Source organism: Streptomyces sp. Z423-1, assembly GCF_013009255.1.
In the GTDB taxonomy this organism is placed as follows: Bacteria; Actinomycetota; Actinomycetes; order Streptomycetales; family Streptomycetaceae; genus Streptomyces; species Streptomyces gossypiisoli.
The window spans coordinates 3,762,683-3,819,373 of sequence record NZ_CP053109.1 but is presented as its reverse complement, the minus strand read 5'-3'; the positions used below and the strand labels follow the sequence as shown (position 1 = coordinate 3,819,373).

The window sequence follows — 56,691 nt, the reverse complement described above, 5'->3', positions numbered from 1 at the left end:
CAGCGGGCGGCGAACTTTGTGAACGCCGTCCAGGTGGCGGGGGTGACGTGGAGGGTGGGGCTGTCGGCTGCCGGGTTCTTGGAGTCGCGGATGTGGATGGTGTGGGGGCAGGCGGCGACTTCCAGGCATGCGCCGCCTTCGTCGCCGCTGTAGCTGGACTTGCGCCAGGTGTAGGCGACTTCCAGGCATTGCCCGCCTTCGCTGCTGCTGTAGGACGACTTGAACCACTGGTGTGCGGCGCTCATTGCTCTCCTAGCAGACGGTCCAGCAGGCTCCTGGAGTCCTCGATGGTGAGGGCCTGCGTCCGCAGCATCGCATACTTGCGCGACAGGATGGACACCTCATTTGGGTCGGAGACCCACTGGCTGCCGCGCTGCGACTCGGTGTAGGCGAGGTGCTGATGGTCGGGTGTCTCCAGCAGAGTGAACGAACCCGCGTCTCCTGCGTGTGACGTGCGGTTCAGCGGCAGGATCTGGAAGGACAAGCCCGGGAGTTCTGACTGCTCGCGCAGGACCCGCAGTTGGGCGCGGTGCGTTTTGGGGCCGCCGGTCGGCGTGAGCAGTGCCGGCTCCCAGACCACGAAGCTGAGGGTCGGTGGAACCTTGCGGTGCAGGATCTCCTGGCGCCTCAGGCGGGCCTCGATCTTCGTCTCCAACTCGTCCGGGTCGTACGGCGGGATGCGGCCGCCGAGCAGCGCGCGGACGTGCGCCTCGGTCTGGAGCAGCCCGGGCACCACCAAGGCGTCGTACCACGACAACGCAATGGCCTCCTGCTCATGCTGGATGTACAGCTCCGCCCACATCGGGAACTGGTCGATCTCCGGGAGGTTGTCGACGCCCGCCTCCAACAGGCCCTTCAGATCCAGCACTTGGTCCAAGTGGACGGCGAGGTCCGGAGTGAGTCGGCGTCTGCCCTGTTCGATCGAGGCGATGGTCTCCTCGTCGACGTTGGCGATCTCGGCCAGTGAGCGCTGGGTGAAACCAGCCGCGCGGCGGCCGGCGCTGAGCTGTGCGCCGAGCATCTTCATGGCCGTCAGGTTCTTCTTCCGCGGCGGCTTCTTGGCGTTCATGATGTTCAACTCCCCACGCGTGCCCGTGCGCGACCCCGTGTGAAGCCGTACAGAGAATCTGTACGGTCTCACACACTGATCAACGCTAGTGACTCTGCGCGACATTCGTCCCGTGAATGTCGAAGTTGAACTCCCCTACCAGCGCGATCAGTTCTACGCCCGCCACCGCCGGTCCGTGCCCGCCGCCCGGCAGTTCACGTCGTGGTCCCTCACGTACTGGGGGCTTGCCCAGTGGGAGCGGGCCGAGGACGTGGCCGTGTGCGTCAGTGAGCTGGCCACCAACGCCCTGCTGCACGGCGTACCGCCGGGGCGGGGCTTCCTGTTGCGCGTGCGGTACGACGGGGACGTACTGCGGGTCGAAGTGCACGACAGCGGGGACGGTGTGCCGCGGGTTGCCGACGAGGCCGACGAGGGCGGGCGGGGGCTGCTGCTCGTGGCCGCGCTGAGTGACAAGTGGGGCGTGGGCGAGCGTGAACTCGGCAAGGTGGTGTGGTGCGAGTTCGGGATCAGTCGTAGCCCTGCGATTTGATGCGGATCCCCCCTGCGGCGGCCGGGCTGCCCTGCGCGGCGGGTGCCGGGTCCTCCGGTGCGGCCGGCTCCGGGTCGGGGGCGGCGTTGAGTATCGCGTGCGCCTCGTTGAGCAGGGCCGCCAGGTCGCGGACCAGGCCGAGTTGCAGGGCGTGCCAGGCGTCGGCGTCGTCCTCCAGTGGGGCGTAACTGCCCGTGTGCTTGTGGATGATGCCGCCCGCGATGCGGTTCCGCTCGGCGCGTTCCTCCATGTCGCGGTCGTGGTGGTAGAAGTTGCGCAGTTCGTGAAGCTGCGACATGCGGCCGTCCCAGAAGGGGGCCGCGAGCTGGGGCAGGTCCAGTACCTTCGCGGGATCCTTCTTGGGGATGCGCAGCGGTCCGTGCAGGCGCTCGTTGAAGACCTGGTACGCCACCGACAGCCAGGCCGTGAAGTCGGCGCGGTCGGCGCACTGGCGGCGCAGGCGGGCCAAGTCGTCGAGCGGTGAGGAGCGGAGCAGCTGGTAGCCGAGGCGGGCCCGGGACGCATCGCAGACCCTGCTGTAGGCGACCAGGGCCTCTTCCACCGATGCCTCCCAGGTGCGCCGCTGCCGGGGGTCGGTGGCGGCGCGGCGCTGGGGCTCGGCCGCCAGTTGTTCGGGGGTGAGCTGGAGCGCGGGCAGGCGGGGGCGGGCCGGACGGCCCACGGCTCGTACGACTCCGCTGCCCAGCTCGGCGAAGTACTTCTCCAGGACGTCCAGGCCGCCGATGCGCTGCCGGTCGCCGCCCGCGACCGTCACCAGCTCGCCCAGCATGCGGTGGTTGGGCACCATGCTCTCGTGGGCCTGCGGGGTCCAGCCGGGGTGGTGCCGCTGGGACTGCCACCAGCGGTCGAACAGGGCCTCGTCGCTGATGCCGACCGCGTGCAGGCGGATGCCCAGGCCCGCGTGCAGGTCCTCCATGAGCGACACCGGGTCCTGGGTGCCGGAGACGGACTCGCCGCTGCGTTCGTCGGGGAGCGGCGCGAAGTGCGCGCCGTCGCTGACCAGGACGACGAGGCGCTCGTTGCCGGGGACGCCGTAGCGGTGGAGGAGTTCACCGGCCTTGTGCAGCGCCTTGCCGATGTCCGTACCGGACTGGCGGTAGTTGAGCAGGGACACGGCCTCGCGCAGTCGCTGGACGGAATGGGGGTCCGAGACCTCCTCCATGCCCCAGCGGCTGGGGAACATCGGTTCGTGGTCGTGGTCGAAGCGGACCAGGGCGAAACGGGTGCCCACGCCGTCGTAGCGCATCCGGGCGTCGATCATGGCGCCGAGCGCGTCCTTGAGGGCGTGCATCCGGGAGATCGTGGTGCGGCTGGTGCTGGTGCGCAGACGGCTGAGCCAGTTGCCCTCGTCGCCGGCCGTGGCGGGAATGTCCTCGATGCTCATCGAGCCGCTGCAGTCCGCCAGCACCACGATGTCCACGCCGCTGCGCTCGCCCGGCGCGAAGAGGGTCAGCCGGGTCTCCGGGCCGACGCGCAGGAGGCCGCGGAGCGCCTGGCCGCCGTGGTCGAGGGCCTGGCGTACCCGGAAGAGGGTGCCGGAGGCGTCGACCCAGACGTCGGGGGACGCCTCGAAGCCGTGCGCGAAGACGTGGCCGCTGAGGAGCGGGGAGCCCTGCAGAATGGTCGTCGCTTCGTCGAGGGACGGGCCCGGGGGGAGTTCGAGTTCGAGTACGGCGGGGGTGAGGGCGTCCGCCGAGCCGAGCTCCCAGCCCTCCTCGGGCGTGACGCGGTGCTCCTGGACCAGGGCGGCGGGGGCCACGACCACGTCGGCGGGAACGCCGGACGCGGGCAGGAGTCGTACCGCCACCGAGCGGGTGCCACCGGTGTCGTGCACCTGCAGGACGCCCGCCGACTCCTCCGTCAGCCGGGACGGGGAGACGGCGAGCCGGTTGTCGGCGACCAGGCCCGGGCCGGTCGCCGTGACCAGGCGGGTGTCGGCCGCCGAGAGCTTGAAGGCAGTCATCCCTGCTCCACTTTGATCTTCACGCCCACGCGTTGCTCCAGTTGTTTGACGGCCGAACCGCCCTTCCCCTTGAAGAGGCCCTGGAGGTGCTCCGGCACCTTGACGAACAGGATCCCGCTGCGCGGCCGGAAGTCGGAGAACTGCACCGCGGCGGCGAGTTCGTGCCGGCCGCCGCGGCGCAGTTCCTGTACCAGGCGGTCGAAGTGGCCGCGTCCCTCGACGTGTTGCTGCCGGAAGCGTTCGACGTCCTCGCGTCGTGAGGCGCGGTGCCCGGCGAGCAGCTCCAGGGCGGTCGAGAGGTTCGTGTCGCGCGGGGTGCGGGCGCGCAGGCCCTGTTCGAGGGTGGTGAAGAGGCGGTCGACGGCCTCCATGTCGAGCACGGTCCTGCGGGTGTTGATCAGGATGTGCCGCACGATGCTGATGCGCGGCAACGGCACCCGGCGACGGGTCGCCGACCTGCCGCGGCCGCTGCGGGCCACGGTGCCGGCCAGGATGATGTCGATCAGGCCCTCGGGCGGCGTCGAGGAGAGCTGCTGGTGGTGCCGGGTGCACAGGGCGAGGCCTCGGTTGTAGGAGCCGTAGACCTGCCAGCGCCGGGCGTGGTCGGCGCAGATACGGCGGCCGCACGGCTTCATCGCCGACAGCGTGCGGTGTTCGCAGCGGATGTAGCCGGAGCCGGTGCAGCGCTCCTGCTCGCACGCCGGGAAGCGCTCGGCGTAGCAGTCCTCGCAGTAGGCGACGGTGGGGTCACCGGGGTGGCGGCGCAGATGCGCCTCGCACCAGGCCTTGCGGGTACGGCAGCGCGGGCCGCCGCAGTAGGCGACGGCCTTCGTGCCGCACCGGCACGCGGGCGTGTGGCTCACACAGGAGGCGCGCAGGCTGCCGTCCAGGAAGACGGCGTGCGCCTCACAGACCCGGCCGATGCGCTGGCCCTCGTCACAGCCGGGGCACTTGTAGGGCGCGTAGGTGGTGGTGTGTGCCGCCCGACAGGTGGTGCAGGTGTTCCGGATCTCGGGGGGCTCCAGGACCCCCCGGATCGCGAAGTGCGTGGCCGGGCCGAGCGGGCGCGGTGCGGCGGCGGGGTCCAGGAACCAGACGCCGACCTCGCCCTCGTCGCCCAGGTCGAAGCGCACTCGGGGCCCGGCCAGGGGGTCGAGGGTCAGGACGGCCGGTTCGAGGCGCTCCCACAGCGCCACGCACTCGTCCGTCGACCGGGGGACGCGCCGGAAGTCCCGCAGGTCGAGGGTGACGGGTACGACCGGGGCGGCCTGGGTGGGCAGGGTCATCGGTCGGCCTCCTCACGCGGAGCCACGAGCAGTACCTCGACCGTTCCGCGCTTCTCGTCCTCGCGGGCGGTGTAGGCCGTGTCGGTCAGCAGGATGTGCCGTACACCGCCGGGCGCCCGGCCCATCCTGCGCAGTGCGTCGCGTACCTTGGCGCGGTCCTGCGCGGGCAGGTCCCAGTGCAGCAGCGCCACACCCCGCTCGCCCGCGGTGCGTACGGCGCCGGCCGCCGCGGTGTCGTCCCACGACGACAGCGGCTCCTCGCACCGGACCCGCTGCCCGGCCTGCGGCCGCAGCACCCGCCGCAACGCCCGCGCCTCGTCACGGCCACGGGAGCGCAGCGGCCGGGTCAGGTCGAGGGCGCCGCCGGTGCGGCAGTAGGAGCGGAGGGCGTCCAGGACTTCGGGGGCGGGGATGTCGGGTTCGGCGATGCGGTCGAGGAGCTGGTCGGCGGTGAGGGGTGCCGGGCGGTGCGGCTTGTGGCGCGACTCCGGCTTCTCGTTCTTCCGTGGCCCTTGCTTCTGATGTGGCTTCTGGTGCGCCTTCTGGTGCGGCTTCTGGTGCGGCTTCTGGTCCCGCTGCGGCGCGGGCTCAGTGACGCGATCCGTGAGCCAGATGCGGGCGGCTGCCCAACTGCCGGGTTTCAGTGCCCGGTTCGCCGCGCTGAGATGGTCCGTGGTCAGCCAGTCGGGCGTGCCCAGGCCCTGGGTGAGGCGTTCGGGGGCGAGGGCGGTCCGATCGTCGGTGTGCCAGCGGGTCAGCAGGTCGTTCTCGTTGCGTACGAAGCCGGAGGCGGCCGCCGACTCGGCCAGCTCCACACCGATGAACAGCGGGGCCAGTTCATCGACGGTGGCGTCCAGCTGACGGAAATAGGGGAGCAGCTCGCCCAGCAGCGCCCGCACCGCGCGGCCGGCGGGCTGTGTCCTCGGCGGCCCCTCGACGCGCTTGCCCTGATCGACGCGGAGTTCGGCGGCGAGGCCGTGCGCGACGGCCCGGGCGCGGTTCTGCTCGACCAGGGACTGCGGCACCTGACGTACCCGCCGTCCCGTGCGTTCCAGGTCGCGTGACCACATGGACAGGGCCTGCACGAGCAGCGCGTGGGCCACCGTGGCGGCGACGGTGACCTGGGCGTCGAACAGCCGCAGCGTGACATCGCCGTCGGCGCCCGCCTCCGGCACCCCGAGCGGACTGACGTCCATGGCCTCCAGGCGGCCGACCCGCTCCTCCTGGCGCAGCCTGGTGCGTACCCGCTCCAGGTGCTCCGGCGAGCAGGAGTCGAGGTAGCGGGTGCTGACCTGGTCGAACGAACGGGAGAGCCGGGCCGAGCCGCCGGGTGCGACGCCGCCGGGGCCGTACAACTGGCGGCCGGTCAGGGCGATGAGGGGCGCGGTGTGTTCTCGTACGAGATTGGTGAGCAGCTCGCGCTGGACCGGGCTCAGCACCTCGGCGGAGTGCAGGTCGGCGCAGAGCCCGGCGGTGGGGTCGGGCTGCTGCTGCCAGCCGGTGGGCAGGAGCAGGCCGCCCCGGCGGTGGACCTCGGCCGCGACCTGGGCGACGGACGCGGCCAGAGCTCCCGCCGTGTGGGCCCGGGATGCCCGGTCGTGCAGCGAGACGCGACCGGTGTCGATCCACAGCGCGGCGGAGACGCGCGCGCTTCCTCGCAGGCAGTACGGCCCGCCGGACGGGCCCGCGGGGAGCAGCGGAGGATTGGCCAGCAGCGCGGCGACCAGCTCCGCGGCACCCCGTCCGGGGCCGTTCTCGGGGACGTACACGCTGTATCCCTTGGCGATCCGCTGCCTGAGCGGACCGGAACGGTAGAGCGCGACCAGGGCCATGACTCAGTCCTCCGCCCTGTCCCACACCGTGTCGGACACCAGGCCCCGCAGTGGCGGGAGCAGTACGAACGCCGAGACCGTGAGCAGCAGCGCCACGACGGTCGTGACGAGAAGCGTCCAGGGTCCCGGCGTACCCCACAGCGCCCCGGCCGCGTACGCGACGCCGAACGGCAGGCCCACCGCCGACAGCAGGCCCAGCGCTACCGACGTCCGGCGGGAGCGGGCCGCCTCCACATAGCGGGCCGTCTCGGCCAGGCCGGCTCCGCTGTGCGCCAGCAACTGCTCCAGGCGGTGCTGTTCCTGGAAGCGTTCGAGCAGTTCGTTGGCCTTGCCCCGGGAGGTGATGTGGGACGACCACAGGGCGCGGCGCAGCTCGATCAGGCGGCCTTCCAGGCGGAGCAGGCGCTTCGCGTCGGACTCGCGCGCGGTGAGCGCGGAGACGGTGTTGGCGAGGGAGTTGGCGCCCAGGTGCTGGAGCCGGCCCAGCAGGAACACATCGAGGTAGATGGTGTGGACGTGGTGGGCGGCCGTGGCGTGGAACGTCTCCTCGCCGCCGGGATCCGGGGAGAGGCCGACGAACGCGGCCCCGTCCCGCAGCACCAGCGCCTGCCAGTCGGCGGAGAAGCGGACCCGGCCGGCGAACAGGCCGGTGTCCTCGGGGTCGGGGGCGAAGCGCTCCAGAGGGCTTCGGGAGGCCAGCAGCCACAGCCACTGGTCGTGTGTGCTCCACGACGCGTACGCGGCGGGCATCACCGTGGGCGGCGGCCCCTGGGGGAACGTCACGTGGGCCAGGGTCCAGGCGCGGCTCGCCCCGTCGGCGACCCGTACGCCCCTCGGCAGGAGCTTCGCCAGACGGGCGTGGTCGGTGGGGAGGGCGGCGAGGGCGGCCAGCTCCGCCGACGGGTCGTCGCCCAGGCGGACGTGCAGCACGCAGAGGCCCGCGTCGCGGTCCGGCAGACCGGCGGCGGCGGGCACGCGGAGTAACTCCATGGCCTCCACGGTGGGTTCGTCCCCGTCCGGCGGGCGGCGCAGATGCCAGCGGGCCGGGCGGGCCGGGGTGCCGAACAGGGACTCGCCGACGCGCGGTTCGAAGTACGTCAGACGCCGGTCGCGGTCGGCGGCCGACCCGTCGGTGAGCAGCGCGGGCAGCGGGCCTTCGGCCCACTCCGCGGGCAGCTGCTCCGCCGCCAACCCGACATCGAACACGACGCACGACGAACTCCGCCGCGCCGTCCGTCCCCCGGACATCCGCAGTCCCCCTCGACGACCAATGGCCTCAAAAGGTAACAGTACGAGGGCCGTTGGATGGTCGAGTAGGTCAGAGACGCTCAGGCGTCCTGATGCCCAGCAGGGCCATGCCCTGGTGCAGGGTGCGGGCCGTGATGTCGCAGAGGAACAGGCGGTTCTCGATGTGCGCCGGAGTCTCGGCCTTCAGGACCGGGCACTTGTCGTAGAACGACGTGTACAGCGACGCCAGCTGGTAGAGGTACGCCGCCAGCTTGTGCGGGGCGTACTCCGTCGCCGCCTCCGCGACCGTCTCCGCGAACGCGTCCACGTGCAGGCCCAGTGCGCGCTCCGCCTCGTGCAGCTCCAGCTCCGGGTGGGCCTGCGGGCGGGACTCGCGGGCCTTGCGGAGGATCGACTGGATACGGGCGTACGCGTACTGGAGGTAGACCGACGTGTCGCCGTTCAGCGAGACCATCTGGTCCAGGTCGAACTTGTAGTCCCGGTTCGCCGAGGTGGACAGGTCGGCGTACTTCACCGCGCCGATGCCCACCTGGGCGCCGCGCTCGGCGATCTCCTCCTCGGAGAGGTCCTGGGCCTTCTCCCGTACGACGGCGGAGGCGCGGTCGATCGCCTCGTCGAGGAGGTCGACCAGCCGGACCGTCTCGCCCTCACGCGTCTTGAACGGCTTGCCGTCCTTGCCGAGGACCGTGCCGAAGGCCAGCTGGTACGCCTTCACGTCGTCGTTCAGCCAGCCCGCCCTGCGGGCCGTCTCGAAGACCATCTTGAAGTGCAGGGACTGGCGGGCGTCCACGACGTAGATCAGGCTGTTCGCCTTCAGGTTGAAGACGCGGTCGCGGATCGCGGACAGGTCCGTCGCCGCGTAGCCGTAGCCGCCGTCCGACTTCTGCACGATCAGCGGGACCGGCTTGCCGTCCGGGCCCTTGATGTCGTCGAAGAAGACGCACAGGGCGCCCTCCGAGCGGACGGCCACTCCCGATTCCTCCAGGAGGCGGCAGGTCTCCGCGAGCATGTCGTTGTAGCCGGACTCGCCGACGATGTCCGCGTCGCGGACCTCCATGTCCAGCTTCTCGAAGACGGAGAAGAAGTAGATCTTCGACTCGTCGACGAACTTCTGCCACATGGCGAGCGTGTGCGGGTCGCCGGCCTGGAGGTCGACGACACGGCGGCGCGCCCTGGTCTTGAACTCCTCGTCGGAGTCGAACAGCTTGCGGGCGGCCTTGTAGAGGCGGTCGAGGTTCGACATCGCCTCCTCGCCGGAGACCGCGGTGTCCTCGGTGCCGGCCTTGTGGTCCAGCTCGTGCGGGTGCTCGTCGAGGTACTGGATGAGCATGCCGAACTGGGTGCCCCAGTCGCCGATGTGGTGCCGGCGGACGACGTTCTCGCCGGTGAACTCCAGGAGCTGGACGACCGAGTCGCCGATCACCGCGGAGCGGAGGTGGCCGACGTGCATCTCCTTCGCCACGTTCGGCTGGGCGTAGTCGATGACCGTCGTGCCGGGACGCTCCGCCTGGGGTACACCGAGACGGTCCGTGTCGGCGTACCGGGCCGCGAGGTTCTCGATGATCGACTTGTCGGTGATCGTGACGTTCAGGAAGCCGGGGCCAGAGACCTCGATGTCCCTGATCACATCACCGGTGGCCACCCGGGCGACGACCTGAGTCGCCAGGTCACGAGGGTTCGCCTTCGCCTTCTTGGCGAGCGCCAGAATGCCGTTCGCCTGGAAGTCGGCCCGGTCGCTACGTCGCAGCAGCGGGTCCGCGGTGGTCTCCGGCAGGGCCGCGGAGATGGCGGAGGCGAGCTGCTGGTTGACGGAGTCGCTGAGGGACGTGACCGGGGCCATAGGAATGGGTGCCGTTCTCCTCGTGGGGATGGATAGACACGGTCAGTATCCCATGGGGGGTAAAGCGGTTTTCCCGGGCGCGATGCGGTCTGGGAGAATGGAGAACCTTCACCACAGCTCTCAGGAAAAAAGAGGACGTGCCGATCGTGGCTCTGAGCACCGAGACCACCGACTGGGTCTCCCGTTTCGCGGACGAGGTCATCGAGGAGTCGGAGCGTCGGGCCCCGGGCAAACCCGTCGTCGTCGCGTCCGGGCTCTCGCCGTCCGGTCCCATTCACCTGGGCAACCTCCGCGAGGTCATGACCCCGCACCTCGTCGCCGACGAGATCCGGCGGCGGGGCTACGAGGTGCGGCATCTGATCTCGTGGGACGACTACGACCGGTACCGGAAGGTGCCCGCCGGTGTCGCCGGGGTTGACGCGTCCTGGAGCGAGCACATCGGCAAGCCGCTGACCTCGGTGCCGGCGCCCGCGGGGTCGTCGTACCCGAACTGGGCCGAGCACTTCAAGGCGGCCATGATCGAGTCGCTGGCCGAGCTGGGCGTCGAGTTCGACGGGATCAGCCAGACCGCGCAGTACACCTCCGGGGTGTACCGCGAGCAGATCCTGCACGCGATGCGGCACCGGGGCGAGATCGACGCCGTGCTCGCGCAGTACCGGACCAAGCCGAAGGCGCAGGCCAAGAAGCCGCAGCAGAAGGCCGTCGACGAGGCGGAGATCGAGGCCGCGGAGGGGTCGGGGGCGGCGAGCGAGGACGACGGCAGCTCCGGTGCCGCCGGGTACTTCCCGTACAAGCCCTACTGCGGCAACTGCGAGAAGGACCTCACCACCGTCACCTCCTACATCGACGACACCACCGAGCTGTCGTACACCTGCAACGAGTGCGGCTTCGCCGAGACCGTCCGGCTGAACGAGTTCAACCGCGGCAAGCTGGTCTGGAAGGTCGACTGGCCGATGCGGTGGGCCTACGAGGGCGTGATCTTCGAGCCGAGCGGTGTCGACCACTCGTCCCCGGGGTCCAGCTTCCAGGTGGGCGGCCAGATCGTCGGGATCTTCGGCGGCAAGCAGCCGATCGGGCCCATGTACGCGTTCGTCGGGATCTCCGGGATGGCGAAGATGTCGTCCTCGCGGGGCGGGGTGCCCACCCCGGCCGACGCGCTGAAGATCATGGAGCCGCAGCTGCTGCGCTGGCTGTACGCCCGGCGCAGGCCCAACCAGTCGTTCAAGATCGCCTTCGACCAGGAGATCCAGCGGCTCTACGACGAGTGGGACAAGCTCGACGCCAAGGTGGCCGACGGTTCCGCGCTGCCTGCGGACGTGGCCGCGCACTCGCGTGCGGTGCGCACGGCCGCCGGTGAGCTGCCGAGGACGCCACGGCCGATGCCGTACCGGACGCTCGCGTCCGTCGCCGACATCACCGCCGGGCACGAGGACCAGGCGCTGCGGATCCTCAGCGAGCTGGACCCCGACAAGCCGCTCGGCTCGCTGGACGAGGTGCGTCCCCGGTACGGCAAGGCCGAGGCGTGGATCAACACGCACGTGCCCGCCGACCAGCGGACCATCGTGCGCGAGGAGCCCGACGTCGAGCTGCTGAAGTCGCTCGACGAGGCGTCCCAGCGGTCGATCCGGCTGCTGCTCGACGGGCTGGCGGACCACTGGTCGCTGGACGGCCTGACGCACCTCGTGTACGGGGTGCCCAAGGTCCAGGCGGGCTTCCCGGCCGACGCCACGCCGAAGGAACTGCCGCCGGAGATCAAGACGGCCCAGCGGGCGTTCTTCGCACTGCTGTACCACCTGCTGGTGGGCCGGGACACCGGGCCGCGGCTGCCGACGCTGCTGCTGGCGGTGGGGCAGGAGCGGGTACGGGCCCTGCTCGGGGAGTAGGACAGACAACCTCGGGGAGTAGGACAGACAACCTCGGGGAGTAGGACAGACAACCTCGGGGAGTAGGACAGAGAACAGAGAGGGGCCCTCGAGCGAGGGCCCCTTCGTCCTACGCGATGTGGTCTTCTTCCAGTTCCGTGTAGTGGCGGTTCGTGAAGTCGTTGACCAGGCGCTTGGCCTCCGTGCCGTCGAGGCGGATGCCGAACTCCGCCTCGATGTTGTCGATGAGCTGGTTCGGGGTCGGGTAGCTGCCGTTGATCGACTGCTTGAAGACCTGGTAGAACGACTCGTCGTCCGGCTGCGGGGGCGGGGTGCCGCCGCCTTCGCCGAGTTCGCGCGTGCGGCCCGGGCCCACCGGGATGGGGAACGTGCCGGTGTCCTCGGGGGAGGGCTCGGGGACCGGCGGGGGTTCCTCGTACTGCTGCTGGTACTGCTGGGACTGCTCCGCCTGGCGCTGCTCCTCGTACCACTCGGCGTACGCGGCCTCCGGGTCGTAGTTGGGGTCGTAGCCGCCGTGGTACTCGATGGTCTGGGGGTCGCGGGCGTGTAGCCAGGGGTTCTGGTGCTCCGGCTGGTCGCGTTGTACGGGGTCCTGGTTGTTGTGGCGTTGGGGGCGCTGTTCGCCGGGGGGTGCCGTTGCTGACTCCAGGGCGTGCTGCTGTGGCACCGGGGGTATCAGCGTCGGCTCGATGCCCGCCGCCGCCAGGCCCGACGGGGCCGTGTCCGCGAGGGGGACGCCGTACTTGGCCAGGCGGAGCGGCATCAGGGCCTCCACCGGGGCCTTGCGGCGCCAGGCGCGGCCGTAGCGGGAGCGGAGGCGGGCCTGGTAGACGAGACGTTCCTGCTCCAGCTTGATGACCTGGTCGTAGGAGCGGAGCTCCCACAGCTTCATGCGGCGCCAGAGGAGGAAGGTGGGGATGGGGGAGAGCAGCCAGCGGGTGAGGCGGACGCCCTCCATGTGCTTGTCGGCCGTGATGTCCGCGATGCGGCCGATCGCGTGCCGGGCCGCCTCCACCGAGACCACGAACAGGATCGGGATGACGCCGTGCATACCGACGCCCAGCGGGTCCGGCCAGGCCGCCGCGCCGTTGAAGGCGATCGTCGCCGCCGTCAGCAGCCAGGCCGTCTGACGGAGCAGCGGGAAGGGGATGCGGATCCAGGTGAGGAGCAGGTCCAGGGCGAGCAGGACGCAGATGCCCGCGTCGATGCCGATCGGGAAGACGTAACTGAAGTCCCCGAAGCCCTTCTTGACGGCGAGTTCGCGTACGGCTGCGTACGAGCCCGCGAAGCCGATGCCCGCGATGATCACGGCACCGAAGACGACCACGCCGATGAGAACGCGGTGCATCCGTGTCAGCTGAAGTGGCGCGGCCACCCGTATTTCCCCTCCCACTGCGTGTTGTTACGCGCCCAACAGAGTGGCACATGCGTACGGGGAACGGGTGGCCGGATCGTGTACGTCCGCCCTTCCGTGACACTTCCGGTGGCTGCCGGTGATCCGCCGGGTGGTCGGGGTCAGCTCTTCTTCGCGGGGCTTTCGGACGAAGTGGCCGACTTGGAAGGGGAGTCCGTGCCGCCCGGAGTCGCCGAGGCGTCCGTCCCGTTCGCCTTCGTGACCGCGGTCACCGCCTCCTTGGCCGCCTTCTTCGCCGCCTTCATCAGGTCGTCGGCGTCCGGCGTCTCGTCGCCGGCCAGGCCCGCGCCGTTGTAGTCGAGGGTGACGACGACGTTCTCGACGCGCGCCACGATCGTCTGCTGCTTGAAGGCGCCTTCCTTCTTCTTCAGGTCGTAACGCACGGCCGTCGCCTGGTCGCCGGTGCCGGTCAGCTGCTCGGCCTTGGTGTTCTTGGCGCCCTCGGTCGACTGGGCGTCGGTGACCTGCTTCTCGTAGTACTCCTGCGCCCGCTGCTCGCCCGCGCCGCGCGTGACGTCGGACTCGAAGCGCAGCAGGGAGACGCTCAGCCAGCGGAACTGCGAGCCGTCGACGCCGTTGTTGTCGAGGCTGTCCCAGGAACAGCCGGCCCGGGTCGACACATCGTCCGAGTCGGCTTCCTTGCCCGACTTGCCCGCCTCCGGGACCAGTTCCTCCAACGTCTTCGCCGACAGCACCTTGCACGGCTCGGGCAGCTCCGCGTACGCCGCCGCCTGCACGGTGGGCGAGGGGCTCGCGGACGCGCCCGCCGGGCTCTCCGACGCCTGCTTGGCGTCGGAGCCGGACCCGGAGCCGGAGTCCGAGGAGCAGCCTGCGGCGATCAGCATCACGGGGACGGCCGCCGCGCCGACAAGGACGCGGGTGAGGCGGCTGGCTCGCTGGCTGTGCTGGTCGGCTCGTGCTCGTCGCTGCATGGTTCCTTCACTCATGACGCTCGGGTAACGGGTCCGAGAGGTCACGGTACGCGGTGAGGGAAGTGCGCGGCCTCGGTTCCGCCTCTTCGCGCGGGGGCGCGAAGAGGCGCTACGCCGCGAGCGAATCGGCCAGCTGCGCGGCCAATTTCCGGGCCCTGTCCTGCATTTCCTTGCTGTCCGGTACGACTCCGACGGTCGCCGGCTGCTCCTCGTACTCGATGGTCACGATGACGTTGGACGTGCGGAACGCCACAGTCACCGTGCGCTGCTTGGCCGTCGAACCCGAGCTGCTCAGCTCGTCGTCGAGGAAGGCCTCGTCGGCGAGGCCGTCGAGGACGCGGGGTTGGAGGGCGGCGGGGGTTGCGCTGGAGGCGGGGCCGGTAGGGCTTGATGAGCCGCTGGTGGTGCCCGAGGGGGAGGTGGTGGCCGAGGGGGAGGTCGTCCCGCTCGGGGACTCGGTCTCGTCCGCCGTCGCGGTCTCGGTGTTCGTCTCCGTCGGTGTCGGCTCCGGGAGGTCCGCCGCCTCCTGCGCGGCTGCGAACAGCTCCTGCGCCCGGGCGTCGTCGCTGACCGTGTTGTCGTACGACACCACGCGCTCGAAGTCGATGAACAGGTGGTCCGTGGCGGAGCTGGACTCGACCTTCCAGCGGCAGCCGACCTTGCGGTCGTTGTCGTAGGTGAGCGTGGGCTTGCCCTGGTAGGCCTGCTCGCGCTGTTCCTCGTCGACGATCTGCTGGAGGCCGGGCAGGAGGGAGTCGAGGGTGTCCTCGCGGACCGCGCCGCACGGTTCGGGGAGGGTGCGGTAGCGGCCGGGTTCGGCCGCCGCCGTCGCCGTACCGGCGTTGTCGGAGTTGGCGCTGTCCGTGGTCTCGCCGCCGTCGGAGCCGCCGGTGCAGCCGGCCAGCAGGGCCGCGAGGAGCGCGGCGACGCCGGTTACGTACGCCTTCCGCTGCACGGTCAGGCTCCTCTCGCTGGTTAATCGCTTGCTGTGCCGGGGCTCGCCCCGGAGACAATGTGTATCGCACGCACTGCCGTGAACGCCGGTCCGTTGTCCTTTACGTCGACCTTGCGCCGGTTTTGCGTTTCGAGGCTTTTGATTTTCTTCCGGGGGAACGAGGACGTTATGTCGTATGTCGAGATACCGGGCGCGAAGGTGCCGATCCGTATGTGGACGGACCCCGCGACGGTCGAGGATGTGGCGCTGCAGCAGCTGCGGAACGTCGCGACGCTGCCGTGGATCAAGGGGCTGGCGGTCATGCCGGACGTGCACTACGGCAAGGGCGCGACGGTCGGGTCGGTGATCGCGATGCGGGGGGCTGTCTGTCCGGCGGCGGTCGGTGTCGACATCGGGTGCGGGATGTCGGCGGTGAAGACGTCGCTGACGGCGAACGACCTGCCGGGGGATCTGTCGCGGCTGCGGTCGAAGATCGAGCAGGTGATTCCGGTGGGGCGGGGGATGCATGACAGTCCCGTCGATCCGGGGCGGCTGTATGGGTTCGCGACCGGGGGGTGGGATGACTTCTGGGAGCGGTTCGACCGGGTTGCTGAGGCGGTCCGGTTCCGCAAGGAACGGGCGGCTGCGCAAATGGGGACACTTGGCCACGGGAATCATTTTGTCGAGATTTGCGTAGATTCATCTGGTTCGGTGTGGCTTATGCTCCACTCCGGTTCCCGGAACATCGGCAAGGAACTCGCCGAGCACCACATCGGCGTGGCCCAGAAGCTCCCGCACAACCAGGGCCTGATCGACCGCGATCTCGCCGTCTTCGTCACGGACACCCCGCAGATGGCGGCGTACCGACACGACCTGTTCTGGGCGCAGGAGTACGCCAAGTACAACCGCGCGATCATGATGGCGCTCCTGAAGGATGTGATCCGCAAGGAGTTCAAGAAGGCCAAGCCGGTCTTCGAGCAGGAGATCTCCTGCCACCACAACTATGTGGCGGAGGAGCGGTACGAGGGGATGGACCTGCTCGTCACCCGCAAGGGCGCGATCCATGCCGGTTCCGGGGAGTACGGGATCATCCCGGGCTCGATGGGCACCGGTTCGTACATCGTGAGGGGCCTCGGCAACGAGAAGTCCTTCAACTCCGCCTCCCACGGCGCCGGCCGGCGGATGAGCCGGAACGCAGCCAAGCGGCGCTTCTCGACGAAGGACCTGGAGGAGCAGACACGGGGTGTGGAGTGCCGTAAGGACTCCGGCGTGGTGGACGAGATCCCGGGCGCCTACAAGCCGATCGAGCAGGTCATCGACCAGCAGCGGGACCTGGTCGAGGTCGTGGCGAAGCTGCGGCAGGTCGTCTGCGTGAAGGGCTGACGTCAGTAGGTGAGCGCCACATCCACATGTGGCGCTCGCCGCGTTTCTCCTCGGCGCGTCGTCTCTCGTCCCGTCGTCTCTCGTCCCGGCGTCTCTCGTCGGGGTCCGTCACGGGGTCTCCCTGTGGACCTTGGTGTTCGACGCCTGGGCTCGGGGGCGGACGACGAGGAGGTCGATGTTGACGTGGCTCGGGCGGGTGATCGCCCAGGTGATGGTGTCGGCCACGTCGTCGGCGGTGAGGGGGTCGGGGACGCCCTCGTAGACCTTCGCCGCCTTGTCCTCGTCGCCGGCGAAGCGGGTCAGGGCGAACTCGTCCGTCTTGACCATGCCGGGAGCGACCTCGATGACGCGGACCGGCCGGCCGACGATCTCCAGGCGGAGCGTTTCGGCCAGGACGTGGGCGCCGTGCTTGGCGGCCACGTAGCCCGCGCCGCCCTCGTACGTCGCGTGGCCCGCCGTGGAGGAGACGACCACCACCGTGCCGTCACCGCTCGCCTCCAGCTTGGGGAGCAGCGCCTGGGTGAGGTTGAGGGTGCCGATGACGTTGGTCTCGTACATCTGGCGCCAGTCCGCCGGGTCGCCGGTGGCCACGGGGTCGGCGCCCAGTGCGCCGCCGGCGTTGTTCACGAGCACGCCGACCGTCTTGAAGGCGGTCGCGAACTCGTCCACCGCGGCGCGGTCGGTGACGTCCAGGGGGTACGCCGTCGCCTGGCCGCCGGTCGCGTTGATCTCCTCGGCCAGCGCCTCGATGCGGTCCTTGCGGCGGGCGGTGAGGACGACGCGGTAGCCCGCTGCCGCCAGCTGCCGTGCCGTGGCGGCGCCGATTCCGCTGCTGGCGCCGGTGACGACGGCGATACGGGAGGCTGCGGAGGGGGTCATACGGCTGCTCCTCGGTGGAGATCGGGTGCCTGGTCGCCAGGATAGGCAGGGGGCCGTCGGTTCAGTCGCCGCGGGGCGCGTACATGATCACTGCCATGCCCAGGAGGCAGATCAGGGCGCCCGTGATGTCCCAGCGGTCCGGGCGGTAGCCGTCCGCGATCATGCCCCAGCCGATGGAACCGGCGACGAAGATCCCGCCGTACGCGGCGAGGACGCGGCCGAAGTGGGCGTCCGGCTGGAAGGTGGCGACGAAGCCGTAGGCGCCGAGGGCGAGGACGCCGCCGGCGATCCAGAGCAGGCCGCGCTGCTCCCGGTACCCCTGCCAGACCAGCCAGGCGCCGCCGATCTCGAAGATCGCGGCGATGACGAAGAGGGCGGCGGAGCGGAGGACGAGCATGGCGTCAGCTTGGCATGCCGGGTGGGCGGAATAAGGGGGGCCGGGTGCCCGTTTGCGAGTATAGTTGAATCGTAAACAACTTGGAGGTTGAGCGACCATGCAGTTCGGGATCTTCAGCGTCGGCGATGTCACGCCGGACCCGACCACGGGCCGTACGCCGACCGAGCGCGAGCGGATCAAGGCCATGGTCGCCATCGCGCTGAAGGCCGAGGAAGTGGGGCTCGACGTGTTCGCCACCGGTGAGCACCACAACCCGCCCTTTGTGCCGTCCTCGCCGACGACCATGCTCGGCTACATCGCGGCCCGCACCGAGAGGCTGGTCCTGTCCACCTCCACCACGCTGATCACCACCAACGACCCGGTGAAGATCGCCGAGGACTTCGCGATGCTCCAGCACCTGGCCGACGGCCGGACGGACCTGATGATGGGGCGCGGGAACACCGGGCCGGTCTATCCGTGGTTCGGGCAGGACATCCGGCAGGGCATCAACCTCGCCATCGAGAACTACGCCCTGCTGCGGCGGCTGTGGCGCGAGGATGTGGTGGATTGGGAGGGGAAGTTCCGTACGCCGCTCCAGGGGTTCACGTCCACGCCGCGGCCGCTGGACGGGGTGCCGCCGTTCGTCTGGCACGGGTCGATCCGGTCGCCGGAGATAGCCGAGCAGGCCGCCTACTACGGCGACGGGTTCTTCCACAACAACATCTTCTGGCCCGCCGATCACACCAAGCGGATGGTCGAGTTGTACCGGGCCCGGTACGCCCACTACGGGCACGGCACTCCCGAGCAGGCGATCGTCGGGCTCGGCGGGCAGGTGTTCATGCGGAAGAACTCGCAGGACGCGGTGCGTGAGTTCCGGCCCTACTTCGACAACGCGCCGGTGTACGGGCACGGGCCGTCGCTGGAGGACTTCACGGACCAGACGCCGCTGACCGTGGGGTCGCCGCAGCAGGTGATCGAGAAGACGCTGAGCTTCCGCGAGTACGCCGGTGACTACCAGCGCCAGCTGTTCCTGATGGACCACGCCGGGCTGCCGCTGAAGACCGTGCTGGAGCAGATCGACATGCTCGGCGAGGAGGTCGTGCCGGTGCTGAGGAAGGAGTTCGCCGTCGGGCGGCCGGCGAACGTGCCGGAGGCGCCGACCCACGCTTCCCTGCTCGCCGCTGCTTCGGAGAAGGAGACCGCCTCGGAAGGGGTGAGCGTCGAATGAAGCTCGTCGTGGTGTCCGCGGGGCTGAGTGTTCCGTCGTCCACCCGGCTGCTGGGCGACCGGCTGGCCAAGGCCACCGCTGGTCGGACCGCGGCGGAGGTCCAGGTGGTGGAGCTGCGCGAACTCGCCGTCGAGATCGCGCACAACTTCACCAACGGGTTCCCCGGCCGGAACCTGTCCGCCGCGATCGACGCCGTAACGGCGGCCGACGGGCTGATCGTGGTCACGCCGGTGTTCTCGGCGTCGTACAGCGGGCTGTTCAAGTCCTTCTTCGACGTGATCGATCCCGAGGCGCTGGTCGGCAAGCCGGTGCTGATCGCCGCGACCGGCGGCAGCGCCCGGCACTCCCTCGTTCTGGAGCACGCGCTGCGCCCCCTCTTCTCCTATCTGCGGGCCGTGGTCGTCCCGACGGCCGTGTACGCCGCCTCGGAGGACTGGGGCGCGGAGGGGCTGGACGGGCGGATCGAGCGGGCGGCGGGGGAGCTGGCGGGGCTGATGGCGGGGTTGCCCGGAGCGAAGCCCGCCGTTGAGGAGGACCTGCGGGTGGTCCCGTTCGAGGAGCAGCTCGCCGCTCTGCGTTCCGCCGGGTGAGAGGGCAGTAACGGTGAGAGGGCAGTAACGGGTGAGAGGGCAGTAACGGGGTGAGAGGGCAGTAAGAGGATCGGCGGCGGCTCGCTCTTCAGGTCGTACGACCGCCGCCCTTTGCCACACTGGACAGGTGCCCCAGACTGTTCTGCTCGCCGAGGACGACCGCGCGATCCGTCACGCCCTGGAACGGGCCCTGACCCTGGAGGGCTACCGGGTCACCGCGGTCGCCGACGGCGTCGAGGCGCTGGCGCAGGCCCATCGCACGCCGCCGGACGTGCTGGTGCTGGATGTGATGATGCCGGGGATCGACGGCCTCCAGGTGTGCCGGGTGCTGCGGGCCGAGGGGGACCGGACGCCGATCCTGATGCTGACGGCGCTCGTGGAGACGGCCGACCGGATCGCGGGGCTGGACGCGGGCGCCGACGACTATGTCGTGAAGCCGTTCGACGTGGAGGAAGTTTTCGCGCGGCTGCGGGCCCTGCTGCGGCGCACGGCTCCGCCGGAGGCGACCGGGGGCGCCGCCGTCGGCGTACCGGAGAAGGCGGCGCCGCACGAGCGGCAGGTCGAGGCGGCCGGGCTGCGGATGGATCCGCAGGCGCGGCGGGCCTGGCGCGGGGAGCGGGAGCTGGAGCTGACGCGCACCGAGTTCGAGCTGCTGGAGCTGCTGGTGCGCAACGAGGGGATCGTGCTCGACCACTCCACGATCTACGACCGGATCTGGGGGTACGACTTCGGGCCGGGGTCGAAGAATCTGGCCGTGTACGTCGGTTATCTGCGCCGGAAGCTGGACGAGCCGGGGGCGCCGCAGCTGATTCACACCGTGCGTGGGGTGGGTTACGTGCTGCGGGAGGGCTGAGTGGGCCTCCTGCGGAGGGCAGCGCCCGGGACCGGGTCCGGGACCGGCTCCGGGTCCAGGTCCAGGGCCGGGTCCGGTGGGTGGTGGCGGCCGCGGCTGGTGTCGTTGCGGACGACGTTCGCCGTGTCCTTCGCGACGGTGACCGCCGTCGTCACCGTGCTCGTCGGGATCCTGTCCTACGGGGCCGCCGCCCGGCTGGTGCGGGTCGACCAGCAGTCGGTGTTCGACGAGGTCGTACAGGATCTGCGGGTCGAGGTGAGTGAACGCCGGATGGTCCCGGAGGACTTCTCCTCGGCGCCGGGGCACGACTTCGTCCGGCCCGCCCGTACGGATGTGCAGGTGCTCGGCCCGGACGGCGGTGTCGTCGACCCGGGCAGTCCGGGGCTGCCGGTCACCGACGCCGACCGGGAGATCGCGGGGGCGGCGCGGGCCGGGGCGCTGGCCCAGCACGAGGACGTCGACGTCGGGGACGACGTCTACCGGGTCGCGACCGTCGCGCTGGGCGGCGGTCGGGGCGCGGTGCAGGTGGCGCAGGAGTTCAGCGACACCGAGGATCTGCTGCGGACGCTGCAGCAGCGGACGTTGCTGCTGATGGCGGCGGTGGTGGTCGGGGCGGGGCTGTTCGGCTGGTGGCTGGCGCGGCGGATCACCCGCCGGCTGGTGATCCTGACGTCGGCGGCGGAGGCGGTGGCCCGTACCCGGCGGCTGGGCATCGACGTACCCGTGACCGGCAGCGACGAGGTGGGGCGGCTCGGGCGTGCGTTCGACCGGATGCTGGGGCGGCTGGCCCAGTCGGAGGAGGACCAGCGGCGGCTGGTGCAGGACGCGGGACACGAGCTGCGTACGCCGCTGACCTCGCTGCGTACGAACATCTCGCTGCTGCGCCGGATCGACGAGCTGCCGCCCGGGACGCGGGACGAGCTGGTCGCCGATCTGGGGCAGGAGGCGCGGGAACTGACCGACCTGGTCAACGAGTTGGTTGATCTGGCGGCCGGGCAGTCGGACTCCGAGCCACCGCAGCGGGTCGATGTGGCCGACCTCGCGGAGGGTGTCGCGGGCCTGGCGCGACGGCGTACCGGGCGGCGGATCGAGGTGCGGGCGAGCGGCGACACGACGACGGAGGGGCGGCCGGGGATGCTGACGCGGGCGCTGTCGAACCTGGTCGAGAACGCGGCGAAGTTCGATGCCGACGGCACCGCCCCGATCGAGATCGTGGTGTCCGGTCCGGCGCGGCCCGGGGCGATCCGGGTGGAGGTCCACGACCGGGGGCCGGGCATCGCGGACGCCGACCTGGTGCGCGTCTTCGACCGCTTCTACCGGGCGGCGGACGCTCGGTCACTGCCGGGGTCGGGGCTGGGGTTGTCGATCGTGCGGGAGGTGGCGCTGGCGCACGGGGGCGCGACGTTCGCCTATGCGCGGGAGGGGGGCGGGGCGGTGATCGGGTTCACGGTGGGTGGGGGGTTGGCGTAGGGCGGCCGGTGCCTCCTGCGCCCGGGCTGCCGTATTCCCATTCCAGGAGAAACGTACGCCGCGCCATTGCGGCACGGCTCGCAATCCGGCATTCCACGCCGACTTTGTCTATCGCCGTGTGGCCAACTTCAGCCTGCTTTCAGGTGGCCGAACGGGGCGTTCCGTTTAATCGGGTGTTCACCTTGTGCGTCTAAGGGCGCGCCGGGTCAAAAACGTGTGGCCCGAGTCACGGTTGTGCGTGGGAGGCGAGGGTGTAAAGATGCGGATTCGGCCCGGCTCACTGATCATCAACTCGACCCGCTGCGTGACGAGTTGATGGCTCAGTCTGTTGGGTCGTCTGTTTGCCCGTGTGCGTTGCTCATTTCACGAAGCCAAGACAGAGGACAGCCAAGTCAAGGGGCCTTATGAGACTGCTTTCACGGGTGATGGCCGCCGGTGCCGACAAAAATGCGGCCCGGCCCGATTGCTGACCGTCGTCACCTCCCATTAGCCCTCGACCCGCCTTTTCACGAACCGGCGGATCCGTCAGCCGCCAGGTCCATCCGCACCCGCCTCAAGGAAACGGACATGCCCAGACCCCGTAGTACCCGCCTCTCCGCGCTGGCCGCGTTCAGCGCGGCTCTCACGGCCGCCCCGATGCTGGTGTCCGCCGCCCCGGCCCAGGCCGTGACCGGCTCGCCCGCGTCCGACAACGCCTACGCCTTCACCGCCCGCCTGAACATCGGCGACGGCCAACGCGCCTGCTCCGGCACGCTGGTGTACGCGCAGTGGCTGCTCACCGCCGCCAGCTGCTTCGTCGACAACCCCGCCGCCGGCCTGGACGTGCCCGCGGGCGCGCCCGCGCTGGCGACGACCGCCACCATCGGCCGTACCGACCTCACCACCACGACCGGGCAGGTGCGCAACGTCGTCCAGCTCGTTCCCCACCCGGACCAGGACCTCGTACTGGCGAAGCTCGCCAGCCCGGTCACCGGCATCACCCCCGTCGCCCTGAGTGCCACCGCACCCGCAGCCGGGGAGGAGCTGCGGGTCGCCGGATACGGTCGTACCAAGGACGAATGGGCCCCGCTGCGCCTGCACACCGGCACCTTCACGGTGGACTCGGTGAGCGCCACCGAGGTCGGCATCACCGGCAAGGACGGCGCCGCCGTCTGCAAGGGCGACACCGGCGGCCCCGCCTTCCGTGAGGATGGCGGAACCGTGCAGCTCGTCGGCATCAACAGCCGCTCCTGGCAGGGCGGTTGCTTCGGCACCGACGAGACCGAGACCCGTACCGGCGCGATCGGCACCCGCATCGACAAGGTGCGCACCTGGATCAACGCCAACGTCGGACCGGCCTGCGCCTCCACCGGCGCCCTCTACTCCGTCACCACGGCCGGCAGCCTCCTGCGCCGTAACGTGGGCGACCCGGCCAACGGAACGGCCACCGTCCCCGCGGCCTCCACCATCGACACCGGCTGGGACCAGTACCCCCGCGTCCTGGCCGGCCCCTTCGCCAGCTTCTACGGCATCAAGGCCGACGGCCTCTACTTCAGCCACCGCGTCGCCTCCACCGGCGCGTGGGACATCCACCACCGGAAGATCAGCACCGGGTTCACGACGTACCGGCTGCCCGAGAACCGCAACGAGATCAGCATCGACCGCGGCGGCCACATCTGGCACGTCGACGGCGGCGGCGACCTGCGGTGGGTGCAGTACACCAGCGCCACCAACAGCTGGAACCCGGCCGGCAACAAGAAGATCGACTCGGGCTGGGGCCGCTACAGCCACATCGTCGCCACCGACGACGGCGTGCTGTACGGGATCGACTCGGCGACCGGTCATCTGCTGCGCTCGCGCTACGACTTCGAGAGCGAGCGCTGGCTCCAGCGCCACGTCACGGTCAGCTGGGCCGACTGGCGGGACTCGAAGAACATCACGTCCTTCGGCGGCGATGTGATCGTGCGCGTCAAGGGCAACGGCGAGGTGCGCCACTACCGCTATCACGAGCCGTCCGGAAACTTCGACGGCGTCTACAACCTCCTCATCGGTTCCGGCAGCCACTGGGCCGGCTACACCAGCGTGAGCGGTGCCCCGGACTCCTGCGGCCTGAGGGCCGACTACACGCCCGAGTCCCCCGCGATCGACGCCGACCGCACCGGCCCGGCCGACGTGCTGCAGACGTCCACCGGTGAGATCGAGTACGCCTACACCGACAGCGCGGGCCGTATCGTCCACGGCCGGCAGACCGACCCGGCCGACTTCTCCTCCGTCCAGTGGACGACCGGCCCGGACAGCGAGACGTTCTCCGGCCGGACACAGCTCGCCGAGCAGCCCGACGGGGCGGTGGCGCTGACCGCCCAGAACGTCAACAGCCAGATCTGGTGGCGCCGCCACAGCGCGGGCAGCTCCTCCTGGGGCGACTGGGTCAACCTGGCCGGGGCGATGAAGGAGCCCCCGGTCACCGCCAAGCGGCCCGACGACGTGCTGGTGCAGTTCGCCGTCGACGCCGAGGGCAAGCCCTGGTACCGCGCCCAGCAGCGGCCCAACGTGGACTTCATGGGCTGGATCAGGCTCGACGGCGAGGGCTTCGCCGGACCGCTGACGGCCGTGACCGTCCGCGACGGCATCCAGGTCTTCGGCACGGACACCACCGGGCAGCTGCGCACCGCGACCTTCAAGGATGGCGTGATCGGTTCCTGGACCAACCTCGGTGACCGGAAGGTCACCCACGCGCCCTCCGTGGTGGTCTACCCCGGTTACCGGCTCGGTGTCTTCGCCCGCACCACCGACGGCACGATCGTCAACCTGGTCCAGGCGAGCGAGGGGGCGGCCTTCCCCGCCACCTGGACCCAGGTCGGCGACCTGACCGCCACCGGCGCTCCGTCCGCCGTCATCAACCCCGCGTCCGGCTTCACCGAGGTCGTCGCGCGGGCAGCGGACGGGGCGATCCACCACACCCGCGAAACCCAGCAGGGCGTCTTCGGCACGTGGCAGGCCTGGCAGCAGGCCGGCACCGCGCCGTCGGCCACCGACCCGGCGGCCTTCACCTACACCACCGACACGGGCTCCGCCTGGGCCTACGTCTTCCGCACCGACGCCAACGAGGCCCGGATCCAGCAGGGGCCGTCCGGCGCCTGAGCGATTCCGGGCCGCCAAGGCCCGTAGCGGGCGCTGGGCGTCAGGAGTCGCCCAGCGCCCGCTATCGTCGCTCCGATCAGCCGACGCGCGGAGCCTGTATGCAGAAGACGGAACATCTCGCCACGCAAGTGGACGTGGAAGCGGGGGCGGAAAGCGGCGATGCGGTCGCCGGGCCCGCTCACAGCTGGCCGCGTTCCTGGCCACTCCTCCTGCTGGCGGCCGCCGTACTCCCCGGCGCGCTGCTCTTCGCCGCCGGCCGGTGGGCGGACGAACCGGCCGTGCAGGCGTGGCGGACGGTGTGTCTGGCCGTCACCGTGCAGGCGCTGCCGTTCCTGCTGCTCGGCACGGCCCTGTCGGGCGCGATCAACGCGTTCGTGCCCGCGCGGGTGTTCAACCGGCTGCTGCCGAAGCGCCCGGCGCTGGCCGTGCCGGTCGCCGGGGCCGCCGGGGTCGTCCTGCCCGGCTGCGAGTGCGCCTCGGTGCCGGTCGCGAACAGCCTGATCGGACGGGGCGTCACCCCGGCCGCCGCGTTCGCGTTCCTGCTGTCGGCGCCCGCCGTCAACCCGATCGTCCTGACCGCCACGGCGGTCGCGTTCCCCGGCAGCCCGGAGATGGTGCTGGCCCGCCTGCTCGCCTCGCTCGTCACGGCGGTGGCGATGGGCTGGCTGTGGCTGGCACTGGGCCGGACGGAATGGCTGCGCCCCGCTGTCCGGCACACCGGTCACCACCCGGGCCACAGCCGCTGGAGCGAGTTCCGGCGCGGTTTCCAGCACGACTTCCTGCACGCGGGCGGCTTCCTCGTCGTCGGCGCGATGGCGGCGGCCACCTTCAACGTGGTGGTCCCGCCCTCCGTACTGGAGACGTTCTCCGGCTCGCCGTGGCTGTCCGTGCTCTTCCTGGCCGCGCTCGCCATCCTGCTCGCGGTGTGCTCGGAGGCCGACGCGTTCGTCGCGGCCTCGCTCACCGGTTTCTCGCCGGTCGCGCGGCTGACGTTCATGGTCGTCGGGCCGATGGTCGACGTGAAGCTGATCGCGCTGCAGGCGGGTACGTTCGGCCGGTCGTTCGCGATCCGCTTCTCGGCCGCCACGACGGTGGTGGCGATCCTGTCCAGCGTGCTGATCGGAGCGGTGCTCCTGTGAAGGCGGCTCCTGTGAAAGCGGTACTCCTGTGAAGCGGCACCTCCAGATCACCCTGCTCGCCCTCAGCGGCCTCGGCGTCCTGCACGCCTCCCTCTTCAGCGACCTCTACCTCCGCTACGTCAAGGAGGGCATGCGTCCGCTGCTGATCGGATCCGGCGTGCTGCTGCTGGCCCTGGCGGTCGCGGAGGCTTGGTGGGGACGAAGGGAGGACGTGGCCGCCCGCGGTGAGGACGCCCACGACCACGACCACTCCGGCACTCCGAAGGTCGCCTGGCTGCTGCTCCTCCCCGCCCTGAGCCTGCTCTTCTACGCCCCGCCGGCCCTCGGCGCCTTCACCGCCTCCCGCGAGGCCCCCAAGGCCGTCGCGGAGGAGGACCACTTCGATCCGCTGCCGGCGACCTCGCCGCTGCCGATGACCCTCACCGACTTCACGCAGCGCGTACAGCAGGACCGCGAGCAGGCCATCAAGGGCCGCACGGTCCAGCTGACGGGTTTCGTCACCCCGGCCGGGGACGGCGGCGACGGCTGGTACCTGACCCGGCTCATCCTCAGCTGCTGCGCGGCGGACGCCCAGTCGGTGAAGGTCCGCGTCCACGGCGTCCAGGCTCCGCCGACCGACACCTGGGTGACCGTCACCGGACGCTGGCACCCGTCCGGCGCCCTGGGCACGAAGTCGGCCGCGGCGGCGCTGGACGCCCACACCATCACGAAGATCCCCAAGCCGACGAACGGCTACACGGACGCCCTGCCGCTTACTCCGGCGCGCTGACGTCTACGCCGTTTCCCGCATGGTTCTGGTCAGCTCGCCGGGAGAATGCCGGCCCCGAGCAGGAACATGATGAAGAGGCCGAGGACCACCCGATAGCCGATGAACACGTTGTAGCTGTGCTTGGCCACGAACTTCAGCAGCCACGACACCGCCACATAAGCGGTCAGGAAACTCACCGCGGTGGCGGTCAAGGTCGCGGGCCATCCCACCCCCCGCGATATGGCCCCGAACTCGTCGACGGTCTGCAGTGCGCCGGCTGCGGTCAACGCCGGGATGGACAAAAGGAAGGAGAGCCTGGTGACGGTCACCCGGTCCAGGCCGCGCAGAAGTCCGGCCGACATCGTGGCACCCGAGCGGGACACACCCGGAATCAGCGCCATGCACTGGACCGTGCCGATGATCAGGGTGTCCTTCCAGGTCACGTCGTTCTCGCCGCGGACCTGGTGGCCCTTGCGGTCCGCGTACCACATCACCGCGCTCCAGAGCACCAGTGCGCCCGAGACGAACCACAGGGTGCGGAGCGTGGTCTCGATCTGGTCCTTGAACGCGAGCCCGACGACACCGATGGGCATCGAGCCCAGGATGACCGCCCAGGCCAGTTTGTAGTCGGCGCTCTTCCTCTCCTCCTTCTGCGTCACGCCGCGGAACAGGGCGGTGAGCAGGCGTCGGATATCTGCCCGGAGATACAGCAGCGTGGCAAGGACCGCACCGACTTGAATGATGGCCGTGAACGCGGTGATGTCGGGGTCGTCGGTCGAATAACCGAGCATTCTCTCCAGGATGGTGAGATGCCCTGTACTGGATACCGGTAGGAATTCGGTAAATCCCTCAACCGCACCCAGGAACGCCGCCTCGACGATGTGCACGAGTGTCTTTCCTTCGCTGCTCGGTCATGCGAACTCGGTTCCGGGCCGCTCATGATGCCACAGGCGAAGGTCGTCGGGTTATCGAAAAGTGGGCTTGTGAAATGATTCGTCGGTTGTGAGATTTGGTTGAGCGTTATTCCGGCCGTAGTAATGCCACCCAGTACCCCTCTCTGCGTTCCTCAGGATGTCGATCGATCCGGCTCAGAAGACCTGCGGCCACGGGCACGCCGCAAAAGAAGCCTCGCCAACAACACCACCCAGACCACCATCGTCGACGTCGCAGCAATCCTCACCCAGGGGGCGCTGCCACTGCTAGCCGCCGTCCACCCACAGAACACGATGCCCAAGCACATCCAAACCGGGCCGTCAAAGAACTCGCTCCTCGGGTTTCGTGACATCCTCACCTTCCTTCTGCTCTCGCAAGTGTCGGCCCCGGCCACTCCAACTGCGAGGAACTTTTCCACCGCAGCACGAGGACCGGGGCAGGGGAGCCGCCGCGCCGGTACGGGCAACTCAGCGAGGTGGCCCTGGTCGTCGGTGCCGTCCTTCGGGTGGCGGCACCCGGAACATCGCCCGCCGTAGCCGGCCGGGCAGAAGGGCCCGCCCGGCCATGACCAGTCCGATGCCCAGCATGGCGCCTCCGATGGCGACGCAGCCGGAAGACAGCCAGCCGATGTTGTTCTCATCGGCCCAGCCCCCGAGGGCTGCGGCGACGAGGAAACCCAGCAGGCACGCGGCACTGATCAGGGCATACCACCAACGAGAGAGCACAAGTTCACCCCTGCATGCGCCGCGAACGGGTTCGCTTGGCAGCGGATCCCGACTGTCCACGGTGAGTTGCCCAGCGTCGACGCAGCCAGTCACCGATCTCCCCGATGCCGACCAGGAACGCCGAGGAGGCGGCGCATGCCGTGAGGGAAGAGGTCTGGCCGACGGCGTGGCCAAGGAGCCACAGAGCCAGGGCCAGCAGCAGCCACCAAGCTGCGAGGGAGCAGGCATGCCGCACCAAGCGTGTACGGCCGGTCATCGGGTGGCCCTGGTCCGCTGGGTGGCGACGATCAACACGATGCATCCCGCGAGCGCCACCACCATCGCCAGACCCGTGGCGGCCAGGGTGATCGAGGGCGAGGCGTCGGCCAGGCGGGGAACGGCGTTGAGCGGCGCAGCGGCGTAGAAGGCGAGAAGCGCCAGGCCGCGCGGGCGCATCGGGTCCAGACGAGGACGCAGCCGCTGTGGAATACGGCCGATGAGGAGAGCGACTCCAGCGGGCAACAGAGTGACAGAGAAGACGGCGAGGCCTATCCACTGCCAGAGCATGGGGACCAGGGCTCCTGTCGGGGGTGAAAGTGATCACCTGCGGCGGAGCGCGGTGAGCATGAAGAAGCCGATGGTCAGAGCGGCCAGGCCGAGTACAAGGACAGGGAAGCCGGGACCGGGCAGCACGTAGAGCGCAGCTCCTGCAAGGAAGAGCAGTGCTCCCACGACTACCAAGGCCATGCCGGTACACCGTTGGGCAGCAGGAGTCACGACGGTGGAGTCCTCCGGGCAACGTCGACGAACGGGCACACAGGCCCCTTGAAACGCCGACCAGACTTCCCGGCACACCCCACATCGAGCTTGACGTGTTCTTTACAGACTATCTACCACAACCGACTCTGACCAGAGCGCTCCCCGCCACTCGCAGCTCCCCCAGCCTGTGCTTCGGCACCCGCTGGACTGCCGCGCGGCAACGAAGTTCGACCCGTCAACCTCATGATCCTGATGCGAGTGACACTGGTTGGAGCGGACGGTTGCTCGGTTGCGCCGAAACCGCTCTCCGGCACCGAAAAGGGCGAGGCCCGAAGACCCCGCCCGCTACCGGCGAAACCCCAGCTCAGGGCCACACCAAGCAGTACGGCTGATGCCCCGCCTCATGCAGCCGATGGCTGAAGTCCTGCCACTCGTGCAACAGCTGGTACACATTGAACGCATCCCGCGGCCCACCCCGGTCCGGGACCGTCGACCAGATGAAGGCCGCCGCGCCCACTGCCTCCTCGCCGATGCCGCGCAGGGGGTCGACGACGGTCATCGGGAGCTTGACCACGGCGTAGTCGGGGTGCAGGACGACCAGTTCGAGTGGCGGGACCTTGTGGAGGGGGACCCCTTGGATGCCCGTCAGCACCATCGCGGCCATCGTCTCCGGCTTGATCTTGGTGAACATGCCGTTCATGCCGAGCTCGTCGCCGCCGAGCTCCTCGGGACGCATCGAGATCGGGACGCGGGCCGCCGTAGCACCGTCCGGCGCGCCGAAGTACTTGTACGTCACCCCCACCCGACCACCATTCCTGCTCCCCGCCCGGAGTCCGTCGACCCGCTCGGGCTCACTCGGCACACCCTGTGTCTGACGTGCGTCGGTCGATTCCTCCGCGTCGCGCCGGTGCCTTCCCCGCCGGGCGCGTCGAGGACCCAGATCATCAGTCCCCTCGCCCAGTCCGCCACCGCGATGCATATCTCCACCCGACTGCTTTTCTAGGACGCGTGGCGCCCGCCGCGCAACCCGATCATCGTGTCAGTGACCTCCCCCACGGCCGCGCGCCGAAACGTGCGTTGAAACACCTGTCCGCAGGATCTTCGCAGCCCCTGAACACCATGCCCCGCAAGAGCTGTGTGTATCAGGTCTCAGTTTCGCAGACGGAGGCGGGTGGAGGAGGATCGATCACGGGGTGCCGCGTCCTACCCTGAGGAGGTCACTGGCAACCGGAAGTCCGAGAAGTCGGAGAAGTCGCACGTCATGAGCGAACTGCCCTATTCATACGAAGCGCCTGTCTCGCAGGCTCTATTCGACCGTGCGGCCGCCGTCACGCCCGGCGGCGTCAACTCCCCGGTGCGTGCCTTCCGCGCCGTGGGCGGTACGCCCCGGTTCATGGTGTCCGGCAGCGGGCCTTATCTGACGGACGCGGACGGGCGGGAGTACGTCGACCTCGTGTGTTCCTGGGGGCCCATGATTCTCGGGCACTCCCACCCGGAGGTGATCGCCGCCGTGCAGGAGGCGGTCGGGCGCGGTACGTCCTTCGGCACGCCCGGTGAGGGTGAGGTCGCGCTCGCCGAGGAGATCGTCGGGCGGGTCGGGCCGGTCGAGCAGGTGCGGCTGGTGTCCAGTGGTACCGAGGCGACCATGTCCGCCATCCGGCTCGCCCGCGGGTTCACCGGGCGGTCCAAGGTGATCAAGTTCGCCGGGTGCTACCACGGGCACGTCGACGCCCTGCTCGCCGCAGCGGGCAGCGGTCTGGCGACCTTCGCGCTGCCGGACACGCCGGGCGTCACCGGCGCCCAGGCCGGCGACACCATCGTCCTGCCCTACAACGACCTCGAAGCCGTGCACGCCGCCTTCCACGCCCACCCCGGTGAGATCGCCTGCGTGATCACCGAGGCGTCGCCGGGCAACATGGGCGTCGTACCGCCGCTGCCGGGCTTCAATCAGGGGCTCAAGGACGCGTGTGCGCAGAACGGGGCCCTGTTCATCTCCGACGAGGTCATGACCGGCTTCCGGACCAGCCGCTCCGGGTGGTACGGCGTCGACGGCGTCGTGCCCGACCTGATGACCTTCGGCAAGGTGATGGGCGGTGGCTTCCCCGCCGCCGCCTTCGGTGGACGCGCGGACGTCATGGCGCACCTCGCCCCGGCCGGTCCCGTCTACCAGGCCGGCACCCTCTCCGGGAACCCGGTCGCCACCGCCGCCGGCCTCGCCCAGCTGCGGCTCCTCGACGACGCGGCGTACACCAGGGTCAACGAGGTGTCGCAGCAGATCCAGGCGCTGGTCGGCGAGGCGCTGACCAAGGAGGGCGTCGCGCACACCGTGCAGAACGCATCCAACATGTTCTCGGTGTTCTTCACCGACCGCGCCGTGCGCGACTACGAGGACGCCAAGGCGCAGGCGTCGTACCGCTTCACCGCCTTCTTCCACGCCATGCTGGCGAACGGCGTCTATCTGCCGCCGTCGGCCTTCGAGTCCTGGTTCGTGTCCACCGCGCACGACGAGCGCGCGGTGCAGCGGATCGCCGACGCCCTTCCGGCGGCGGCCCGCGCGGCGGCGGAGGCCACGGCATGAGCGCGCGGGACATCACCGTCGTCCACCTGATGCGGCACGGCGAGGTCGCCAATCCGGACGGGATCCTGTACGGGCGGCTGCCCGGGTACCACCTGTCCGAGCTCGGCCGGCAGATGGCCGACCGGGTCGCCGAGCACCTCGCCTCCCGGGACATCACCTACGTCGTCGCGTCCCCGCTGGAGCGGGCGCAGGAGACGGCGACGCCGATCGCCAAGGCGCACGGGCTGGACCTGGCGACCGACGCCCGGCTGATCGAGGCCGAGAACGTCTTCCAGGGCAAGGCCTTCGGCGTGGGGGACGGGGCGCTGCGCCGGCCCGGCAACTGGAAGCACCTGGTCAACCCGTTCCGGCCGTCGTGGGGTGAGCCGTACGTCGAGCAGGTCATCCGCATGATGGGCGCGCTGGGCGCGGCCAAGGACGCGGCGCGTGGCCACGAGGTCGTGCTGGTGAGCCATCAGCTGCCGATCTGGATCGTGCGGTCGTACGTCGAGAAGCGGCGGCTGTGGCACGACCCGCGCCGCCGGCAGTGCACGCTCGCGTCGCTGACGTCCTTCACCTACGAGGGCGACCGGATCGTCTCCGTCGGCTACACCGAGCCCGCCCGTGACCTCGTCCCGCCCCATCTCCTCGCGGGCGCCAAGCCGGTGAAGGGGAAGGGCAAGGCCTTCGGGGCGTAGCGCTCCGCGGGCTGTACCGATATGCGGCTCCGCCGAGGGGCCGCGACAGGCCGTCGTTCGTCTGCGGGCCGTCGTTGGTTGTTCGCGCAGTTCCCCGCGCCCCTTACGGGGCGTTGTTGCACCCCTGTTGCATTTGTTCCGGAATGGTTGCCCATCACCGGAACCTCCCCGTTCGTCGTGCCCTCTGACTGGGTGACCAGCAGAGAGCGCAACGGACGGGGACGGCATGTCTCACATCAGTCGACGGGGAGCGATGGGACTCGGCGTGGGGGCGGCGGCCACCCTGGGGCTCGCCGGATGCGGAACCCTCACTTCCTCGGACGGGCCGACCCACGCCGGAGGTTCCGGACGCAGCCCGGAAAGCAGCCCGAAGCCCACCGCCCGTCCGATCGGCGACGGTTCGACCGCCTTCACCGGCAAGCAGCCCAAGCAGCCCGCCAGGCCCGAGCCGCTGGAGCCCGGGCAGACCCCGCCGCAGTTCGTGGTCTTCTCCTGGGACGGGGCCGGCGAGGTCGGCAACGGGCTCTTCCCGCGCTTCCTCGACCTCGCCAAGGAGTACGAGGCGCACATGACCTTCTTCCTCTCGGGGCTTTACCTGCTGCCCGAGTCGAAGAAGCGGCTCTACGACCCGCCGAACAACCCGCGCGGCGCCTCCGACATCGGCTACCTCACCGACGCGCACATCAAGGACACGTTGGCCAACGTCCGCCGCGCCTGGCTGGAGGGCCACGAGATAGGCACCCACTTCAACGGCCACTTCTGCGCCGGGAACGGCTCGGTCGGCAACTGGACGCCGCAGCAGTGGCGCAGCGAGATCGAGCAGGCCGCGTCGTTCGTGAAGGAGTGGCGGACCAACACCGGCTGGACCGATCTGCCGTCGCTGCCCTTCGACTACGACAAGGAGCTCGTCGGCGGCCGTACGCCCTGCCTGCTCGGCCAGGACAACCTGCTGCCCACCGCCCGCGCGCTCGGCTGGCGCTACGACGCCTCCTCGCCGGGCGGCCGTCAGGTCTGGCCGCAGAAGAAGCGGGGCATATGGGACCTTCCGCTCCAGCAGATACCTTTCCCCGGCCGCTCGTTCGAGGTCCTCTCGATGGACTACAACATGCTCGCCAACCAGTCGGTGAACTCCACCAACGCCCCCGCGCACAACTACCCGGGCTGGCGCGAGCAGTCCGCGCAGGCCTATATCCAGGGCTTCAAGCGGGCATACGAGACAAATCGCGCCCCCTTCTTCGTCGGCAACCACTTCGAGCAGTGGAACGGCGGCATCTACATGGACGCCGTGGAGGAAGCCCTCAAGCACATCGCGCGGGAGAAGGACAAGGGCGAGGACGTCCGGCTGGTCTCCTTCCGGCAGTTCGTGGACTGGCTGGACGTGCAGAAGCCGGAAGTGCTCGACCAGCTGCGCACGCTGGACGTGGGGCAGGCGCCCGCCGACGGGTGGAAGGGCTTCATCGAGGCGCCCTCGACCAGCACCGCGGGGGCGCGGAACGCCGCCTGAAATGCGGGTTTCGGCCCGCAAGGGGGGTGCGCAAGATCCCCAGAACGGGCATGCGAAACTTTTCACATGAGTGCCGCCCGCCGCGCCCGTAGCCGTGCCACCCTGCTCGCCACCTCCGGCGCCGCCGTCGCCGCGCTGCTGCTGTCCGCGTGCGGCTCCGGCGGTACGTCCGGGGGAGGCGGCGACACCAACTTCGTCGCCGGCGCCGACGGCATCGACACCGTCGACAAGGGCGAGCGGACCGCCGCGCCCGACCTGTCCGGCAAGACCATCGACGGCAAGCAGCTCGACGTCGCCGACTACAAGGGCAAGGTCGTCGTCCTCAACGTGTGGGGCTCGTGGTGCGCACCGTGCCGGGCCGAGGCCAAGAACCTCGAAACGGTCTACCAGGACACCAAGGACCAGGGCGTCCAGTTCGTCGGCATCAACACTCGGGACACCAGCACCGGTCCGGCGCTCGCCTTCGAGAAGGAGTTCGGCGTCACCTACCCGAGCCTGTACGACCCGACGGGCAGGCTGATGCTCCGCTTCGAGAAGGGCACCCTCAACCCGCAGGCCATCCCGTCCACGATCGTCATCGACCGGGACGGAAAGATCGCCGCGCGCACCCTCCAGCCGCTGAGCGAGGACAAGGTGCGCGAGATGCTCGACCCGGTCCTCGCGGAGAAGTGACGTGACGGCAGTGACCGAGCTCGCCGCCACCGGGCTCAACGACACCGTGCGCAACGGGGCCCTGCTGCTCGCCCTGCCGATCGCCCTGCTCGGCGGCCTGGTCTCCTTCTTCTCCCCCTGCGTTCTGCCGCTCGTCCCCGGATACCTGTCCTATGTGACCGGAGTCACCGGCACCGATCTGGCCGAGGCCCGGCGCGGGCGGATGGTCACCGGCGCCTCGCTCTTCGTCCTCGGCTTCACCGCCGTGTTCGTCTCCGGCGGAGCGCTGTTCGGCTACTTCGGCTCGACGCTGCTGGAGCACCAGAGCACGCTGACGAAGGTGCTCGGCGTGCTCATGGTCCTCATGGGCGTCTTCTTCATGGGGCTGATGCCCTGGCTCACCCAGCGCGAGTTCCGCTTCCACACCCGGCCCACGACCGGGCTCGTCGGCGCCCCGCTGCTGGGCGCGCTGTTCGGCATCGGCTGGACGCCCTGCATCGGCCCGACCCTCGCATCCGTGCTGGCGCTCTCCTCCAACCAGGCCAGCGCGGGCCGCGGCGCCCTCCTCACCATCGCCTACTGCCTCGGCCTCGGCGTCCCCTTCGTGCTCGCCGCGGTCGCCTTCCGCAAGGCCCTCGGTGCCTTCGGCTGGGTCAAGCGCCACTATGTCTGGGTGATGCGCATCGGCGGGATCATGATGATCGCCACCGGTGTGCTGCTGCTGACCGGCGCGTGGGACCGCCTGGTGCAGGAGATGCAGACCTGGTCCAACGGCTTCACTGTGGGGATCTGATCGATGAGCAAGACGACGACAAGCGCTGCCGAGGACCAAGCCCCGGACCAGGGTCTCGGCGCGGCCGGCTCCCAGCTGTCCACCGCGCCCGCCGAGGAGGCACCGGGCCTGCCCGCCCTCGGCGTCATCGGCTGGGCCCGCTGGTTCTGGCGGCAGCTCACCTCGATGCGGGTCGCGCTGCTGCTGCTTCTGCTGCTGTCGCTGGCCGCGATCCCCGGCTCGCTGATCCCGCAGACCGGCGTCGACGCCACCCAGGTCGCCGACTTCCGCGCCCGGCACGAGACCCTCGCGCCGATCTACGACAAGCTCGGCCTCTTCCACGTCTACAGCTCGGTGTGGTTCTCCGCGATCTACATCCTGCTGTTCATCTCCCTCATCGGCTGTATCGTCCCGCGCACCTGGCAGTTCGTCGGCCAGCTGCGCAGCCGCCCCCCGGCAGCGCCCAAGCGCCTCACCCGGCTCCCGGCGTACACGACCTGGCGCACCGAGGCCGAGCCCGAGCAGGTCCGTGAGGCCGCGCTCGCGCTGCTGAAGAAGCGCCGCTTCCGCGCCCACGTCTCCCGTGACGCGGTCGCCGCCGAGAAGGGCTATCTGCGGGAGGTCGGCAACCTCGCCTTCCACCTCGCGCTGATCGTGATGCTGATCGCCTTCGCCTGGGGCCAGTTGTTCAAGTCCGAGGGCAACAAGCTGATTCTGGAGGGCGACGGCTTCGCCAACACCCTCACGCAGTACGACGACTTCAAGTCCGGCAACCTCTTCACGCAGGACGACCTGGACCCGTTCAGCTTCACCCTGAACGACTTCCACGGCACCTACGAGGCCACCGGCCCCAACCGGGGCACCCCGCGCACCTTCCAGGCGAACGTCACCTACAGCGTCGGCGCCTACGGCAAGGACCGGAACGCCACCATCAAGGTCAACGAGCCGCTGGAGATCGGCGGCTCGAAGGTCTACCTGGTCAGCCACGGCTACGCCCCGATCGTCACCGTCCGGGACGCCAAGGGCAACGTCGTGATGAACCGGCAGGCCGTGCCCCTGCTGCCGCTGGACGCCAATGTCACCTCCTCCGGCGCGATCAAGGTGATGGACGGCTACCGCAACGCCGAGGGCGAGCGGGAACAGCTCGGTTTCAACGCCTTCTTCGTGCCGTCCTTCGCCGGTGAGGGCCACGGCACGATGCTCTCCCAGTTCCCGGCGCTGCTGAACCCGCGGCTGGCGCTGTCGGCGTACCACGGCGACCTGGGGGTCGACTCCGGCATCCCGCAGAGCGTGTACCAGCTGAACACGAAGAACCTGAAGGAGTTCAAGGACTCCAAGGGCGAGCTGTTCAAGGAGCGGCTGGCGGTCGGCGAGACCATGACGCTGCCGAACGGGGCCGGCTCGGTCACCTTCGAGGGCGTCAAGGAGTGGGCCGGCTTCCAGATCACCCAGCAGCCCGGCAGCGGCTGGGCGCTGACCGGAGCCGTCGCCGCGATCCTGGGCCTGGCCGCCTCCCTGTTCGTCCAGCGCCGCCGCGTGTGGGTGCGGGCGGTGCGGGGCGCCGACGGTGTCACCGTCGTCGAGATGGCCGGCCTCGGCCGCAGCGAGTCCGCGAAGGTGCCGGAGGAGCTGGGCGACCTGGCCGGGACGCTGTACGAGAAGGCGCCGGCCGCACCCGACCCCGACCACGAACCCGACACAACCGACCCCGCTGTACCTGCCGAAGGGGCTGAGCAGTGACTCTCGCCGCCGCCACCAACGAACACCTCGCGGACCTCAGCAACACGCTGATCTACTCCGCGATGGCCGTCTACACCCTGGCCTTCTTCGCCTACATCGCCGAATGGATCTTCGGCAGCCGCAGCAAGGTCGGTCGTACCGCCGCCGCGCTCACCTCCGCCAAGCCGGCCGCCGCCAAGGCTCCGGCCGTCACCGTGAAGAACGCCGGCGGGACCGCCGTACTGGAGCGGCCGAAGGTCGTCGTGCGGGCCGCGGCCGGCAGCCGGGACGTGCCCGACGGGCCCGGGGCGCACGGTGGGGACGAGAAGGGCGACCTCTACGGGCGTATCGCCGTGTCCCTCACCGTGCTCGCGTTCCTCATCGAGTTCGGCGGTGTGCTCGCTCGGGCCCTGTCGGTGCAGCGGGCGCCGTGGGGCAACATGTACGAGTTCAACATCACCTTCTCCACGGTCGCCGTCGGTGTGTACGTCACGCTGCTCGCGCTGAAGAAGAACATCCGCTGGCTCGGCCTCCCCCTGGTCACCACGGTCCTCCTCGATCTCGGCCTGGCCGTCACTGTCTTGTACACCGCCAGCGACCAGTTGGTTCCCGCCCTGCACTCGTACTGGCTGTACATCCACGTCTCCACCGCGATCCTGTGCGGTGCCGTCTTCTACGTGGGCGCGGTCTCGACGCTGCTCTACCTCTTCCGCGACTCCTACGAGAACAAGCTCGCGGGCGGCGGCAAGCCCGGGCGCTTCGCGACCTCCGTGCTGGAGCGGATGCCCGCGGCGGCCTCCCTCGACAAGTTCTCCTACCGGGTCAACGCCGCCGTCTTCCCGCTGTGGACCTTCACGATCATCGCGGGCGCGATCTGGGCGGGCGACGCGTGGGGCCGCTACTGGGGCTGGGACCCGAAGGAGACCTGGTCGTTCATCACCTGGGTCGCCTACGCCGGCTACCTGCACGCCCGCGCCACGGCCGGCTGGAAGGGCCGCAAGGCCGCGTACCTGGCGTTGATCGCGTTCGGCTGCTGGCTGTTCAACTACTACGGCGTCAATATCTTCGTCTCCGGCAAGCACTCCTACGCCGACGTGGGGCTGAGCGCCCTCCAGTCCGTCGGGTTCTGAGCCCCGCTGCACGTGAGACAGCTCGGCTGGTCGGAGACACTGGTCTCATGACCGGTTCCATCGAGCAGGGCATCAGCCAGACCCATGGGAACACGCACATCCTGCACTTCCTGGTGCGGCTCCCGCGGCCCATGGAGCAGGTCTGGCCCTCGGTGGCCACGGCCGACGGGCTCGCGGCCTGGTTCACCCCGGCCGACGAGCTCGAACCCCACCTCGGCGGCGCGGTCACCCTGCGTGACATCGGGTCCGGGCGGATCACCGCCTGGGACGTGGACCGGGTCGCCGAGTACACGGTGAAGGGCGGCGGCCGCATCCGGTTCCATCTGGAACGGGACGGGGAGCAGGGCAGCGCGCTGCGGTTCACGCACGAGTTCGAGGGGGAGCGGGAGTCGGAGCGCGGCTGGCGGCTTCGCTTCGAGCGGCTGATCGAGGTGCTGGAGGGGAGTTCCTAGCCGGTCCCACGTGTGTGATTCGGCACTTCGGGGAAGGCGAACGCCCATGCCTGGTCACGGGAGTTGGGGGCGGACGATGATCAGATCCCGGGCGGTGCCCACGAACGGCCTCTCGCCGGTCTACGACGAGACCGGTGCCGCATCCGCGCGCTTCCTCCTGTGGCTGACGGCTCAGACCGGCGGCGCAGCCGGGAACCGAGTGGCCAGCGCCGCATACGCACGCCATGAGCGGTGCAGCCTCGAACTGGTCGAGGGCATAGTGGAACGCCTCGCCGCGCTCGGCTGGATCGCCGTGCACAACGACTCCGGTGCCGTCCCGCCGCTGGTCAGCCCGACCGGCGCCGGGCTCGCGGAGACGCGGGCCTGGGACGAGGCGTACGCCGACCGGGACGCCCGGCGCCGGTACGCCAAGGCGGCCCTGTTCGCCTGGTGGGACCGGGCAGGGCAGCACCAGGACGGTGAGCCGAACGCCGAGGACTTCCTCTGGGCGCGCGAGGCCTACTACTGCGGCCGGCAACTCCCCTTCGAGGATCTGCTCTACGCCAAGGACCGTCTGGAGCTGCCCACCCCGGTGCGCGTCGGTGTCGCGGAACAGGGCGCCGGGGTGTTCCTGTCCTTCGACCAGCTGGCCCGGCTGGTGCAGGCCTCCCGCCCCGACCTGTCGGAGAGCGACAGCGAGGTGCGCCGGGTGCGCGAGCTCGCCGGGGCCCTGACGGACGCCTCACAGCGCGGTGCCGAGCCCGACGCCGGCCTGCTGGATCGCTTCCTGCAGCACAGCAGGGACCTGATGCAGTCCGGCTCCCGGACGGTGAGCAGGGACATGGCGTCCGGCATCGTGTCGGAGATCCTCACCTCGATGCTGAGGCTCGGATGAGCGCTCCCGCCGGCCACGCACCCGTGTCGGAGGACCAGATACCGGAGGTGTACGCGCGCCAGCCCCTGCTGCGGCAGCTGGTGCCGCGCCTGGTCGGTCTCGACCGCGACCGCCACCGAAGACGTCGGCACCACGAGTTCGCCGAGGATCTGCCGGTGGTGCTGCTCAGCGGGCGGCACGGCACCGGCAAGAGCGCCATGCTGGACGACCTCCAGCACGCCTACGCGCCCGATGCGGGCCCCTGGCCCGGTCCCCGCGTGCCGTTCGCGCGGATCAACTGCACGGAACTCCAGGAGCGGGCCATGGTGGGCCCGGAGATCTCCAACAACTCCTACGCGGTGGAGATCCTGGCCGAGCTCATCACCCAGCTGTCCCGTCCCGTCGCGGGGTTCGGGCGGCTCCGCTTTCCCCGGACCACCGCCGGGCTGCTCGCCGTGATCTCCGCCCGGCGCCCCGGCAACGACGACGAACTGCGGGTGGCCGACCGGCACGCGGCCGCCCTGATGGGGCCGGTGCCCGGCGACGGCCCGCCCCCCACCTGGGACACCCTCTTCCGCGCGGCGCTGCCCGTTCCCCCCGACGGCGCCTCGCCCGACCCCGAGGCGTTTCCCGAGGCGGCCGTGCGCACCTACCTGGGGAGGCAGTACAGATGGCGCTCGCGCAGACTCGCCTCCCGCCATCTGGTCCGCTGGTACGAGAGCTACCGCAGCGAGGCCGACAGCCGGCTGCGCGGCATGCCGCCCGGCGCGGCCGCGCAGCCGCGGCCCGTGCCGGCGGCGGAGCGTGCGCGGACCGTGGCCCGCCTGTGCCAGGAGTTCCACCAGGGGCGCGGATTCCGGCGCGGCGTCGAGCGCATGCTGATGGCCGCGTTCCTCACGGATGTGCGCTACGGGCCCTTCCGGCGCGGCAACCGCGCCCCGCGTCCGCTGGTCCTCCTCGACAACGTGCACACCGATGCCGGCCGCGACTTCCTCGAACTCCTCCTGGGGCAACGGGCGCAGCAGAGCCGTGGCGCCCGTGACCAGCTCGTCGTGATCGCGACCGAACTGCGCGGCGACGACAGCCCGGCCACCCGGGACGACGCCCCCGACGAGGAGAACGCCCCCTACCCGCAGGCCGCGCACCGGTCGCTGCACGAAGTCGGCACCAACTCCAGGTGGACGCGCAGCGGCACCGCACCCTCGGCGGGCCTGCTGGTCCTGCCGCTGCCGCCGCTGGACACCGAGCACCTGGAGAGGATGCTCAGGCGTGACGACCGGGCCTCCTTCGACCCGTACATCGCCACCGCCGTACACGATCTGACCCGGGGTCACCCCATGGGAGCCCGTCGGCTGTGCGACGCCGTGGTGCACAAGGCGCGCACCGAGCAGTGGGTGGCCGCGGAGGAACTCCTCGACCTGACCCATCCCGGCGGCGCCGGCGAATCCGTCATCTGGCGGCTGCTCAACACCCTGGTCGGCAGCGAGAACCACGACGAGCTGTGTCTGTTCTCCCTGGCCTGGGACCGGGAGGCGGCCGAACAGCTGGCCGAGCGGTGGGTGCCGCGCCGGATCGACGGCCTGGCCGCGGCAGACGGCGCCGCCGCCCAGCTGGAGCGGGAGCGCTGGTCGCGGGGACCGGGCAGCCGGCCGTTCATCACGGACCGTTTTCTGCGCGCCCTGCTGGTGCACCAGATGCGCAGCGGGCGTGGCGGCAGCGGGGTGGACTGGTTCAGCGCGCACGCCCTGCTCGCCGAGCACCACCGGCAGCGGGCCGAAAGCCGCTCGGGGCAGGCGGAGCGGGACGAGCGGTCCCGCTTCCTGTGGCACCGGCTCGCCGGGGGAGAGGCACGGGAGGTCGTCGACCGGCTGCACGCGGAGTTCCTCAGGGACGACGGCGACGCGGTCGACTGGCTGCACATACTGCGCACGGTGGCCCACGCGCCACGCCCCCCGGGGGGCGACTGGTTCGAGCAGTGCCAGGCGGTCGGAAAGGGCCGCAGGGACCGGCTGCAGCTCCGGGCGGACCCGGACGCGGGCCTGGAGAAACAGGCCGTCAACCGGCTTCTGCACGCCCTGTGGTACGCGGCGGACGAACTGGCCGAGGCGGACCGGACCCTGGTCGACCGGATCGGCCAGGACCTGTCCTTCCTCTCCGCCCAGCATCTGACCGGCCGCGCGGTCCTGGCCCAGGCCGCCATCCGCTGGCCGCGCGCCGTGAAGGACGGCGAGGACTGGCCCCTCGACCGCCGCTGGCAGGGCGACCAGCCGCGAACGGGAGGGGCGCGATGAGCCGGACGGACCGCAGAGACTGGGCCTGGCTGCCGAGCCGGCTGCGCTTCCGGGTGCTCGGCCTGATCGACGTGGTGGCCCTGTGGACCGTGGTCGCCGTCCTGGCGGGGGCCGGTGCCTGGTGGGGCCTGGACACCTACTGGGAGCACCGCGACTACTGCACCGCGGACCGGGAGTTGCGGCGCGTGGGCCCCGGTGACGAGTGCATCGGCGTCACGGCCGAGGCGTACCTCTTCGACCCGGACCTCGCCGACGTCCTGGGCCGGATCGAGGACGAGAACGAGGCCGCGCGGGAGTCGGGCAAGCCGGTGGTGAGCGTCGCCGTCGTCATGCCGTACACCGCGAGGACCCCCGGCGCGGCCATGTCGAAGGAGCTGATCCGGCACTCGCTCCAGGGCGCCTACCTCGCCCAGCGCGGGCACAACCACGGGCCCGCCACCGGCGACACCGCCATCCGGCTCCTCTTCGCCAACGTCGGCGAGGACCTGAGCCACTGGCGGGCCGTGACCGACGAACTGGCCTCCCGGCGCGGCGGCGAGGCCCCCCTCGTCGCCGCCATCGGCTTTCCCAACAGCGACACCGCCACGCTTGCCGCCGTGGAAGAGGGACTGGGGCCGGCGCGGATCCCGGCCGTCAGCGCGGTGCTCAGCTCCCGCGACATGGAACACCCCTACCTCTTCAAGGTCTCGCCCTCCAGCGACCAGCTCGTGGACGCCCTCAAGCGCTATGTGGACGCGAACGAGGTGAACCGCGAGGACACGTTCATGATCGCCGACGACCGGGACGACAACTACGTCGCCAACCTCCGCCGCGTCTTCCGCCGTGAGTTCGGCGCGCGGTACGGCATCACCGACGACGTGGTGCAGCGGCGGACCGAGACGTACCAGGGCATCAAGGGGCCCGTGCAGGGCACGCCGCAGATCTTCCGGCGGGCGGTCTCCGCGATGTGCGCGGTCGGCGCCAGGACGGTGTTCCTGGCCGGCCGCGACGCGGACCTGCCGCCCTTCCTGGAGACCATCGACCGGACGAGTTCCTGCGAGCGGGCCCCGGACGGCGAACCGACACGCATCCTGCGCGTCAGTACGGGCCGTGACCCGGTCACCGAGACGGCCGCGATGCGTGCGATCGCCGAGCGGAACAACATCGAGATCGTGACCGCGACCGCCGTGGACGCACCTCGATGGCGGGCCGGCGGGAACGGCGACGACGAGGTCCCCAAGGCTTTCGCACCCTTCGCCGAGTCCTACGACCGGTACTTCGGCAAGGAGAAGTCCGACGCCCTCAACGACGGCTACGCCGTGATGTACCACGATGCCCTCACCGCCGTGAGCACCGCCGTGGCCGCGACCCGGGACAGCGACATCGACCGCGTGAGCCACAACGACGTCTACGACCAGCTGCGCCGGGGCAGCCCCCTCGAACACTGCGCCGCGGGCTGCGTCCCCGGTGCGAGCGGCGTCTTCACCTTCGCGGACGAGAGCGCGGGGGCGGACGAGGGCGAGCAGTACGAGGTGGCGGCGGGGCTGTGGCCGGTGTGCAAGCCGGTGCCCGTGGTGACCTTCCCGAAGGAACAGCGCGACAGGTCGCCCCTCTACCGGACCTATCAGAAGCCGGCGGAGAACACCTGCCCTCGCCCGTGAACCCGATGTCCACGTCGGGCAGGCACGGCCCGGCTGATCGGTCAGCTGTCGTCGCCGTCCTTCTTCTTGTCCTGCTCCTCCTCCGAGAGCGACTTGAGGAAATCGGGGTTGTCGTCCGGCGCGACCCACTCCTGGCGGCGTCCGGCGGGCCCGGCCGGGCGGCGCTGCTTGCCCGCGATCAGCCAGGAGATCGAGCCGACCAGCGGGAACAGGAGCACCAGGATCGCCCACAGGGGCTTCGGGATGTGCCGGATGTCCTTCTCGTCGGTGCTGATGCAGTCGATGAAGGCGTACACGCTCAACGCCAGGGGTACGACGAACATCAGGATCCGGAGCATCGGCGGTCACCTCGTGGAACGGCGGTGGGGAGTCGCGCGCGCGGCCCCCGTGACGGGGTCAGGGTAGCCCCTCGGGGATACTTGACCCCATGGCTTACGACGATCTTCGCTCCCTGCTCAGGGCACTGGAGCGCGAGGGGGACCTGAAGCGCATCAAGGTGGAGGTCGACCCGTATCTGGAGGTCGGGGAGATCGTCGACCGGGTGCAGAAGGCGGGCGGACCCGCGCTGCTCTTCGAGAAGGTGAAGGGGTCGTCGATGCCCCTCGCCATGAACGTGTTCGGGACCGACCGGCGGCTGCTGAAGGCACTGGACCTGAAGTCGTACGGCGAGATCTCCGACAGGATCGGCGGGCTGCTGAAGCCCGAGCTGCCGCACGGGTTCGTCGGCGTGCGCGAGGCCTTCGGGAAGCTCGGCGCGATGACGCACGTACCGCCGAAGAAGGTGAAGGACGCCCCGGTGCAGGAGGTCGTCCTGCACGGCGACGACGTCGACCTGGAGCAGCTCCCGGCCCTGTTCACCTGGCCGAAGGACGGCGGCTCCTTCTTCAACCTGGGGCTCACGCACACCAAGGACCCGGAGACCGGCGTACGGAATCTCGGCCTGTACCGCCTCCAGCGCCACGACAAGCGCACCATCGGCATGCACTGGCAGATCCACAAGGACAGCCGCAACCACTACCAGGTGGCGGCCCGGCGCGGGGAGCGGCTGCCGGTCGCGATCGCGTTCGGCTGCCCGCCCGCCGTGACGTACGCCTCCACCGCCCCGCTGCCCGGCGACATCGACGAGTACCTGTTCGCCGGGTTCATCGCGGGCAAGCGGATCGAGATGGTCGACTGCAAGACCGTGCCGCTCCAGGTGCCGGCGCAGGCGGAGGTCGTCATCGAGGGCTGGCTGGAGCCCGGCGAGATGCTGCCCGAGGGGCCGTTCGGCGACCACACCGGCTTCTACACGCCGCAGGAGCCCTTCCCCGCGCTGAGGATCGACTGCGTGACGATGCGGAAGCGGCCGCTGCTGCAGTCGATCGTCGTGGGCCGGCCCCCGACGGAGGACGGACCCCTCGGGCGGGCGACCGAGCGGTTCTTCCTCCCCCTGCTGAAGATCATCGTGCCGGACATCGTGGACTACCACCTGCCCGAGGCAGGCGGTTTCCACAACTGCGCGATCGTGTCGATCGACAAGAAGTACCCCAAGCACGCGCAGAAGGTCATGCACGCGATCTGGGGCGCGCACATGATGTCCCTGACCAAGCTGATCGTGGTGGTCGACGCCGACTGCGACGTGCACGACCTGCACGAGGTGGCGTGGCGGGCCCTCGGCAACACGGACTACGCCCGTGACCTGACGGTCGTCGAAGGCCCGGTCGATCATCTGGACCACGCGTCCTACCAGCAGTTCTGGGGCGGCAAGGCGGGCATCGACGCGACGAAGAAGTGGCCCGAGGAGGGGTACACGCGGGACGGGGGGTGGCCCGACATGGTGGAGTCCGACCCTTCCACTGCCGAGTTGGTCACCCGGCGGTGGAAGGAGTACGGCCTGCCACCTCTCGGCCCCGGCGGGCGGACCGCGTGAAGGCGGTCGGCCAAGCCGAGTCGCCGCTCCTGTCCGCGCGGAAGTTGCTCACGGCGTGCGCCGGAATCCATAGCGTGATGTCCGCATTCGGAAATTCGTACCGCCCCCTCGGCCTGGAGGCCATATGACGACCGCCGATGGTCTTCTCGGGCATGGGCCCAGCAGCAGAACGCGGGCGTTTCTGCGCCTGGTGATGATCGAGCACTCGGTCTTCGCGCTGCCGTTCGCCTACATCGCCGCGCTCACGGCCATGTTCCAGTGGGACCGGAACATCCACTGGGGCCGGCTGCTGCTGGTCACGATCTGCATGGTCGGACTGCGCACCTTCGCCATGGCCGTCAACCGGATCATCGACCGCGAGATCGACGCGCGGAACCCCCGCACGGCCCACCGCGAGCTGGTCACGGGCGCGATGTCGGTACGACACGCCTGGACCGGCGCCCTGGTCGCCCTGGTCGTCTTCCTCGGCGCGGCGGCCCTGCTCAACCCACTCTGCCTGGCCCTCGCCCCGGTCGCCGTCATCCCGATGGTGGTCTACCCCTACGGCAAACGGTTCACGAACTTCCCCCAGGCCATCCTCGGCCTCGCCCAGGCGATGGGCCCGGTCGGCGGCTGGCTCGCGATCACCGGCGCCTGGTCCTGGGACGCCGTGATCCTCGGCCTCGCCGTCGGCATCTGGATCGGCGGCTTCGACCTGATCTACGCCTGCCAGGACGTCGAGACCGACCGCGAGATCGGCGTCATGTCGGTCCCGGCCCGCTTCGGCGTCCCGGCGGCGATCTGGGGCGCCCGGGTCTGCCACGCGGTGACGACGGGGTTGTTCGTCTGGTACGCCCTCGCCACCGACGCGGGCGCGTTCTTCTGGCTCGGCCTGCTGATCGTCGCGGGCGCGTTCGTGTACGAGCACACCATCGTCCGCCCGCACGACCTGTCCCGGGTGAACAGGGCGTTCTTCAGCGTCAATGGCTTCATCGGCATTGCCCTGTTCGTGTGTGCGCTGCTGGATCTTCTGGTTCGGGGGCTGACGGTGTGAGACCGTCCGCCTCGTGGACCGCCCGCACACACAGGCGCAGGTCGGGGTGGAGTGGGGGATCGTCAGCGATGTCGCCTCCGCCCCACCGGTCCTGAAGACCTTTCCGCCCACCGGTACGCTCAAGATGTGAACGCAGGGGAATCGCAGCGCGCGCCTTGGATCGTGGGGGTGTCCGGAGCATCCGGTACGCCGTATGCCGCTGCCGTGCTGCGTGCGCTGCTGGACGCCGGGGAGAGCGTCGACCTCGTCGTCAGCCGGGCCTCGCGGCTCACCCTGCTGGATGAGACCGGGCTCTCCTTCCGGGACGCGCACTGGCGGGACGACCTGCGGGAATGGCTGTCCAGGGGGGCCGACGGAAAGCCGGACACCTTCACCGTGCGGCTCGACCGCGTACGGCACTGGAGTGCGGGCGACCTGGCCGCCGGGCCGTCCTCGGGGTCGTACCCCGCGAAGGGGATGCTGATCGTGCCCGCGTCGACCGCCTGCGTCGCCGGAGTCGCCCTCGGTCTCTCCAAGGACCTGCTGCAACGGGCCGCCAGTGTCACCTTGAAGGAGGGGCGTCCGCTGGTCGTCGCCGTGCGGGAGGCGCCGCTCGGCGGGCAGACGCTGCGGCACCTGGTCTCCCTGGACGACGCCGGCGCGACCGTCGTACCCGCCTCACCCGCCTTCTACGCGGGCGCCACCCACATCCAGGACCTCGTCGACTTCGTCGCCGGACGGGTCCTTGACGCGGTCGGCGTCCCCCACACGCTCTACCGCCGCTGGGCGGGCGAACTCGGCGGTGGGTCGCGCACCACCTGAGCCCCGCACTCACTCACCAGGAACTCGTCAGACCTCTTGAGACCTCGTCAGACCTCTTCAGTGGAAGGCTTCGATCGCATGGACGCCGTGGACAGGCAGCTCATCCAGGCCCTGAGGGAGAACGGCCGGGCCTCCTACGCGGAGCTGGGACGCCTCGTCGGCCTGTCGGGCCCCAGCGTCACCGACCGCATCAACCGGCTGGAAGCGGCCGGCGTCATCACCGGCTACCGCGCCACCGTGAACGCCGCCTCGCTCGGCCTCGGCGTGACCGCCCTGATCGGCATCTCGCTGTCCGACGCCGCCGACCACGAGGACGTGGCGCAGCGGCTGAGGGACCTGCCGGAGATCGAGGACTGCTGGTTCATCGCCGGTGACGACTCGTTCATGCTCAAGGTGCGGGCGACCGACGTGGACGGGCTGGAGAAGATCATCCGGCGGCTGAGCGGGACCAAGGGTGTCTCCCGGACCCGTACCACGATCGTGCTGTCCACCAAGTGGGAGAACCGGGTGGGTGAGCTGCCGGAAGAGGTCTAGGCGCGGAGGGCCGTATGGGGCACCTCACGCCCGAAGGGTGGGGGAGTACGGTTGGCGGAGTCTGTCTGAGAGAGGTGTACGCATGGACGTCGGGCTCAAGCGCGAGCTGGAGGAGAAGGTCAGGGCGGGCGTCCGCCTGACCCGCGAGGACGGCATCGCGCTGTACGAGTCGGACGACCTGGCCTGGCTCGGCGGCCTCGCCCACGAGGTGCGGACACGCAAGAACGGCGACGTGGTCCACTTCAACGTCAACCGGCACCTCAACATGACCAATGTGTGCACGGCTTCGTGCGCGTACTGCTCCTTCCAGCGCAAGCCGGGCGAGAAGGACGCGTACACCATGCGCATCGAGGAGGCCGTCAAGCTCGCCAAGGCGATGGAGGCGGACAACCTCACCGAGCTGCACATCGTCAACGGGCTGCACCCCAACCTGCCGTGGCGGTACTACCCGCGGTCCCTGCGCGAGCTGAAGGCCGCCCTGCCGAACGTCTCGCTGAAGGCCTTCACCGCCACCGAGATCCACCACTTCGAGACCATCTCCGGGCTGAGCGCGAGCGAGATCCTCGACGAGCTGATCGACGCGGGCCTCGAATCCCTCACCGGCGGCGGCGCCGAGATCTTCGACTGGGAGGTCCGGCAGCACATCGTGGACCACCGCACCCACTGGGAGGACTGGTCCCGCATCCACCGGCTGGCGCACGAGAAGGGGCTCAAGACCCCGTGCACCATGCTCTACGGCCACATCGAGGAGCCGCGTCACAGGGTCGACCACGTCCTGCGGCTGCGCGAACTCCAGGACGAGACCGGCGGCTTCCAGGTCTTCATCCCGCTGCGCTACCAGCACGACTTCGTCGACATGAAGGACGGCAAGGTACGCAACCGGCTGCAGGCCCGGACGACCATGGCGACCCCGCTGGAGGCGCTGAAGACCTTCGCCGTCTCCCGGCTGCTCTTCGACAACGTCCAGCACGTCAAGGTCTTCTGGGTGATGCACGGCGTCCAGACAGCCCAGCTCGCGCTCCAGCACGGCGCGGACGACATGGACGGCTCGGTCGTCGAGTACAAGATCACCCATGACGCCGACAACTACGGCACGCCGAACAAACTCACCCGCGACGATCTGCTGGACCTGATCCGGGACGCGGGCTTCCGCCCCGTGGAGCGCAACACGCGGTACGAGGTCATCCGGGAGTACGCGGGCCCGGACCCGGCGCGCCGGGAGGCGCCGCAGCCGATGCGGGTGTGAGACCACAGGTGGGTACTCGGGGGCCGTGAGCAAGGCACCCGAGGACCAGTACACCGCCGCACCCTTCGTTCCGGAGGGCGCCGGGCTCGCGGAGCTGCGCAAAGCCTCCGCCGGCTGCCGGGGCTGCCCTCTCCACCGTGACGCCACACAGACCGTGTTCGGCGCGGGGAACGAGGACGCCCGCGTGATGCTCGTCGGCGAACAACCCGGCGACCAGGAGGACCGTCAGGGCAAACCCTTCGTGGGCCCCGCCGGGAGGCTGCTCGACCGGGCGCTCGCGGAGGCCGGGATCGACCCCGGCGAGGTGTACGTCACCAACGCCGTCAAGCACTTCAAGTTCACGCAGGCGGAACCCCGTAAGCGGCGGATCCACAAGGCGCCCAGTCTGCGGGAGATGACCGCGTGCGGGCCGTGGCTCGCCGCCGAGCTGGCCCTCGTCGAACCCGAGCTGATCGTCATCCTGGGCGCCACCGCGGGCAAGGCGCTGCTGGGGTCGTCGTTCCGGGTGACGCAGGTGCGGGGGACCGTACTGGAGGAGGAGATCCACGGGCGGCGCGAGCGGCTGGTGCCGACCGTGCATCCGTCGTCGGTGCTGCGTGCGGACGACCGGGAGGCGGCGTACCGGGGGCTGGTCTCGGATCTGGAAGTGGCGGCACGCGTGCTTGCTTAATAGGTACTTCGCTCAATAGGTACCTTCTGTGATAGGTACTTTGTGTAATAGGTACTATGCGCGCATGTCCCTTACCTTTGCGCTCGACCCTGCCGTGGATCCCGACCTGCGCGACGGCCTGCTCGACCTGTGGACGGACGTGTCCAACGCCGACGGGGCCGTCGGCTTCGTACCGCCCGTGACGCGGGACGCCGTCCGCCCCGAGTTGCTGAAGCACCTCGTCGCCATGGCCGAGGGCCGCACCCGGCTGCTCGCCGGATACGACGAGGACGGCCGGGTCGCCGCCACCGCGTTCCTCACCTTCAACACGCACCGGCTGATGACGCACTGGGTGTGGCTCTACACGGTGATGGTGCACCCACGGCACCAGGGCAAGGGTTACGGCCGGGACCTGATGGCCGCCGCGGCGGACGCGGCCCGGACGTTGGACGGGATCGAGGCGATACGGCTCACCTGCCGGGGCGGACTGGGGCTGGAACGCTTCTACGGCTCCTGCGGCTACAAGGAGGTCGGCCGTATCCCCGCCGCGATCCGGGTCGGCCCCGGCGACGACCGCGACGACGTGATCATGCTGCTGCCGCTGAACTGAGCACCGTACCCCCCTCCAAGATCGACGCACGGGCGTGCTTCACTGGGGATCCCTTTTGGAACCGGAAGAGTGGGATTGAGATGCTCCGCTACACGCTGATGCGCCTCGGAATCTTCGTGGGCTGCTTCGTGGTCGTCTGGGGCCTCGTCTACTCCGGTGTCGCCCCACGCGGTCTCGGTGCCTCCAACGGCATCTGGGTCGTGCTGCTCTCGCTCGTCATCTCCGCGCCGATCAGCTTCGTCGTGCTGCGCAAGGAGCGGGACCGGGCGTCCGCGCAGATCGCGCGGAAGGTGGACGGCGTCAAGGCCAACTACGAGGCCAACCGCAGCCAGGAGGACGTCGCGGACGACGCGGCGCGCGCCCAGGGGCAGGCTTCCTAAGCCTTCCTAAGCATTCCTAAGGCCGTCTGTGCTGTGAGCCTCTCAAAGTAAGGCTTTGAGGTTCTCAAACTTCAAGTGTTACGGTTTCTGGCATGAAGCCAGCAGTCGTGTCCGTTGACGCGCCGCGCAGCGTTCCGCTCGTGGCGCGTCTGCACGTGGACCTCTGCCGGTGCGCGTCCGCGAACTGTCGCCTTTGACGTCTCTGTCGCCCTGCGCACCCCTTCCTTCTCTTACGGAGCATGTCCGTGTCCGCGAACACGAAGTCTTTCAAGCTGCCCTTCGAGCTGCCCTTCGAGCTGCCCCTCAAGGCGCCCTTCTGGGCCCAGATACTCCTCGGCCTCGTCCTCGGCGTCCTGCTCGGCTGGATAGCCAGGAGCCAGGACGTGTCCTGGCTCGTCACCACGCTCGAAAAGGTCGGCGACACCTTCATAGGCCTGCTGAAGCTCGCCGTCGCCCCGCTCGTCTTCTTCGCGATCCTGGTCTCGATCACCAACCTGCGGAAGGTCAACAACGCGGCCCGCCTGGCGTCCCGCACCCTCCTTTGGTTCATGATCACCTCACTGATCGCGGTGGCCGTCGGCCTCCTCATCGGCCTGGTCACCAACCCCGGTGCCGGCACCGGCCTCACCCCCAGGGACGGTGAGCTGCCCGAGAAGACCGGCTCCTGGATCGACTTCCTGACCGGCATCGTGCCGACCGACGTGATCACGCCGTTCACCGAGCTGAACGTGCTGCAGATCGTCTTCATGGCCGCCGTCGCCGGGATCGCCGCCCTCCAGCTCGGTGAGAAGGCCCAGCCGATCCTCACCCTCAGCGAGTCCGTCCTCGAACTCCTCCAGAAGGCCCTGTGGTGGGTCATCCGGCTCGCCCCGCTCGGCACCGTCGGCCTCATCGGCACCGCCATCGCCACCTACGGCTGGGACCTGATCGGCCAGTACGCCACCTTCACCGCCGACATCTACGTCGGCTGCGCGATCGTGCTGTTCGTGGTCTACCCGGCGCTGCTCGCCACCGTCGCCAAGGCCAACCCGCTGCAGTTCTTCAAGGGTGCCTGGCCCGCGATCCAGCTGGCCTTCGTGTCCCGCTCCTCCGTCGGCACCATGCCCCTGACCCAGAAGGTCACCGAGCGGCTCGGCGTGCCGCGCGAGTACGCGTCCTTCGCGGTGCCGTTCGGCGCGACCACCAAGATGGACGGCTGCGCCGCGATCTACCCCGCCATCGCCGCGATCTTCGTCGCGCAGATCTTCGGCATCCAGCTCGGGATCGGCGACTACCTGCTGATCGCGTTCGTGTCGGTGGTCGGCTCCGCCGCCACGGCCGGTCTCACGGGCGCGACGGTCATGCTGACCCTCACCCTCTCCACGCTCGGCCTGCCGATGGAGGGCGTCGGTCTGCTGCTCGCCATCGACCCGATCCTGGACATGATGCGCACCGCCACCAACGTGGCCGGGCAGGCGCTGATACCGGTCATCGTCTCGGCCCGCGAGGGCCTGCTCGACCGCGAGGCCTACGACAACGCGGGCAGCTCGCCGGTGGAGGAGCGGGACCGGGTGGCCGTCGCCGCCTGACCGGTACTGTCCTGACGCCCGTCGCGCGGACCGTACGCTAAGCCGCATGGGTGCCGTGAAGACCAAGCGGATGCCGCGTGCGGTCCGTGAGCAGCAGATGCTGGACGCCGCCGTACAGATCTTCGGGCAACGGGGGTACATCGCGGCGTCGATGGACGACATCGCCGAACTCGCGGGCGTGTCCAAGCCGTTGGTGTACCTGTACCTCAACTCCAAGGACGACCTCTTCACGGCCTGCATCCGCCGGGAGGCCCAGGCGCTGTTCGCCGCCGTCCGGGCCGGTGTCCGGCGCGAGCTGCCCGCCGACCGTCAACTCTGGGACGGGCTGCTGGCGTTCTTCACGCACACCGCCCAACACCCCGACGACTGGTCCGTGCTGCACCTCCAGGCCCGCACTCACGGCGAGGCGTTCGCCGCCGAGGTCACCGCGATGCGCGCGGACATCGTCGCCTTCGTCACCCAGCTCATCGTCGAGGCCGCCCGCGACGCCCACCGCGATCCCGACCTCCCCGAGCGCGAGGTCGCCGGGCTCGCCGAGGCCCTGGTCGGCGCCGCCGAGTCGCTGGCCGACTGGGCCAACGCCACCCCGGGAGTGACGGCCCGGCAGGCGGCGGCCACCCTGATGAACTTCGCCTGGGCCGGGCTCGGCGAACTCATGGCCGGGCGGCGCTGGTCACCGCCGAGCGCGTGAAGCGAGCGGCTGCACCGCTCCGCTGACGTGCAGCCGGTCTCCCCGGCGCAGTGCGAAACGCCCGCCCTCCGCGGCGTACTCCACCGTCCCCGGCAGCGGCACCGGCGCCCGGAACTCCGCCCGGACCAGCACCGCTTCGGGCGTGCCGTGCGCGGCGAGACAGCGGGCCACCGTCCACATGCCGTGCGCGATCGGGCGCGGGAAGCCGAACAGGCGGGCGGTGAGCGGGTACAGGTGGATGGGGTTGCGGTCGCCGGAGACAGCGGCGTAACGCCGCCCGATGTCGGCACCGAGCCGCCATTCGGCGCCTGCGGTCAGCGGCTTGCGCTCCTGACCTCCGGGCGGCGGTGCGTCGTCGGTGCTTGGTGGTGTGTGTTTTTCGGGTGCGGCCTGCGGTACGTGGCCGGTGCTCGGTGGCCTGTGTTTTTCGGGTCCGGCCTGCGGTACGCCGTCGGTGCACGGTGGCCCGTGCTCCTCGGACCCGGCCTGCGGTACGCCGTCGGTGCGGTGCCGGGACAGATACGTGCTCCGCGACTCCCAGACGACCTCCCCGTCGGCCAGCGCCTCGGTCGCCACCGTCGCCTCCGTCCCGCGCCGGTGCGGGGCCAGTCCGGCGAGGTGTACGGCGAGTTCGTACTCCCCGGTGGCCGAGAGGGCGGTGTGGCGGGTGAGTTCGATCGAGGTGTGGACCAGGCCGAGCAGCGGCAGCGGGAAGTCCCGGCCGCCCATCAGCCGCATGGCCAGCGGGAAGGCCAGGATGTGCGGGTAGGTGAGGGGGAGGTCGTCGTCGCCGGTGGGGAAGCCGCAGACCCGCTCGTAGGCGGCGAGCCGGGCCAGGTCGACCCGGACCCCGGAGCGGACCAGCCGGGTGCGGGGGAAGGCGGCGTCCGGGCGGGGGCGTTTGAAGGGGGAGCGGAGGGCGCCGGTGACGAGCGGGAGGTGGTCAGCCATGGTCATACCGGTTTCCTCACCCTGTCCTCCATCCTGTCCTCCATCCTGTCCTCCCTGTTTTACTCCCGAGTAAGGTTACCGTAGGTAAGCCCAAGTCCCGCAAGCCTTCGGGACTCCACAGGCCCATCCCTGGAACCTCTTCGAACCCGCACAATCTCCCCACGTGTGAGCCGTACCATCTGCCACCTGACCGCCGGTGCCGCCCCCAGCGCGCACCGCCGGTGAACGCCTCCGTACGCCCCCCGCGTACTTCATGCAGCGGAGCCGTACCGCGCTGCAGGCCCCAGGAGCTGCCCATGCCCATCTCGTACTCGTCCTCGTCGCCCTTACCGCACCGGACGTCCGCGTCGTCGCTCGAATACGACCCGGACGGCGGGCCGGTCCTCGTCGAACCCGAGATACGGAGGCTGGACGGGGAGGTGCGGGAGGCGGCCGTACCGCCGCTGGTGCCACCGGTGTCGCACGGCTCGCTGGCCGATCTGCCGTTCGAGAACGCGGCCGTCGCGCCCGAGCACCCGGTGCTCAGCCGGCGTGACGGCGACGGGCGGTGGGCCGATGTGACGGCGGCGGAGTTCGCCGCGCAGGTGCTGGCCGTGGCGAAGGGGATGATCGCCGAAGGGCTGGCGCCGGGCGACCGGATCGCGATCATGGCGAGGACGTCGTACGAGTGGACCCTCCTCGACTTCGCGGCCTGGGCGGCCGGACTGGTGACCGTCCCGGTGTATCCGACCTCGTCCGTGTTCCAGACCCGCTGGATCCTCCAGGACTCCGGCGCGGTCGCCCTGGTGACGGAGACGGCCCGGCAGGCGGCGGCGCTCGGGCCCGAACTCCCGCACCTGCCCGGCCTGCGGCACCTGTGGGTCGTCGAGAAGGGCCACGTGGACCGGCTCGCGGAGCAGGGGGATCCGGTGCCGGACCAGGAAGTCGACGTACGGCGGGGCATGCTGGGCCCGGACACCCTCGCCACCGTCGTCTACACCTCGGGCACCACCGGCCGCCCCAAGGGCTGCGCGCTGACCCACGGCAATTTCCTGGCGGAGGTCGACAACGCGATCGAACTCCTCTACCCGGTCTTCAAGGCGCGGACCAGCGAGGAGGCCTCCACCCTCCTCTTCCTGCCCCTGTCCCATGTGTTCGGCCGGATGGTGGCCGTGGCCTGCGTGCGGGCCCGGGTCAGGCTGGGGCACGCGCCCAGCCTGAAGTCGGAGGATCTGCTGGCGGATCTGGCGGCCTTCCGGCCGACCTTCCTGCTGGCCATCCCGTACATGCTGGAGAAGGTCTACAACGGCGCCCGCGCCACCGCCGAACGCGGGGGCAGAGCACCGGCGTTCGATCGCGCGGCGAAGATCGCCCGCCGCTACGGCGAGGCGGTGGAGGCCAGGGCGAGCGGCACCGGTCCCGGCCCCAGCACCTCCCTGAAGGCGTCCCGCGCCTTCTACGACCCGCTGGTCTACCGCCGGATCCGCAACGCCCTCGGCGGCAGGGTCCGTTACGTCATCTGCGGCGGCTCCCCGCTCGGCCGCGACCTGGCCGCGTTCTACGCGGGCGCGGGCATCGACGTGTACGAGGGATACGGGCTGTCCGAGACGACCGGCGCGGCGACCGTGACACCGCCACTGAAACCCCGGCTCGGCACGGTCGGCTGGCCGCTGCCCGGCACGCGGGTGCGGATCGCGGCGGACGGCGAGATCCTGCTCGCCGGGGGCCAGGTCTTCCGCGGCTACTGGGACCCGTACCGAGGTGGGGTGGTGCCGGCGTCGCCGGACGGCTGGTTCCCGACAGGCGACATCGGCCGGCTGGACGACGAGGGCTACCTCGTCATCACCGGCCGCAAGAAGGAGATCCTGATCACGGCGGGCGGCAAGAACATGGCCCCGGCGCCCCTGGAGAACTGGCTCCGCTCGCACCCCCTGATCTCCCACTGCCTCGTCCTCGGCGACCGCCGCCCCTACATCACCGCGCTGGTCACTCTCGACGCCGACGGCATCACCCACTGGCGGCAGATGAACGGCAAGCACCCGGTGCCGCCCGAGCTCCTCGTCGACGACGACGACCTGCGGGCGGTCCTGCAACGCGCGGTCGACGAGGCCAACAAGCTCGTCTCCCGCCCCGAGTCCATCCGCCGCTTCACCGTTCTGCCCACCGACTTCTCGGAGGCGGCCGGCCATCTGACCCCGTCGATGAAGGTGCGCCGGGCGGCGATCCTGCGGGACTTCGCACAGGAGGTGGAGGCCATGTACGGGGGGTGAGTGAGGTCACCTCAGTGCTCCGTGCCCGTGTTCCTGCGGGCGATCAGGAACGCCTGGGGGGTCGTCTCGGTGGTGCGTTCCGGGTCGGGTTCCCGGACTGTCCGGGAGTGGAGTGTGAAGCCTGCCTCGGCCAGGAGGTCGGTCATGTGCTCCGGGCGGCGGCGCAGGAAGTCCAGGGACACCGGACGGCCGAAGGGCTGGTCCAGGCGGCGAGGGGCGTCGCCCGCCTGGAAGGCGAGGAGGAGGTGGCCGCCGGGGGCGATGACGCGGGCATACTCCTCGAACAGGGCGGGGAGCCGGTCGGTGGGGGTGTGGATGGAGGAGTAGAAGGACACCACGCCCGCCAGGTGGCCGTCCGGGATGTCCAGGTCCAGCATCGAGCCCTGCTCGAAGCGCAGCGCGGGGTTCTCGCGGCGGGCGACGGCGAGCATCGCCGCCGAGAGGTCCAGGCCGAAGACCTTCAGGCCCAGCGAGGCGAGGTACGCCGTGACCCGCCCGGGTCCGCAGCCCAGGTCGGCCACCTCGCCGTCGCGGCCGACCAGCTCGGCGTACGCCGTGAGGATCGCCCGCTCCAGCGGCATCGCGGCGAGTTCGTCACGGAAGAGGTGGGCGTAGTCCTCGGCTATCGCGTCGTAGAAGTGCTGGACGGTTTCCGTGGGGGTGAGCGCGT

52 protein-coding genes (2 of these 52 only partly in view) are annotated in these 56,691 nt (G+C 70.2%); 33 read left to right on the top strand and 19 right to left on the bottom strand.

Going from position 1 to position 56,691, the window contains the following annotated elements; genetic code table 11:
- Together HJD23_RS17090 and HJD23_RS17085 are read right to left on the bottom strand one after the other, a co-directional pair.
- On the bottom strand, positions 1-245 hold the 5' portion of the coding sequence (locus tag HJD23_RS17090; RefSeq protein ID WP_171112656.1) for a DUF397 domain-containing protein. Its footprint begins 1 nt before the window's first position; the window shows 245 of its 246 coding nt (coding positions 1-245); its start codon is at positions 243-245; only part of the stop codon is in view: it crosses the left edge, with 2 bases visible at positions 1-2.
- Positions 242-1,069 (bottom strand): helix-turn-helix transcriptional regulator, encoded by an 828-nt coding sequence (locus tag HJD23_RS17085; protein ID WP_171112654.1) that lies wholly within the window; start codon positions 1,067-1,069, stop codon positions 242-244. The genes HJD23_RS17090 and HJD23_RS17085 overlap by 4 nt, the downstream gene beginning before the upstream one ends.
- A 112-nt stretch (positions 1,070-1,181) precedes the next feature.
- On the opposite strand from HJD23_RS17085, the gene HJD23_RS17080 reads away from it, so the two are divergent.
- The gene (locus HJD23_RS17080) at positions 1,182-1,598 is read left to right on the top strand and encodes an ATP-binding protein (protein ID WP_171112652.1); all 417 of its coding nucleotides are present in this window, start codon (positions 1,182-1,184) and stop codon (positions 1,596-1,598) included.
- On the opposite strand, the gene HJD23_RS17075 is transcribed toward HJD23_RS17080, so the two are convergent.
- From HJD23_RS17075 to argS, 5 genes are all read right to left on the bottom strand, one after another.
- Complete coding sequence (locus HJD23_RS17075; RefSeq protein ID WP_171112650.1) at positions 1,576-3,582, bottom strand: vWA domain-containing protein; 2,007 nt, start codon at positions 3,580-3,582, stop codon at positions 1,576-1,578. The two genes, HJD23_RS17080 and HJD23_RS17075, sit on opposite strands and share 23 nt — an antisense overlap.
- Positions 3,579-4,868 (bottom strand): hypothetical protein, encoded by a 1,290-nt coding sequence (locus tag HJD23_RS17070; protein ID WP_171112648.1) that lies wholly within the window; start codon positions 4,866-4,868, stop codon positions 3,579-3,581. Before HJD23_RS17070 ends, HJD23_RS17075 begins: the two co-directional genes overlap by 4 nt.
- Positions 4,865-6,700, bottom strand: coding sequence for a hypothetical protein (locus HJD23_RS17065; protein WP_171112647.1), 1,836 nt, complete (start codon positions 6,698-6,700; stop codon positions 4,865-4,867). The genes HJD23_RS17070 and HJD23_RS17065 overlap by 4 nt, the downstream gene beginning before the upstream one ends.
- A gap of 3 nt (positions 6,701-6,703) precedes the next feature.
- Complete coding sequence (locus HJD23_RS17060) at positions 6,704-7,906, bottom strand: hypothetical protein (protein ID WP_240980730.1); 1,203 nt, start codon at positions 7,904-7,906, stop codon at positions 6,704-6,706.
- A gap of 112 nt (positions 7,907-8,018) precedes the next feature.
- Positions 8,019-9,788 carry an arginine--tRNA ligase gene (gene argS / locus HJD23_RS17055; protein WP_171112643.1) on the bottom strand — a complete coding sequence of 590 codons (1,770 nt, stop codon included), beginning with the start codon at positions 9,786-9,788 and terminating at the stop codon, positions 8,019-8,021.
- Between the two features lie 137 nt (positions 9,789-9,925).
- Between argS and lysS the strand changes: the two genes are divergently transcribed.
- On the top strand, positions 9,926-11,671 hold the full coding sequence (lysS, locus tag HJD23_RS17050; protein WP_171112640.1) for a lysine--tRNA ligase: 1,746 nt from the start codon (positions 9,926-9,928) through the stop codon (positions 11,669-11,671).
- A 109-nt stretch (positions 11,672-11,780) separates the two neighbouring features.
- Here the strand turns inward: lysS and HJD23_RS17045 are convergent, their stop codons facing one another.
- The 3 genes from HJD23_RS17045 to HJD23_RS17035 all read right to left on the bottom strand — a co-directional run bounded on the left by HJD23_RS17045 (position 11,781) and on the right by HJD23_RS17035 (position 14,972).
- Complete coding sequence (locus HJD23_RS17045) at positions 11,781-13,019, bottom strand: DUF2637 domain-containing protein (RefSeq protein ID WP_171112638.1); 1,239 nt, start codon at positions 13,017-13,019, stop codon at positions 11,781-11,783.
- Between the two features lie 167 nt (positions 13,020-13,186).
- Positions 13,187-14,032, bottom strand: coding sequence for a DUF3558 family protein (locus HJD23_RS17040; protein ID WP_171134038.1), 846 nt, complete (start codon positions 14,030-14,032; stop codon positions 13,187-13,189).
- A 94-nt stretch (positions 14,033-14,126) separates the two neighbouring features.
- Complete coding sequence (locus HJD23_RS17035) at positions 14,127-14,972, bottom strand: DUF3558 domain-containing protein (protein WP_171112636.1); 846 nt, start codon at positions 14,970-14,972, stop codon at positions 14,127-14,129.
- Between the two features lie 168 nt (positions 14,973-15,140).
- On the opposite strand from HJD23_RS17035, the gene HJD23_RS17030 reads away from it, so the two are divergent.
- Positions 15,141-16,334: an RtcB family protein gene (locus HJD23_RS17030; RefSeq protein ID WP_171112634.1), complete on the top strand. Its 1,194-nt coding sequence runs from the start codon at positions 15,141-15,143 to the stop codon at positions 16,332-16,334.
- A gap of 108 nt (positions 16,335-16,442) precedes the next feature.
- On the opposite strand, the gene HJD23_RS17025 is transcribed toward HJD23_RS17030, so the two are convergent.
- Together HJD23_RS17025 and HJD23_RS17020 are read right to left on the bottom strand one after the other, a co-directional pair.
- Positions 16,443-17,213 (bottom strand): SDR family NAD(P)-dependent oxidoreductase, encoded by a 771-nt coding sequence (locus tag HJD23_RS17025; protein WP_171112632.1) that lies wholly within the window; start codon positions 17,211-17,213, stop codon positions 16,443-16,445.
- 61 nt (positions 17,214-17,274) lie between these two features.
- Positions 17,275-17,610 (bottom strand): YnfA family protein, encoded by a 336-nt coding sequence (locus HJD23_RS17020; RefSeq protein ID WP_171112630.1) that lies wholly within the window; start codon positions 17,608-17,610, stop codon positions 17,275-17,277.
- A 97-nt stretch (positions 17,611-17,707) separates the two neighbouring features.
- Between HJD23_RS17020 and HJD23_RS17015 the strand changes: the two genes are divergently transcribed.
- The 7 genes from HJD23_RS17015 to HJD23_RS16985 all read left to right on the top strand — a co-directional run bounded on the left by HJD23_RS17015 (position 17,708) and on the right by HJD23_RS16985 (position 26,758).
- Positions 17,708-18,817, top strand: a complete 1,110-nt coding sequence (locus tag HJD23_RS17015) for an LLM class flavin-dependent oxidoreductase (protein ID WP_171112628.1) — start codon at positions 17,708-17,710, stop codon at positions 18,815-18,817.
- Positions 18,814-19,407 carry an FMN reductase gene (locus HJD23_RS17010; RefSeq protein WP_171112626.1) on the top strand — a complete coding sequence of 198 codons (594 nt, stop codon included), beginning with the start codon at positions 18,814-18,816 and terminating at the stop codon, positions 19,405-19,407. Before HJD23_RS17015 ends, HJD23_RS17010 begins: the two co-directional genes overlap by 4 nt.
- A 127-nt stretch (positions 19,408-19,534) precedes the next feature.
- Positions 19,535-20,260 (top strand): response regulator transcription factor, encoded by a 726-nt coding sequence (locus HJD23_RS17005; RefSeq protein ID WP_171112624.1) that lies wholly within the window; start codon positions 19,535-19,537, stop codon positions 20,258-20,260.
- Positions 20,261-20,356: 96 nt separating this feature from the next.
- Positions 20,357-21,730: a HAMP domain-containing sensor histidine kinase gene (locus HJD23_RS17000; protein WP_232107878.1), complete on the top strand. Its 1,374-nt coding sequence runs from the start codon at positions 20,357-20,359 to the stop codon at positions 21,728-21,730.
- Between the two features lie 567 nt (positions 21,731-22,297).
- The gene (locus HJD23_RS16995) at positions 22,298-24,850 is read left to right on the top strand and encodes a tachylectin-related carbohydrate-binding protein (RefSeq protein ID WP_171112622.1); all 2,553 of its coding nucleotides are present in this window, start codon (positions 22,298-22,300) and stop codon (positions 24,848-24,850) included.
- Positions 24,851-24,948: 98 nt separating this feature from the next.
- Positions 24,949-25,989: a permease gene (locus HJD23_RS16990; RefSeq protein ID WP_171112620.1), complete on the top strand. Its 1,041-nt coding sequence runs from the start codon at positions 24,949-24,951 to the stop codon at positions 25,987-25,989.
- Between the two features lie 28 nt (positions 25,990-26,017).
- On the top strand, positions 26,018-26,758 hold the full coding sequence (locus tag HJD23_RS16985; protein WP_171112618.1) for a TIGR03943 family protein: 741 nt from the start codon (positions 26,018-26,020) through the stop codon (positions 26,756-26,758).
- Positions 26,759-26,787: 29 nt separating this feature from the next.
- On the opposite strand, the gene HJD23_RS16980 is transcribed toward HJD23_RS16985, so the two are convergent.
- The 4 genes from HJD23_RS16980 to HJD23_RS16965 all read right to left on the bottom strand — a co-directional run bounded on the left by HJD23_RS16980 (position 26,788) and on the right by HJD23_RS16965 (position 30,112).
- Positions 26,788-27,624 (bottom strand): undecaprenyl-diphosphate phosphatase, encoded by an 837-nt coding sequence (locus HJD23_RS16980; protein ID WP_171112616.1) that lies wholly within the window; start codon positions 27,622-27,624, stop codon positions 26,788-26,790.
- A gap of 1,023 nt (positions 27,625-28,647) precedes the next feature.
- Complete coding sequence (locus HJD23_RS16975; RefSeq protein WP_171112614.1) at positions 28,648-28,941, bottom strand: hypothetical protein; 294 nt, start codon at positions 28,939-28,941, stop codon at positions 28,648-28,650.
- 33 nt (positions 28,942-28,974) lie between these two features.
- Positions 28,975-29,121: a PGPGW domain-containing protein gene (locus HJD23_RS16970; protein WP_171112612.1), complete on the bottom strand. Its 147-nt coding sequence runs from the start codon at positions 29,119-29,121 to the stop codon at positions 28,975-28,977.
- A 376-nt stretch (positions 29,122-29,497) separates the two neighbouring features.
- Positions 29,498-30,112 carry a hypothetical protein gene (locus HJD23_RS16965; RefSeq protein WP_171112611.1) on the bottom strand — a complete coding sequence of 205 codons (615 nt, stop codon included), beginning with the start codon at positions 30,110-30,112 and terminating at the stop codon, positions 29,498-29,500.
- A 282-nt stretch (positions 30,113-30,394) separates the two neighbouring features.
- Here HJD23_RS16965 and hemL point away from each other — a divergent pair, with 282 nt between their 5' ends.
- The 11 genes from hemL (at position 30,395) to HJD23_RS16910 (ending at position 43,400) form a co-directional block, all read left to right on the top strand.
- The gene (hemL, locus tag HJD23_RS16960; protein WP_171112609.1) at positions 30,395-31,711 is read left to right on the top strand and encodes a glutamate-1-semialdehyde 2,1-aminomutase; all 1,317 of its coding nucleotides are present in this window, start codon (positions 30,395-30,397) and stop codon (positions 31,709-31,711) included.
- Positions 31,708-32,388: a histidine phosphatase family protein gene (locus HJD23_RS16955; protein ID WP_171112607.1), complete on the top strand. Its 681-nt coding sequence runs from the start codon at positions 31,708-31,710 to the stop codon at positions 32,386-32,388. Before hemL ends, HJD23_RS16955 begins: the two co-directional genes overlap by 4 nt.
- Before the next feature lie 226 nt (positions 32,389-32,614).
- Positions 32,615-33,892 carry a hypothetical protein gene (locus tag HJD23_RS16950; RefSeq protein ID WP_171112605.1) on the top strand — a complete coding sequence of 426 codons (1,278 nt, stop codon included), beginning with the start codon at positions 32,615-32,617 and terminating at the stop codon, positions 33,890-33,892.
- A 66-nt stretch (positions 33,893-33,958) separates the two neighbouring features.
- Complete coding sequence (locus HJD23_RS16945; protein WP_171112603.1) at positions 33,959-34,564, top strand: TlpA disulfide reductase family protein; 606 nt, start codon at positions 33,959-33,961, stop codon at positions 34,562-34,564.
- Between the two features lies 1 nt (position 34,565).
- Entirely contained in the window at positions 34,566-35,336 is a 771-nt protein-coding gene (locus HJD23_RS16940; protein ID WP_167529573.1) for a cytochrome c biogenesis protein CcdA, read from the top strand.
- Positions 35,337-35,339: 3 nt separating this feature from the next.
- Complete coding sequence (locus HJD23_RS16935; protein ID WP_171112601.1) at positions 35,340-37,055, top strand: cytochrome c biogenesis protein ResB; 1,716 nt, start codon at positions 35,340-35,342, stop codon at positions 37,053-37,055.
- A complete protein-coding gene (gene ccsB / locus HJD23_RS16930) occupies positions 37,052-38,164 on the top strand; it encodes a c-type cytochrome biogenesis protein CcsB (protein ID WP_171112599.1) in 1,113 nt (370 codons plus the stop codon). The genes HJD23_RS16935 and ccsB overlap by 4 nt, the downstream gene beginning before the upstream one ends.
- A gap of 47 nt (positions 38,165-38,211) precedes the next feature.
- A complete protein-coding gene (locus HJD23_RS16925) occupies positions 38,212-38,616 on the top strand; it encodes an SRPBCC domain-containing protein (RefSeq protein ID WP_171112597.1) in 405 nt (134 codons plus the stop codon).
- A gap of 76 nt (positions 38,617-38,692) precedes the next feature.
- Positions 38,693-39,490, top strand: coding sequence for a hypothetical protein (locus HJD23_RS16920; RefSeq protein WP_171112595.1), 798 nt, complete (start codon positions 38,693-38,695; stop codon positions 39,488-39,490).
- Positions 39,487-41,760 (top strand): hypothetical protein, encoded by a 2,274-nt coding sequence (locus HJD23_RS16915; protein ID WP_171112594.1) that lies wholly within the window; start codon positions 39,487-39,489, stop codon positions 41,758-41,760. Before HJD23_RS16920 ends, HJD23_RS16915 begins: the two co-directional genes overlap by 4 nt.
- A complete protein-coding gene (locus HJD23_RS16910) occupies positions 41,757-43,400 on the top strand; it encodes a hypothetical protein (protein ID WP_171112592.1) in 1,644 nt (547 codons plus the stop codon). Before HJD23_RS16915 ends, HJD23_RS16910 begins: the two co-directional genes overlap by 4 nt.
- Positions 43,401-43,441: 41 nt before the next feature.
- Here HJD23_RS16910 and HJD23_RS16905 read toward each other — a convergent pair whose 3' ends face one another.
- Entirely contained in the window at positions 43,442-43,738 is a 297-nt protein-coding gene (locus HJD23_RS16905) for a PLD nuclease N-terminal domain-containing protein (RefSeq protein WP_171112590.1), read from the bottom strand.
- Positions 43,739-43,827: 89 nt separating this feature from the next.
- On the opposite strand from HJD23_RS16905, the gene HJD23_RS16900 reads away from it, so the two are divergent.
- The 11 genes from HJD23_RS16900 to HJD23_RS16855 all read left to right on the top strand — a co-directional run bounded on the left by HJD23_RS16900 (position 43,828) and on the right by HJD23_RS16855 (position 52,821).
- On the top strand, positions 43,828-45,309 hold the full coding sequence (locus HJD23_RS16900; RefSeq protein ID WP_171112588.1) for a menaquinone biosynthesis decarboxylase: 1,482 nt from the start codon (positions 43,828-43,830) through the stop codon (positions 45,307-45,309).
- Between the two features lie 124 nt (positions 45,310-45,433).
- Positions 45,434-46,342, top strand: coding sequence for a menaquinone biosynthesis prenyltransferase MqnP (mqnP, locus tag HJD23_RS16895; RefSeq protein WP_171112587.1), 909 nt, complete (start codon positions 45,434-45,436; stop codon positions 46,340-46,342).
- Between the two features lie 126 nt (positions 46,343-46,468).
- Complete coding sequence (locus HJD23_RS16890; RefSeq protein ID WP_171112585.1) at positions 46,469-47,143, top strand: UbiX family flavin prenyltransferase; 675 nt, start codon at positions 46,469-46,471, stop codon at positions 47,141-47,143.
- Between the two features lie 78 nt (positions 47,144-47,221).
- Positions 47,222-47,677: an Lrp/AsnC family transcriptional regulator gene (locus tag HJD23_RS16885; protein WP_055707813.1), complete on the top strand. Its 456-nt coding sequence runs from the start codon at positions 47,222-47,224 to the stop codon at positions 47,675-47,677.
- Positions 47,678-47,759: 82 nt separating this feature from the next.
- A complete protein-coding gene (gene mqnE, locus HJD23_RS16880; RefSeq protein ID WP_171112583.1) occupies positions 47,760-48,923 on the top strand; it encodes an aminofutalosine synthase MqnE in 1,164 nt (387 codons plus the stop codon).
- 25 nt (positions 48,924-48,948) lie between these two features.
- Positions 48,949-49,593 carry a UdgX family uracil-DNA binding protein gene (locus HJD23_RS16875; RefSeq protein WP_171112581.1) on the top strand — a complete coding sequence of 215 codons (645 nt, stop codon included), beginning with the start codon at positions 48,949-48,951 and terminating at the stop codon, positions 49,591-49,593.
- 64 nt (positions 49,594-49,657) lie between these two features.
- Positions 49,658-50,182 (top strand): GNAT family N-acetyltransferase, encoded by a 525-nt coding sequence (locus HJD23_RS16870; RefSeq protein WP_171112579.1) that lies wholly within the window; start codon positions 49,658-49,660, stop codon positions 50,180-50,182.
- Positions 50,183-50,262: 80 nt separating this feature from the next.
- Positions 50,263-50,562: a DUF4229 domain-containing protein gene (locus HJD23_RS16865; protein WP_171112577.1), complete on the top strand. Its 300-nt coding sequence runs from the start codon at positions 50,263-50,265 to the stop codon at positions 50,560-50,562.
- A gap of 92 nt (positions 50,563-50,654) precedes the next feature.
- On the top strand, positions 50,655-50,759 hold the full coding sequence (locus HJD23_RS45010; protein ID WP_346770311.1) for a putative leader peptide: 105 nt from the start codon (positions 50,655-50,657) through the stop codon (positions 50,757-50,759).
- 42 nt (positions 50,760-50,801) lie between these two features.
- On the top strand, positions 50,802-52,130 hold the full coding sequence (locus HJD23_RS16860) for a dicarboxylate/amino acid:cation symporter (RefSeq protein WP_240980729.1): 1,329 nt from the start codon (positions 50,802-50,804) through the stop codon (positions 52,128-52,130).
- Positions 52,131-52,176: 46 nt separating this feature from the next.
- Positions 52,177-52,821, top strand: coding sequence for a TetR/AcrR family transcriptional regulator (locus tag HJD23_RS16855; RefSeq protein ID WP_171112575.1), 645 nt, complete (start codon positions 52,177-52,179; stop codon positions 52,819-52,821).
- Here the strand turns inward: HJD23_RS16855 and HJD23_RS16850 are convergent.
- A complete protein-coding gene (locus HJD23_RS16850; protein WP_171118593.1) occupies positions 52,804-53,772 on the bottom strand; it encodes a MaoC/PaaZ C-terminal domain-containing protein in 969 nt (322 codons plus the stop codon). The two genes, HJD23_RS16855 and HJD23_RS16850, sit on opposite strands and share 18 nt — an antisense overlap.
- Before the next feature lie 296 nt (positions 53,773-54,068).
- Between HJD23_RS16850 and HJD23_RS16845 the strand changes: the two genes are divergently transcribed.
- A complete protein-coding gene (locus HJD23_RS16845; RefSeq protein WP_171112573.1) occupies positions 54,069-56,021 on the top strand; it encodes an AMP-dependent synthetase/ligase in 1,953 nt (650 codons plus the stop codon).
- Between the two features lie 11 nt (positions 56,022-56,032).
- Here HJD23_RS16845 and HJD23_RS16840 read toward each other — a convergent pair whose 3' ends face one another.
- A protein-coding gene (locus HJD23_RS16840) for a class I SAM-dependent methyltransferase (RefSeq protein ID WP_171112571.1) crosses the window boundary here: on the bottom strand, positions 56,033-56,691 show its 3' portion. The gene runs 10 nt beyond the window's last position; only the last 659 of its 669 coding nucleotides appear in the window; its start codon lies off the right edge, out of view — the gene reads right to left on this strand; its stop codon occupies positions 56,033-56,035.

Coding starts and splice junctions, on each gene's coding strand:
- argS (WP_171112643.1), bottom strand. CDS start 9,788: ATGGCCCCGGTCACGTCCCTCAGCGACTCCGTCAACCAGCAGCTCGCC.
- HJD23_RS16900 (WP_171112588.1), top strand. CDS start 43,828: ATGGCTTACGACGATCTTCGCTCCCTGCTCAGGGCACTGGAGCGCGAG.
- HJD23_RS16885 (WP_055707813.1), top strand. CDS start 47,222: ATGGACGCCGTGGACAGGCAGCTCATCCAGGCCCTGAGGGAGAACGGC.
- HJD23_RS16845 (WP_171112573.1), top strand. CDS start 54,069: ATGCCCATCTCGTACTCGTCCTCGTCGCCCTTACCGCACCGGACGTCC.
- HJD23_RS17015 (WP_171112628.1), top strand. CDS start 17,708: ATGCAGTTCGGGATCTTCAGCGTCGGCGATGTCACGCCGGACCCGACC.
- HJD23_RS16855 (WP_171112575.1), top strand. CDS start 52,177: ATGGGTGCCGTGAAGACCAAGCGGATGCCGCGTGCGGTCCGTGAGCAG.
- HJD23_RS17025 (WP_171112632.1), bottom strand. CDS start 17,213: ATGACCCCCTCCGCAGCCTCCCGTATCGCCGTCGTCACCGGCGCCAGC.
- HJD23_RS16975 (WP_171112614.1), bottom strand. CDS start 28,941: ATGCTCTGGCAGTGGATAGGCCTCGCCGTCTTCTCTGTCACTCTGTTG.
- HJD23_RS17065 (WP_171112647.1), bottom strand. CDS start 6,700: ATGGCCCTGGTCGCGCTCTACCGTTCCGGTCCGCTCAGGCAGCGGATC.
- HJD23_RS16905 (WP_171112590.1), bottom strand. CDS start 43,738: ATGCTCCGGATCCTGATGTTCGTCGTACCCCTGGCGTTGAGCGTGTAC.
- HJD23_RS17045 (WP_171112638.1), bottom strand. CDS start 13,019: ATGCACCGCGTTCTCATCGGCGTGGTCGTCTTCGGTGCCGTGATCATC.
- HJD23_RS45010 (WP_346770311.1), top strand. CDS start 50,655: ATGAAGCCAGCAGTCGTGTCCGTTGACGCGCCGCGCAGCGTTCCGCTC.
- HJD23_RS16870 (WP_171112579.1), top strand. CDS start 49,658: ATGTCCCTTACCTTTGCGCTCGACCCTGCCGTGGATCCCGACCTGCGC.
- HJD23_RS17010 (WP_171112626.1), top strand. CDS start 18,814: ATGAAGCTCGTCGTGGTGTCCGCGGGGCTGAGTGTTCCGTCGTCCACC.
- HJD23_RS16935 (WP_171112601.1), top strand. CDS start 35,340: ATGAGCAAGACGACGACAAGCGCTGCCGAGGACCAAGCCCCGGACCAG.
- HJD23_RS17020 (WP_171112630.1), bottom strand. CDS start 17,610: ATGCTCGTCCTCCGCTCCGCCGCCCTCTTCGTCATCGCCGCGATCTTC.
- mqnP (WP_171112587.1), top strand. CDS start 45,434: ATGACGACCGCCGATGGTCTTCTCGGGCATGGGCCCAGCAGCAGAACG.
- HJD23_RS16925 (WP_171112597.1), top strand. CDS start 38,212: ATGACCGGTTCCATCGAGCAGGGCATCAGCCAGACCCATGGGAACACG.
- HJD23_RS16850 (WP_171118593.1), bottom strand. CDS start 53,772: ATGGCTGACCACCTCCCGCTCGTCACCGGCGCCCTCCGCTCCCCCTTC.
- HJD23_RS16995 (WP_171112622.1), top strand. CDS start 22,298: ATGCCCAGACCCCGTAGTACCCGCCTCTCCGCGCTGGCCGCGTTCAGC.
- HJD23_RS17075 (WP_171112650.1), bottom strand. CDS start 3,582: ATGACTGCCTTCAAGCTCTCGGCGGCCGACACCCGCCTGGTCACGGCG.
- hemL (WP_171112609.1), top strand. CDS start 30,395: ATGAGCGAACTGCCCTATTCATACGAAGCGCCTGTCTCGCAGGCTCTA.
- HJD23_RS16920 (WP_171112595.1), top strand. CDS start 38,693: ATGATCAGATCCCGGGCGGTGCCCACGAACGGCCTCTCGCCGGTCTAC.
- HJD23_RS17085 (WP_171112654.1), bottom strand. CDS start 1,069: ATGAACGCCAAGAAGCCGCCGCGGAAGAAGAACCTGACGGCCATGAAG.
- HJD23_RS16915 (WP_171112594.1), top strand. CDS start 39,487: ATGAGCGCTCCCGCCGGCCACGCACCCGTGTCGGAGGACCAGATACCG.
- HJD23_RS16865 (WP_171112577.1), top strand. CDS start 50,263: ATGCTCCGCTACACGCTGATGCGCCTCGGAATCTTCGTGGGCTGCTTC.
- HJD23_RS16860 (WP_240980729.1), top strand. CDS start 50,802: ATGTCCGTGTCCGCGAACACGAAGTCTTTCAAGCTGCCCTTCGAGCTG.
- HJD23_RS16950 (WP_171112605.1), top strand. CDS start 32,615: ATGTCTCACATCAGTCGACGGGGAGCGATGGGACTCGGCGTGGGGGCG.
- HJD23_RS16945 (WP_171112603.1), top strand. CDS start 33,959: ATGAGTGCCGCCCGCCGCGCCCGTAGCCGTGCCACCCTGCTCGCCACC.
- HJD23_RS16955 (WP_171112607.1), top strand. CDS start 31,708: ATGAGCGCGCGGGACATCACCGTCGTCCACCTGATGCGGCACGGCGAG.
- HJD23_RS16970 (WP_171112612.1), bottom strand. CDS start 29,121: ATGGCCTTGGTAGTCGTGGGAGCACTGCTCTTCCTTGCAGGAGCTGCG.
- HJD23_RS17070 (WP_171112648.1), bottom strand. CDS start 4,868: ATGACCCTGCCCACCCAGGCCGCCCCGGTCGTACCCGTCACCCTCGAC.
- HJD23_RS16990 (WP_171112620.1), top strand. CDS start 24,949: ATGCAGAAGACGGAACATCTCGCCACGCAAGTGGACGTGGAAGCGGGG.
- HJD23_RS16910 (WP_171112592.1), top strand. CDS start 41,757: ATGAGCCGGACGGACCGCAGAGACTGGGCCTGGCTGCCGAGCCGGCTG.
- HJD23_RS17030 (WP_171112634.1), top strand. CDS start 15,141: ATGTCGTATGTCGAGATACCGGGCGCGAAGGTGCCGATCCGTATGTGG.
- HJD23_RS16965 (WP_171112611.1), bottom strand. CDS start 30,112: ATGCATCGCGGTGGCGGACTGGGCGAGGGGACTGATGATCTGGGTCCT.
- HJD23_RS17040 (WP_171134038.1), bottom strand. CDS start 14,032: ATGAGTGAAGGAACCATGCAGCGACGAGCACGAGCCGACCAGCACAGC.
- mqnE (WP_171112583.1), top strand. CDS start 47,760: ATGGACGTCGGGCTCAAGCGCGAGCTGGAGGAGAAGGTCAGGGCGGGC.